Here is a 56,981-nt window from a genome sequence, read left to right as displayed (position 1 = left end):
GGCACTTTCAACCAGTCCTCGCCCAAGCTCGGCGCACGCACCCACAACGCAGGCGACACGTGCATACGCAACCGCACCTCGGTGTCTTCACCGAGCTCGGCCTGCATCTGGCGCTGGTAGATTTCGCTGTAGGGCCAGTGCTGCTCGCCCTCCGGCACACCGGCACCGGCGACTCGCACCAGCGTCGCGGCCTTGGCGATCTTTTCGCGGTTTTCCGGGTCAGCCGCCCAATAGGCACGCAGCGTCAGGGCGACGCCATGGCTGTACTGTCGGTCCACCAGCACGTCTTCGTTCATCAACAGATAAACCAGAGTGAGTGCCTTGGAAAAAAGAACGACGATCAGCACCAGCCAAAGGGTGCGAGAGAAGAAACTTTGCGGGAACCACAACGGGGTTTTCATAGAAGACTGCTAGACACCTTGCAGGAACGAGCGGCGCAGACGCCGGGCATCCCGTCGCCCCTCATGGAGCCAAACGCCAGGATACCCGCCCCTGCAAAACATCGGTCACTTGGTTGCGGTGCCATCCGGCACAAACACATAACCCACGCCCCACACGGTCTGGATATACCGCGGTTTGGAAGGGTCCGGCTCGATCATCCGGCGCAGGCGGGAGATCTGTACGTCGATGGAGCGCTCCAGAGCGTCCCACTCGCGACCACGGGCCAAATTCATCAGCTTGTCGCGGGTCAGCGGCTGGCGCGCGTTCATCACCAGCGCCTTGAGCACGGCGAATTCACCGGTGGTGAGCATGTGCACTTCATCGCCACGCTTGAGCTCACGGGTGGCCAACGACAGTTCGTAGTCGCCAAAGGTGACGTTTTCGTCCTCACTGCCTGGCGCACCCGGCACGGCCGGTGCCTGGCGGCGCAATACGGCCTTGACCCGTGCCATCAGCTCGTCCGGGTTGAACGGCTTGGCCAGGTAGTCATCTGCGCCCAGTTCGAGGCCCTTGATGCGGCTCAGCTCGTCGCCCTTGGCGGTCAGCATGATGATCGGGATCTGGTTGTTCGCACCGCGCAGGCGTTTGCAGGCGGTGAGGCCGTCTTCGCCGGGCAGCATCAGGTCAAGTACGACCAGGTTGAAGACTTCACGCCCCAACAGGCGGTCCATTTGCTCGGTGTTCGGCACCGCGCGGGCACGGTAGCCCTTGGAGTTGAAGAAACGCTCCAGCAGGCTGCTCAGCCCCGGATCGTCATCAACGATGAGAATTTTTTCGCCTTCAGCAGTTTGTGCAGTGCTGCTCATTGGATGCTCCTCTTATCTCGGCGCGCATTATGGCCTAGCTGCCGTTATACGCACCGTGTGCATTGTTAGCAGATTTTTCCTCTACCGCCAGCGCCCCCGTGTCCTACAAGCACTGGCGCAGTACCCCCCAAGGGCAGAACGCTGGTTATAATGCGGCGCCTTCGTGCAGGGCAACGTCAGATCGTTACCGTTTACTGCCGGGCTTTTTTCACCCGCTTGTCGTGATTTTTTCGATTTCGAGGGTCAATAGGCTGCCTCTTGACCCAGGCAGCGGCGCCAGTCGGGCCGCTCAACCAGCCTTGCCGGGCCTTGTTTTCCGGGCCTGCGAGCTGATTTTCAGAATTTCAGGTGGTTTTATGGACAGCATCAACAGCCGCATCGCCGAGGAACTCGGTGTACGCCCACAACAGGTCGAAGCGGCCGTCGCTCTACTGGATGAAGGCTCCACGGTGCCTTTCATCGCCCGTTACCGTAAAGAAGTGACCGGCAGCCTCGACGACACCCAACTGCGTCACCTGGAAGAGCGTCTGCGCTACCTGCGAGAACTCGACGAACGGCGTATCAGCATCCTCGCCAGCATCACGGAACAGGGCAAGCTGACCCCGCAGCTTGAGCGCGACATCAAGCTCGCCGACACCAAGACCCGTCTCGAAGACCTGTACCTGCCGTACAAGCAGAAGCGCCGCACCAAGGGCCAGATCGCCCTGGAAGCCGGCCTCGGCGAGCTGGCCGACGGCCTGTTCAATGACCCGTCGCTGACCCCGGACACCGAAGCCGCCCGCTTCATCGACGCCGAAAAAGGCGTCGCCGACGTCAAAGCCGCCCTCGAGGGTGCCAAGTACATTCTCATGGAGCGCTTCGCCGAAGACGCCAGCCTGCTGGAAAAACTGCGCACTTACCTCAAGCAGGAAGCCACCCTCAGCGCCCGCGTCATCGCCGGCAAAGAGGAAGAAGGCGCCAAGTTCCGCGACTACTTCGAACACGACGAACCGCTCAAGAGCATGCCGTCCCACCGTGCGCTGGCGATTTTCCGCGGCCGCAACGAAGGCATTCTCAGCTCCGCGCTCAAAGTCGGCGACGAACTACCGGGCACCATGCACCCGTGCGAAGGCATGATCGGCCAACAATTCGGCATCCAGAATCAGAATCGTCCTGCGGACAAGTGGCTGGGTGAAGTGGTGCGCTGGACCTGGAAGGTCAAGCTCTATACCCACCTGGAAACCGACCTGCTGGGCGAGTTGCGTGACGGCGCCGAAACCGAGGCGATCAACGTATTCGCCCACAACCTGCACGACTTGCTGCTGGCCGCGCCGGCCGGCCCGCGCGCCACCCTGGGCCTCGACCCAGGCCTGCGCACAGGCTGCAAGGTGGCCGTGGTCGACTCCACCGGCAAGCTGCTGGACCACACCACCGTGTACCCCCACGTGCCGCACAACAAGTGGGACCAGACCCTCGCCATCCTGGCCGCCCTCTGCGCCAAGCACGCGGTGGACCTGATCGCCATCGGCAACGGCACCGCCAGCCGCGAAACCGACAAGCTGGCCGCCGAGCTGATCAAAAAATATCCAGCCATGAAGATGACCAAGGTTATGGTCTCCGAAGCCGGCGCTTCGGTGTACTCGGCGTCGGAACTGGCCTCCAAGGAGTTCCCGGACCTCGACGTGTCGATCCGTGGCGCGGTGTCCATCGCCCGTCGCTTGCAGGATCCGCTGGCCGAACTGGTGAAAATCGATCCGAAGTCCATCGGCGTCGGCCAGTACCAGCACGACGTGTCGCAGCTGAAACTGGCGCGTGGCCTGGATGCCGTGGTGGAAGACTGCGTAAACGCCGTGGGCGTGGACGTGAACACCGCTTCGGTGGCGCTGCTGGCGCGCATCTCCGGCCTCAACGCGACACTGGCGCAGAATATCGTGACTCACCGTGACGAAAACGGCGCGTTCAAAACCCGCGCAGCCCTGAAAAAAGTTGCACGCCTGGGTGAAAAAACCTTCGAACAAGCCGCCGGCTTCCTACGCGTGATGAACGGCGACAACCCGCTGGATTCCTCTGCCGTCCACCCGGAAGCCTACCCGCTGGTACAACGCATTGCCGCCGAAACCGACCGCGACATCCGCTCGCTGATCGGCGACGCCGCGTTCCTCAAGCGTCTGGACCCGAAGAAGTACACCGACGAAACCTTCGGCGTGCCGACCATCACCGACATCCTGCAAGAGCTGGAAAAGCCGGGCCGCGACCCGCGTCCGGAGTTCAAGACCGCTGAGTTCCAGGAAGGTGTGGAAGACCTCAAGGACCTGCAACCGGGCATGATCCTCGAAGGCGTGGTGACCAACGTGACCAACTTCGGCGCGTTTGTGGACATCGGCGTGCATCAGGACGGTTTGGTGCATATTTCCGCGCTTTCGGAGAAATTCATCAAGGACCCACGTGAGGCGGTGAAAGCCGGCGACGTGGTCAAAGTGAAGGTCATGGAAGTCGACATCCCGCGCAAACGCGTCGGCCTGTCGATGCGCATGAGCGACACCCCCGGCGAGAAAATCGACGGCGCCCGTGGCGCACGCCCAGGCTCGGCACCGCGCCAGTCGCAGAACAACGCGCCACGCAAGGAAACCGCCACAGCCGCGCCGAGCAACAACGCCATGGCCTCGCTGTTCGCCAACGCCAAACAGTTGAAGAAACGCTGATGGAAATGCCGGCTGGCTTGACCCAAAGCGCCTTCAGCGACTTGATTGGCTGCCGCCTGCAACGCCTTGAAGAAGGCGTTGCCGAGGTGGCCCTGACCCTGGAGCCGCACCTGCGCAACCGCGCGGGCAAGCTCCATGGCGGGGCGATTTTCAGCCTGGTGGACATTACGATGGGGCTGGCCTGTTCCAGCTCCCATGGTTTCGACCAACAGAGCGCGACTATCGAGTGCAAGATCAACTACATCCGCGCCGTGGAAGACGGCGACGTGTTGTGCACCAGCCGGGTGATTCATGCCGGTCGGCGCACGCTGGTGGTGGAAGCGGATGTGCACCAGGGCGACCGGCTTGTCGCAAAAGCACAGGGCACCTTCGCTGTCCTATAGCTCCCCGCCCACGATTTGAGTTAATTTCGGCGCTGCACAAACGGCGTCGGAATTTTCTCGCTGCGCTGTAGCCAAATTCATGGAGTGAAGTCGGCTTTTTCAGAGCGGGTCAAATCGACTCTAAACCAGGCGAAAACGCCAGTTTTAACTTCACCCTTGTAGACCGTCCTGCCCACCCCCATATTGGGGCGACTGACGCGTGAAGGAATCCAACTTGAGCGAACTTCTCAACCGCCGCCTGGCCCTGCTCGGCAAGCGCGAACACCTCTCCCTGCTAGAGCAGTGCTTGCACGGCATCGAGCGCGAATGCCTGCGCGTCACCGCTGAGGGTCGCCTGGCGCAGACGCCGCACCCCGAAGCCTTGGGCGCCGCGTTGACCCATGAACAGATCACCACTGACTATTCGGAATCGTTGCTGGAGTTCATCACTCCTGCCCTGCCCAACCCGGCCGATACCTTGAGCAGCCTGGACAAGATCCACCGCTTTGCCTACAGCAAGCTCGGCAGCGAGTACCTGTGGAGCCCGTCGATGCCGTGCCCGTTGCCGGCCGAGGAAGATATTCCGATTGCCTACTACGGCACCTCCAATATCGGACAGCTCAAGTACGTGTATCGCAAGGGCCTGGCCCTGCGTTACGGCAAAACCATGCAGTGCATCGCTGGCATCCACTACAACTTTTCCCTGCCGGAACCGTTGTGGCCGTTGCTCAAGGAGACTGAGGGGTATGTCGGTACTGACCGCGACTTCCAGTCCGACGCCTATATCGCGCTGATCCGTAACTTCCGTCGCTACAGCTGGCTGTTGATGTATCTGTTCGGCGCCTCGCCAGCCCTGGACGCGGGCTTCCTGCGCGGTCGCTCGCACCAACTGGAAGTGCTCGACGCCGACACCCTGTACCTGCCCTACGCCACCAGCCTGCGCATGAGCGACCTGGGTTACCAAAGCAACGCCCAGGCCGGTCTTACGCCGTGCTACAACGACTTGGCCAGCTACACCGACAGCCTGCGTGAAGCGGTGGCAACGCCCTACGCGCCGTACGTCGAAGTCGGCACGCACAAGGACGGTGAATGGGTACAGCTGAACACCAACATCCTGCAGATCGAAAACGAGTACTACTCCAACATTCGCCCCAAACGCGTGACCTACACCGGCGAACGGCCGATCCAGGCGCTGATGGCGCGTGGCATCCAGTACATCGAAGTGCGTTGCCTGGACATCAACCCGTTCCTGCCGATGGGTATCGACTTGCAAGAGTCGCGCTTCCTTGACGCGTTCCTGTTGTATTGCGCGCTGAACGACAGCCCGCTATTCGCGAATAACGAGTGCGGTAATGCCACCTCCAACTTCCTCAGCGTGGTCAAGGAGGGTCGTCGTCCGGGCCTGCAATTGCAGCGCGACGGCCAGCCTGTGGACATGAAGGAATGGGCCGCCGAATTGCTGGAAAAAATCGCACCGCTGGCGGCCCTGCTCGATGAAAGCCATGGCATCACCGAACACAGCCAGGCGCTGGACGCCCAGCTGGCGAAGGTCAAGGACTCGTCCCTGACCCCTTCGGCCCAAGTGCTGGCAGCGATGGCTGAGCGCAAGCAGAGCTTTGCGCAGTTCTCCCTGCACCAGAGCCAGTTGCATGCCGAGCACTTCCGCAAGGAGCCGTTGCCGGCCGAAGAGCAGGCACGCTTCGAAGAGCTGGCGCGTACGTCGCTGGCACAGCAGGCGGAGCTGGAGCAGAACGAAGTGGGCGATTTTGATGTGTTTGTCGGGTCATACCAGGCGAGCATCTTGGCCATCAGCAACTAACCGATTCCCCATGTGAATGGGGTCAATGTGGGAGGGGCGGTGCGACGATTCGACTTGCCCCCGATAGCGGTGTATCAGCCAGTGATGTGCTGACTGAAAGACCGCTATCGGGGGCAAGCCCCCTCCCACATTTGACCTCATTTCAATTGAGGTTCAGCGCTCACCCTTCTTCTCATAAGCTCATTCGAAAATGTTATTTATTTTCGAGTTCTTAGATCATTTAGTCTCCTCACACGCCGACCCTCGGCCGCCTGATTGAGGAGCTTCCCCTTGAAACTATTGACCCCTCTGCGCCTCTTGGCGGCGCTGTCCCTGGCCGGTGCCAGCCTGTTCGCCCAGGCGGCGGATGTGACCGTGGCGTACCAGACCACCGTGGACCCGGCCAAGGTCGCCCAGGCCGACGGCGCGTATGAAAAAGCCACCAACGCCAAGATCAACTGGCGCAAATTCGACAATGGCGCCGACATCATCGCCGCCATCGCCTCCGGCGACGTGCAGATCGGCTACCTCGGTTCCAGCCCGCTGACCGCCGCCATCACCCGCAAAGTACCGGTGGAAACCTTCCTCGTCGCCACCCAGATCGGCGGCGCCGAAGCGCTGGTGGCGCGCAATGGTTCGGGGATCAACAGCCCGCAGGACCTGATCGGCAAGAAAGTCGCCGTGCCGTTTGTGTCCACCGGCCATTACAGCCTGCTGGCCGCGTTGAAGCACTGGAACATCGACGCGTCCAAAGTGACCATCCTCAACCTCGCACCGCCGGCGATCATCGCCGCCTGGAAGCGCGGTGATATCGACGCGACCTACGTCTGGGACCCGGCCCTGGGCGTGGCCAAGGAAAACGGCAAGGTGCTGATCACCTCCGGCGAACTGGCCAAGTTTGGCGCACCGACCTTCGATGCCTGGATCGTACGTAAGGATTTTGCCGAGAAGCACCCGGAAATTGTCACCGCCTTCGCCAAGGTCACGCTGGACGCCTACGCCGCCTACCGCAAAGACCCACAAGCCTGGCTCGCCGACAAAGGCAACGTCGACAAACTGGTGAAGCTCTCCGGCGCCAAGGCCGACGATATCCCGCTGCTGCTGCAAGGCAACGTCTACCCGCTGGCCGCTGACCAAGTGACGCTGCTGGGCGCCCCGACCACCAAGGCCGTGACCGATACCGCTGCGTTCCTCAAGGAGCAGGGCAAGGTCGACGCCGTGCTGCCGGACTACGCCCCTTACGTCAGCGCCAAGTTCATTACCAACTGATCAGGAGTTCATCGCGATGGCCTTGCTACAACTGGAGCGCATCAGCGCACAGTACCCAGGCGCCACACAACCGGTACTGTCTGACATCTCAATCGACCTGGGGCCCCAGCAATTGCTGGTGGCCCTCGGCCCGTCCGGCAGTGGCAAGACTTCGCTGTTGAACCTGATTGCCGGCTTTGTCGAACCCTCCGCCGGGCGCATCACCCTCGATGGTGTGCCGGTCAAAGGCCCCAGCGCCGAACGCGGCGTGGTGTTCCAGGACGACGCCCTGCTGCCCTGGCAGGACGTGCTGGCCAACGTCGGCTTCGGCCTGGAACTGGCCGGCGTGCCCAAGGCACAGCGTGAAGTGCGCGCCCGGGAAATGCTCGCCTTGGTCGACCTGGCCGGTTTCGACAGCCGTCGAATCTGGCAGCTTTCCGGCGGCCAGAAGCAACGTGTCGGCCTCGCCCGCGCGCTGGCGGCAGACCCACGCGTGTTGTTGATGGACGAACCCTTCGGCGCCCTCGATGCGTTTACTCGTGAACAGATGCAGGAGCTGTTGCTGCAAGTCTGGCAACGCACGTCCAAGCCGGTGTTCCTGATTACCCATGACATCGAAGAGGCGGTTTTCCTCGCCACGGACTTGATTCTGCTGGCGCCCAACCCTGGGCAAATCGTCGAGCGTCTGAGCCTGGACTTCGGCCAGCGCTACGCGGCCGGTGAGTCGGCACGGGCGATCAAGTCCGACCCGCGCTTTATCGAAACCCGCGAACACGTGCTGGGCAAAGTGTTCTCGCAACGGCAGGTGTCCGCATGAGCAGTTACGAAATCGCCACTGTCGTTGAGGCGGTGGCCCAGGTCGTTACCCCGATACGTCGCCGCATAAGCACGCGCTGGATCAGCGTGCTGACGCTCGTCGCCTTGTTGGCCACCTGGTGGGCCGTGACCGCCACCGGGTTGATCGAACCACTATTCCTGCCGCCGCCCTCCGCCGTGCTGCAAAAAGGCTGGCTGCTGGCGACCACCGGCTATATGGATTCCACCCTGTGGCAGCACTTGGGTTCGAGCCTCAGCCGCATCGGCCTGGGCCTGGGTTTTGCCGTGCTGACTGCCGTGCCGGTGGGGATTGCCATCGGTTCCAACCGGGTTGCCCGCGGTGTGCTCGACCCGCTGATCGAGTTTTATCGACCGATTCCGCCGCTGGCCTATCTGCCGTTGATCGTGATCTGGTGCGGCATCGGCGAGCTGTCCAAGGTGCTGCTGATTTACCTGGCGATCTTTGCGCCGATCGCCATCGCCACCGCGACCGGCGTGCGCACCGTCGACCCGGCCAAACTGCGTGCGGCGCAGTCATTGGGAGCGACCCGCGCCCAGCTGATTCGCCATGTGATTTTGCCGAGTGCCCTGCCCGACATCCTCACCGGTGTACGCATCGGCCTGGGCGTGGGCTGGTCCACCCTGGTCGCGGCCGAGTTGATCGCCGCCACCAGCGGCCTGGGCTTTATGGTGCAGTCGGCGGCGCAGTTCCTGGTCACCGATGTGGTGGTGCTGGGCATTCTGGTTATCGCCCTGATTGCCTTTGCCATGGAAATGGGCCTGCGCGCCCTTCAGCGCAAGTTGGTGCCGTGGCATGGCCAGGCACATTGAGTGAGAACCGCATGAGCAGCCTGACCGTTACCCCATTAAGCATCGCCCTTGGCGCCGAGATCAGTGGCGTCGACATCACCCAGCCGCTGAACCTGGAACAGCGTGACGCCATCGAACAGGCGTTGCTGACCCATTCGGTACTGTTCTTCCGTGGCCAGGAAATCACCCCACAGCAACAAGCACGCTTCGCGGCGAATTTTGGCGACCTGCACATCCACCCGATCTACCCCAACGTGCCGGAACAGCCCGAAGTGCTGATCCTCGACACCGCCGTCACCGACGTGCGCGACAACGCGGTGTGGCACACCGACGTGACCTTCCTGCCCACCCCGGCGCTCGGCGCGGTGCTGAGTGCCAAGCAGCTGCCGGCATTTGGCGGTGACACGTTGTGGGCCAGCGGGATTGCGGCGTATGAAGCGCTGTCGGCGCCATTGAAGCGTTTGCTCGACGGGCTTACCGCGACCCACGACTTCACCAAATCCTTTCCGCTGGAGCGCTTTGGCAACACCGCCGAAGACCTGGCGCGCTGGGAAGAAACCCGCCGGAAGAACCCGCCGTTGTCGCACCCAGTGGTGCGCACGCATCCGGTGAGCGGACGTAAGTCGCTGTTCGTCAGTGACGGGTTTACCACCAGGATCAATGAGCTGGAACCGGCGGAAAGCGAAGCGATACTGAAGCTGCTGTTCGCCCACGCGACACGCCCGGAATTCACCATCCGCTGGCGCTGGCAGGAGAATGATGTGGCGTTCTGGGACAACCGCGTGACCCAGCATTACGCGGTGGATGATTACCGGCCACAGCGGCGGGTGATGCACCGGGCGACGATTTTGGGTGACGTCCCGTTCTAGAGCCTGACGAAGATCAAATGTGGGAGGGGCGGTGCGACGATTCGACTTGCCCCCGATAGCAGTGGACCAGTCACTGATGTGTTGGCTGATACACCGCAATCGGGGGCAAGCCCCCTCCCACATTGACCGCGTACTGTCTTTTATTCAGCGGTGGAGGGCTTTTCCCACAGGTTGATCCCGCCTTCCTGGGCAAACCGGTCGATCTCCGCCAGCTCTTCTGCACTGAAGCTCAAGTTCTTCAACGCCCCGACGTTCTCAATGATTTGCTCTGGCCGGCTCGCGCCGATCAGTGCACTGGTCACCCGTGGATCACGCAACGTCCAGGCCAACGCCAATTGGGCCAAACTCTGGCCACGACGCTGGGCGATTTCGTTCAGTGCACGTACGTGAGCGATGTTTTCTTCGGACAGGTGCTTGGCCTGCAACGAACCACCGCCCGGGCGATTGACCCGAGCATCGGCCGGTACGCCGTTGAGGTATTTGTCGGTCAACAAACCCTGGGCCAACGGGGTGAACGCAATCACTCCGGCACCGAGTGCTTCGGTGGTGTCCAACAGGTCTTTTTCCACCCAGCGGTTAAGCAGGTTGTAGGCCGGCTGGTGGATCAGCAACGGCACTTTCCACTCTTGGAGCAGGGCAGCGATTTCACGGGTTTTTACGCCGGAATACGACGAGATACCGATGTACAGCGCCTTGCCTTGTTGCACGGCGGTGGCGAGGGCGCTGGCGGTTTCTTCCAGTGGGGTGTCGGGGTCGAAACGGTGGGAGTAGAAGATGTCCACGTAGTCGACGCCCAGGCGTTGCAGGCTCTGGTCCAGGCTCGCCAGGATGTATTTGCGCGAACCGCCGCCCTGACCGTAAGGGCCTGGCCACATGTCCCAACCGGCTTTGCTGGAGATGATCAATTCATCGCGGTAGTGCTTGAAATCTTCGCGCAGCAAACGGCCGAAATTGATCTCGGCGCTGCCGTACGGTGGGCCGTAGTTGTTGGCCAGGTCGAAGTGGTTGATCCCCAGGTCGAACGCGGTGCGCAGCAGGGCGCGCTGGGTGTCGATCGGGGTGCTGTCGCCAAAGTTGTGCCACAGGCCGAGGGACAGTGCAGGCAGCACCAATCCACTGCGGCCTACGCGGCGATACGGGATAGATTCATAGCGGTTTTCGGCAGCAATGTACGTCATCGAATCCTCTCTGGGCTTAGGGCAAATAAGCCCTGGGAATAAGGTTATTCCCAGGGCTTTTAACCGGCTGAATCGCTTAAGTCTGCCCTTTCGTTTTACAGCAATTGCCTACCAGAGTGGAACGACGTAGCTGACATAAAAGCGGTTTTCATCCTGCACGGTGGCACCGGTGATGTCGGGGCTGGCGTGGGCATTTTTCCAGGTCACACCCAGGCCTTTGAGCGTGCCTGTAGGCACTTGATACGCCACGGCGACGTTGCGCTCCCATTCGCTGGTGTTGCCTTGCGCAGTGCGGATGTCATCGCCATGGGCGTAGGCGGCGGAGAACGTCAGGCCGGTAAGGCCGAGCTTGCCGAAGTCATACTTGTATTGCGCCAGCCACGTGCGCTCGCCGGCGTGCTGGAATTTGTTCAACTGCATGTTGGTCAGTGCCGGGGTGTCGGCGCCTGAGCCGGGGCCTTGACGGTTGTCGCCGCTGTTCAGGCCGGAGTCGAGGTACGGAAAGTCGCTGTCGCCGCTGTTTTTCTGAATGCCGAGACCGATGGTATGACCGTCCAGGCTGTAGCTTTCAAGCAAGCTGGCGGTGGTCTGGTTGATGCGGCCTTTGCTCACGCCATCGCCGTACAGGCCACTGGCGGCGTAGTCTTTGTCGCCATCTGCGTTGCCGCCCACACCCAGGCTGCGGAACACGCGGATATCGGTATCGAAGGCGCCCACCGCCACAGCGTCATGACGCTTGGCGCCGAGGAAGAACTGCTGGTAGTAGTCCTCAAGGTTGGAATACCACAGGCTGACCGTGGTGTTCTGGATGCCGGTGTAGTCGGCACCGCCGAACAGGAAGCGGTCGCTCTCTTTGGTACCACCGGCGGTGATCATGCCCTGGTCGCCGGTTTCGTTGCGGATCTTGGTCTTGAAGATATCGCCGCCGGTGAAGGTGAAATCGCTCAAGTCCTTGGAGACCAATTGCACGCCGGTGTTGGTCTGCTGGTACAGGCGACCGTCCGTGTTGGCGAGTATCGGATTGTTGCCATACAGGGTGCCGACACGCAGTTCATCCTTGGCGAAGCGCATCTTGAACGTCGGGCTCAGCACGCCGAACTGGTCGGCGGATTTGCCGTTGTCCAGCGGGAACATGCTGCCGGGGTAGCGGCTCTGGTGATCCTTGTCGTTGAGGTCGCCGCCGGAGTCCAGTTTCAAGCCGTAGAACGCTTGCAGATCCAGACCAAAACCCACAGGCCCCTCGGTGTAGCCGGACTTGAAGTTGAACTCGAAACCCTGGCCCCAATCGCGAATGCTGTGGGCCTTGGCGGTGCTGTTCACCACGTCACGTCCCTGCTGGTTGAGATAGCGATTGAGCAGGGTCACATCGGCGTGGCTGTCATCAATAAAGTCGGCGTGGGCGGACAGCATAAAGCTCGCCATGGCGACACCCACCATGGGGCTTAATAACGTCTTCATTGTTACCGGTCTCCGTCACTGTTCTGAAATGAAAGCGTCAAACGCTTCACACAATTACGCAGTGGGCAGATGACAGTTACGCGTCAAAACCGGGTTGGGCCGGATGAAATTAAATTTAAGAAAGCCCTGTAGATCAGGGCCTTGCGAGGTTTTTTGTGGGAGGGGGCTTGCCTGCGATAGCAGTGTGTCAGTCAGCATATGCATTGACTGGTTCACCGCCATCGGGGGCAAGCCCCCTCCCACAAAAGGCAGACTTCACAAACCGGCTTTCAGCGCACCAAATGCAGGAACTGCAAATGCCGCTCGTACTGGTCGAGGATGTCGTTGATGATTTGCTCCTTGGTGTAACCCATCAAATCGTAGTCCTGGCTGCCCTCGGCCAAGTGCACTTCCGCCCGGTAGTAGCGACGGTTGTTGAGCTCTTTGGAGCCCATGCCGCCCCGGGCGAACGATGGCGTGAAGTAACCGCGCATCTGCACTTGGTACACGAACGGATGCTCCTCACCGTGGCCGACTTCCAGGCTGACGCTGTCGTTGGCCGGGTCCGGTTGGGTGGTCACATTCAGGCCTTTTTCGACGAACACCGCGGTCACATCTTCAATGGCCGGGCGCACGGTCGATTCCAGGAAGCGGTACACCTCGTCACGCGATGGGAAGTGCAAGGCATGGCTCAAGCGCTGGCGCCAACCGCCCCGTCCCTTGCGCGACGCCGAAACCGGCGCCAATGAATGCAACTGCGCAATCTGCTTTTGCGACTCGAGGTAGAACGCCTTGTGCAGCCCCCACATCATCAGCAACAGGATCATCGAGAACGGCAACGAGGTCAGCACCACCGCTGACTTGAGCGAGTCGATGCTGCCGGCAAACAGCAGCGCACTGGTGACCAGCGCCGTCATCGCGCCCCAGAACACCCGCAGCCATTTCGGCCCGTCTTCGTCGGCATTGCCGCCCTTGGACGACAGGGTCGACAGCACCACGGTGCCGGAGTCGGCCGAGGTGACGAAGAACACAAAACTGATAAACACCGTGACCGCGATCACCACCTTGCTCCACGGGTAGGTTTCCAGCAGCAGGTAGAGGCTCATCGACGGGTCATCGATGGCCGACTGACCGAGTGCGGCCATGCCATGGTTGAGCACTTGATCGATGGCACTGTTGCCGAAAATCGACATCCACGCCAGGGTGAAACCCAGCGGGATCAGCAGCACGCCAAACACGAATTCGCGGATGGTGCGGCCACGGGAAATACGTGCGATGAACAGGCCCACGAACGGCGACCATGCGATCCACCAGGCCCAGTAGAACACCGTCCAACCGCCCAGCCAGTCGCTGGGCTTGTCGTAGGCGTAGACGTCGAAACTCTTGGTCGGCAATGCGCCGAGGTAGTCGCCGATGTTCTGGATCAGCGTGTTGAGCAAGTGCTGGGTAGGCCCGGCAAACAACACAAACAGCAGCAGCGCACAAGCCAGCAGCATGTTGATGTCGGACATCACCCGCACGCCCTTGTCGACGCCAGCCACCGCGACGATGATCGCAGCGCCCATCATCAAGGTGATCAAGCCGACCTGGATCCACTGGGTATGCGCGATGCCGAACAGGTAGTCCAGACCGGAGTTGAGGTGCAGCACCCCAAAACCCATGTCCGCGCCCAGGCCGAACACCGTGGCGATGATGCCGAAGCCATCTACCGCATAGCCGATGGGGCCATTGATGCGCTTGCCGATCAGCGGGTACAGCGCCGAGCGCAAGGCCAGCGGCAGGTTATGCCGGTAGGCGAAATACGCCAGGGCCATGCCAACAAACGCGAACACGCCCCAGCCGTGCAGGCCCCAGTGCAGAAACAGAATCTGCATGGCCTGGCGTGCGGCATCTGCATTCATCGGCGCGCCTTGTGGCGGTTGCTCCAGGTGCGTCAGCGGCTCGGATACACAGAAGAAAAACAGCGTGATGCTGATCCCGGCGGCGAACAGCATGCCGGCCCAGGACAGGTAACTGAATTCGGGCTCGTCGTGGTCGGCACCGAGTTTTATCTTGCCGTAGCCCGATAGCGCGGTGACCACCACGAAGACCAGATACAGGGTCATCGCCAACATGTAGTACCAGCCGACCGTGTTGGCCGCCCAGTTTTGCGCGGCCAGCAACCAGGCGCCGGCCTGTTGCGGGATAGCGATGACAGTGACGCCGAACAGCAAAATGACCGTTGCAGCGAAGTAGAAGACCGGCGCGTTCATGCGCACCAGTCCGCTGGATGGGGTGGACGATGCACTCATGAACGATGCACCCCGAAAGCGTGGGATATGGCTGGGAAAAACGGACTCAGCAAAGGTAAGCCTCCTGTTGTGAGCGGGCAGCGAACCACCGGGTTTAACTTGAACAAGCGTTCAAGTTAAACATGAATAGGGGGTTCAGGACTAATCGCGGGGCTGAGTGGTCGTTGGATGGATCATTGATTTGGCAATGCAATCAATGTGGGAGGGGCGGTGCGACGATTCGACTTGCCCCCGATGGCGGTGCTTCAGTCAAGGAAATGCTGACTGACACACCGCTATCGGGGGCAAGCCCCCTCCCACAGGGACCTAATTAGGCCCGTTACTTTTGCGTACCGTCATCATGCTGCAAATTGGCCTGGGTGATATTCGCCCCCGCCGGCACGCTGCGGGTCAGCCACACGTTGCCGCCAATGGTCGAGCCTTGGCCGATGGTGATACGCCCCAGAATCGTCGCCCCCGCGTAGATCACCACGTCATCCTCGACAATCGGGTGACGCGGATGGCCCTTCTGCAACTGCCCATCTTCATCCGCCGGGAAGCGCTTGGCGCCGAGGGTCACGGCCTGGTAGATACGCACCCGCTCGCCAATGATCGCAGTCTCGCCGATCACCACGCCGGTGCCGTGGTCGATAAAGAAGCTCGGGCCGATCTGCGCGCCGGGGTGGATATCGATGCCAGTCGCCGAGTGCGCAATCTCCGCGCTGATCCGCGCCAACAATGGCAAGCCCGCACGGTACAGGTGGTGCGCCAGGCGATGGTGTATCACCGCCAAAATACCGGGGTAGCACAGCAGCACTTCATCCACGCTGCGGGCGGCCGGGTCACCGTGATAGGCGGCGAGTACGTCGGTGTCCAACAGGCTGCGCAGGGACGGCAGGGCCAGGGCGAAATCCTGGATCAGGCGGATGGCCAGGGCATCGACTTCGCTGTCGTCCTTGGCGCCTTGGCGTGCTGCATAACGCAGCTCCAGGCGCGCCTGGCCGAGCAAGGCGTTCAACGCCACATCGAGGGTATGACCGACGTAGAAGTCTTCACTTTCTTCACGCAAATCCACGGGCCCCAAGCGCATGGGAAACAGCGCGCCGCACAATGCCTCGAGAATCTGCGCCACCGCTTCGCGGGACGGCAACTCGCGGCCACCGTGCTCGCCGCTCAGGCGACCATTGCGCGTTCGCCACTGGTCCCGCGCGCCGCGCAGTTGGCTGACGATGGTCTGTAGTTGCCAATGACTGGAACGCTCACTCACGGTCTTCACTCCTGACGAAATGCCCATCACTTTACGGTATGCACCCTCAGCGCCCTTAAGAACCAATGGTGTGATGCTAAGAACCATCCGGCATAAGCGATTGGCGGTTGCCCGATGAAAAGTGCCTGCCTATAGTCGGCCCATCACTTAGCAACCGTGCGTCGTCATGATCAAACAACAGCTCGACCGTTTTAACCGTCTGGAACTGCTGGGCGGCGCCACCGCCCTGGAAAAACTCGAGCGGCTGTCGGCCTGGCTGGGCAGGGATATCTACGTCAAGCGTGACGACACCACGCCCCTGGCCATGGGTGGCAACAAGCTGCGCAAACTCGAATACCTGGCGGCAGATGCCATCGCTCAAGGCGCCGACACCCTGGTGACCGCCGGTGCGATTCAGTCCAACCATGTACGCCAGACCGCCGCCCTGGCTGCCAAGCTTGGCCTGGGCTGTGTGGCGTTGCTGGAAAACCCTACCGGCACTGACGACCCCAACTACCTGGGCAACGGCAACCGCCTGCTGCTGGAGTTATTCGACGCCAAGGTGGAGCTGGTGGAAAACCTCGACAACGTCGACGACCAGCTAAACGCCCTCGCCGACCGCCTGCGCAGCAACGGCAAGAAGCCGTATCTGGTGCCCATCGGCGGCTCCAACGCCCTCGGCGCATTGGGTTATGTGCGCGCCGGGCTGGAATTGGCAGCGCAGATCGAAGACAGCGGGATTGAGTTTGCCGCTGTGGTGCTGGCCTCCGGTAGCGCCGGGACACACAGCGGGTTGGCATTGGCCTTGAGCCAAGTGTTGCCGGAGCTGCCGGTCATTGGCGTAACCGTCTCGCGCACCGATGAAGCCCAGCGCCCGAAAGTCCAGGGCCTGGCCGAGCGCACCGCCGAGCTGCTGGGTGTGGATATCCCCGAAGCCTTCAAGGTGATCCTGTGGGACGAATACTTCGGCCCGCGCTACGGCGAGCCCAATGCCGGCACCCTGGCGGCGATCAAGCTGCTGGCCAGCCAGGAAGGCCTGCTGCTGGACCCGGTCTACACTGGCAAGGCCATGGCGGGTTTGCTGGATGGTATCGGGCGCCAGCGGTTTGAGGAGGGGCCGATCATTTTCCTGCATACCGGTGGAGCGCCGGCGCTGTTTGCCTACGACTCAGTATTCAACTGAATAAATGCGGGCCAAATGTGGGAGGGGGCTTGCCCCCGATAGCAGTGGGTCAGTGACACATTTATAACCTGACACACCGCTATCGGGGGCAAGCCCCCTCCCACATTGGAAGCACCACATATTCAATAATTGAATATCAAATTAGATTTATATTATTTTCAAGTCTTAAAAATCGACTTTATAGTCGCGGCTTTAAGGCAGGATACAACCACTGCGTCACCTGCTTCGCTCAACATAAAAAACACAGGGGCTCTTCATGACTATTTCTGTATTGCGTCGTACGTTGTTGGTTGGCACTTTGGGCTTGGCGCTTGGGGCTGGCCTGATGGGTCAGGCGGTTGCCGGCGAGCAACTGGACAACATCCAGAAAGCCGGCGTGATCAATGTCGGCCTGGAAGGGACTTACCCACCGTTCAGCTTCGTCGATGAAAGCGGCAAGCTCGCAGGCTTCGAAGTCGAACTTTCCGAAGCCCTGGCCAAAGAGCTGGGTGTGAAGGTCAAGCTGCAAGCCACCAAGTGGGACGGCATCCTGGCGGCACTGGAATCCAAGCGTCTGGACGCTGTGATCAACCAGGTGACCATCTCCGAAGAGCGCAAGAAAAAATACGATTTCTCCGAGCCCTACACCGTTTCCGGGATCCAGGCGCTGGTCCTGAAGAAGAACGAAGACAAGCTCAACATCAAATCCGCTGCTGACCTGGCCGGTAAAAAAGTCGGCGTGGGCCTGGGCACCAACTACGAAGAGTGGGTAAAAGCCAACGTCAAGGGCGCTGATGTGCGCACCTACGAAGATGACCCGACCAAGTTCCAGGACCTGCGCATCGGCCGTATCGACGCCATCCTGATCGACCGTCTGGCGGCGCTGGAATATGCCAAGAAAGCCCCTGACACCGCCGCTGCCGGCGATGCGTTTTCCCGTCAGGAAGCCGGTGTAGCCCTGCGTAAAGGCGAGCCGGAGTTGCTGGCGGCGGTCAACAAGGCCATCGATAAGCTGCGCGCTGACGGTACGTTGAAGAAGCTGTCCGAGAAGTACTTCAACGCTGACGTTACTCAATAATGGAAGCAAAGCTCCAACTGATCCTGAGCTCCACGCCCTTCCTGATGCAGGGCGTGTACTTCACCATCATCCTGAGCCTGGGTGGCTTGTTCTTCGGCTTTCTGATGGGCTTTGGCCTGGCCCTGATGCGCTTGTCGCGGTTCAAGTCGCTGAGCTGGTTCGCCCGTGTCTACGTGTCGTTCTTTCGCGGCACGCCGCTGCTGGTGCAACTGTTCATGATGTATTACGGCTTGCCGCAAGTGGGGATCGAACTGGATCCGATCCCCGCCGCGCTGATCGGCCTGTCGCTGAACATGGCGGCGTACATCTGTGAGACCTTGCGCGCCGCCATCAGCTCTATCGAGCGTGGCCAGTGGGAAGCCGCTGCCAGTATCGGCATGACGCGGGTGCAGACCCTGCGCCGGGCGATCCTGCCGCAGGCGATGCGCACGGCATTACCGCCGCTGGGCAACAGCTTCACGTCGCTGGTAAAGGACACCTCACTGGCCGCGACCATCCAGGTGCCCGAGTTGCTGCGTCAGGCGCAGTTGGTTTCCGCACGCACCTTCGAAATCTTTGCCATGTACCTTTCAGCCGCGCTGATCTATTGGGTATTGGTGAGCATCCTGGCGCATCTGCAAAACCGCCTGGAAGACCGGGTCAACCGGCATGACCTGGAGTCTTGAAGCATGATCGTGGTTGAAAAACTGACCAAACAATTCAAGGGCCAGGTGGTGCTCGACGGTATCGACCTGGTGGTCAACCCCGGGGAGGTGGTGGCCATTATCGGCCCCAGCGGCTCCGGCAAGACCACCCTGCTGCGCTGCCTGAACCTGCTTGAAGAACCCACCAGCGGCCGTATCAAGGTGGGCGATATCGAGATCGACGGCAGCAAGCCGCTGACCCAGCAACAAGGCCTGGTGCGGCGCCTGCGCCAGCACGTGGGTTTCGTGTTCCAGAATTTCAACCTGTTTCCTCACCGCACCGCGCTGGAAAACGTCATCGAAGGCCCCACCGTGGTCAAGAAGATGCCCCACGACGCGGCAGTGACCCTGGGCCGCAAGCTGCTGGCCAAGGTCGGCCTGGCGGGCAAGGAAGATGTCTACCCACGGCGTCTCTCCGGCGGCCAGCAACAGCGCGTGGCGATTGCTCGGGCGCTCGCGATGGAGCCCGAGGTCATCCTGTTCGACGAACCCACCTCGGCCCTCGACCCGGAGCTGGTGGGTGAAGTGCTGGCGACCATCCGCAGCCTCGCTGAAGAGAACCGCACGATGGTCATCGTCACCCACGAGATGAGCTTCGCCCGGGATGTGGCCAACCGAGTGATCTTCTTCGACAAGGGCGTGATCGTGGAGCAAGGCGAAGCCAAGGCATTGTTTGCCAACCCCAAAGAAGAGCGCACCAAGCAGTTCCTGAGCAAATTCCTGGCTCATTGATACGTGGCATACCGCTAACCTGTGGCGAGGGAGCTTGCTCCCGCTGGGCTGCGAAGCGGCCCCAAAAATGTTGGGAGCGCTGCGCACTCCAGCGGGAGCAAGCTCCCTCGCCACAATAAACTGTTCCTACAAGAAATCCTCGTAGCAACAAGTAATCCGTCGCCAACCCCCACCTAAATATCCCTGCGCCAGTCAGACCCTTCTGAATCTGCTCCAACCCGCCGTTTAGCCTTTTGCCGCCATTGACCCTCCTTGGCCAACCCTCTTATCTAGCACCCAGAGGATTGGATCCTATCCCGGCTACTCACTGAATCGTTCTTTTCGGCCTCCCGCTACCGAGGCCGGAACGATCGCTGCTGGCTGCATCAAGGAGATTACTTATGACGCACACTCTGCTCACCGCCCCGACGCTGCCCCAAGCCCATCGCAACGGCATCAATGCCCACGCTGCCGCCCAATTGCAGGTCGACATCCCCCCCTATCCCGGCATGGATGAAGGCGACCTGATCGAACTGTTCTGGAACAACTGCTTTGCTGCCTCTCGGCGGGTGACCGCGTGCAAGGTCGGCACCCCGACCCACCTGCGTGTGCCAGAAAGTTTCGTGCTGGATGGCGCAGCCCAGGTGCATTACCAGGTCATGCAAGTAGGTTACGCCCCGGCGCGCTCGGCGGTGGCCCGTGTGCGCGTCAAGACCAATCACCCCGGCGGCCAACCCCTGCCTCCCCACAGCGACGAAAACCAGAACCTCGCCCCCGTAGGCCTGCCTGACACCATCCGCCGCTACGGGGTCAACGCCAGCCAGGTACGGCGCGGCATTCCATTGACCATCGAGCCCTGGCTGAACATGGCCACAGGCGACGCCATCACGCTGCGCTGGGGCGATGTACGCCTGGACCTGCCCAGTCTCAAGGCCAGGGATGTCGGCGTGGCCGTGCAGGTGTGGGTGCCCTCTGCGGTGATTACCGAAGCCGGTGATGACAGCCGCCTGGACGTCACCTACTGCATCCTCGACCGCGTAGGCAACAATTCGCGCTGGGCACCGGCACGCACCTTACGCATCGCACCCGCAGCGCCAACCCGCCAGACCGGTACAGCGCTGATCTATCAGCCTCGTCCCTTCGGCTCACCCTCGGAACCGGGGTGACAGCCCTTCTATGCTTATTCCAAAAAGCACGTTTATTTAAATATTTAACGCGCTTAGGGTATATGCACCGGACCACCGGACATCTCTGATTTTTCTGTTTTCATTTCATTGAATGCGAGGTCGGTATGGTCAGAATTACCCCGGTGCACAACGCCAGGGCATTACGTGCAGCCAAGGAGCGGCGCTGATGTCTAACTTGGCTCAAACACCCCCCCAGAGTGATCTGGATGTCGCTCCGCTGTTGTTGCCGGCCGCCGTGCTGCGCAACGACGCCGAGGCCCTCGACGCCGCCCATGAGCTGGCCCAGGCTGCCCGCCTGCAAGCCGCCAAGCGCGACCAACAACGCAAGCTGCCATGGGCGCAGATCGAGCAGTTCACCCGCAGTGGGCTGGGCAGTATTTCCATTCCCCGCGAATACGGCGGCCCGCAGGTGTCCTTTGTGACCCTGGCCGAGGTGTTCGCGATCATCAGCGCGGCAGACCCGGCCCTCGGCCAGATCCCGCAGAACCATTTCGGCATCCTGCACCTGTTGCAGGGTGCGGCTACCGAGCATCAAAAAAAGCAGTTGTTCCAGAGCGTCCTCGACGGCTGGCGCATCGGCAATGGCGGCCCGGAACGCGGCACCAGGAACACCTTGGAACTCAAGGCCCGCATCACCGCCGAGGGTGACGGCTACGTGATCAGCGGCCAGAAGTTCTATTCCACTGGTGCGTTGTTTGCGCATTGGGTCGCCGTCAAGGCGTTGAACGATGACGGCAAGCAAGTCATGGCATTCGTACGCCGCGGCAGCGAAGGGCTGCGCATCGTTGACGACTGGTCGGGCTTCGGCCAACGCACCACCGCCAGCGGCACGGTGCTGTTGGACCAAGTGCCCGTGGACGCAGAACGGGTGGTCGAGAACTGGCGCATCGGCGAAACCCCGAATATCCAGGGCGCCGTCTCGCAACTGATCCAGGCCGCCATCGACGCCGGTATTGCACGTGGCGCCCTGGACGACACCATCGCCTTTGTCCGCGAACGTTCGCGCCCGTGGATTGACGCCAAGGTCGAACGCGCCAGTGATGACCTGTATGTGATCGCCGATATCGGCAAGTTGAAGATCGAACTGCACGCCGCCGAAGCCCTGCTGCGCAAGGCCGGCCAGGTGTTGGATCAGGTCAGCGCAGCGCCGATCACCGCGCACTCCGCCGCCCGGGCCTCGATTGCCGTGGCCGAAGCGAAAGTGCTGACCACCGAAGTGTCGTTGCTGGTCAGCGAAAAGCTCTTCGAACTGGCCGGCAGCCGCGCCACCCTCGCCGAATTCAACCTCGACCGTCACTGGCGCAACGCCCGCGTGCACACCCTGCACGACCCGGTGCGCTGGAAGTATCACGCCGTCGGCGCCTATCGATTGAACGGCACGTTACCGGCTCGTCACTCCTGGATTTAACCGACCAGACCTCTGGAGCAAATATGACTTTCTCTGCAAACGTCGCGGTTATCACCAGCGACGAACACGCCCTTGTTGTCGCCAGCGACCTGGCCGAAGACTTCCGCCGCGACAGCGCCCAGCGCGACCGCGAACGCCGCCTGCCCTTGCCCGAACTGGATGTGTTTTCACGCTCCGGCCTGTGGGGCATCAGCGTGCCCAAGGAATATGGCGGTGCGGGCGTGTCCAACGTGACCCTGGCGAAGGTGATTGCGCTGATCGCCCAGGCGGATGCCTCGTTGGGCCAGATCCCGCAAAACCATTTCTACGCCCTAGAAGTACTCCGGGTGAACGGCACACCAGCGCAGCAAAAACGCCTGTACGCCGAAGTGTTGGCTGGCCAGCGTTTCGGCAATGCCCTGGCGGAATTGGGCACTAAAACGGCTCACGACCGCGTCACAAAAATCACCCGCGACGGCGATGGTTTTCGCATCAGCGGCCGCAAGTTCTACTCCACCGGCGCGATCTACGCCCAGCGCATCCCCACCTCGGTGGTGGATGAACACGGTGTGCAGCAACTCGCCTTCGTGCCACGGCACAGCGAAGGTCTGACGGTGATCGACGACTGGAGCGGCTTCGGCCAACGCACCACCGGCAGCGGTTCGGTGGTGTTCGACAACGTGTGGGTGGCTGCCCATGACGTGATCCCATTCCAAAGCGCTTTCGAACGCCCGACCACCGTCGGCCCGCTGGCGCAGATCCTTCACGCCGCCATCGACACCGGCATCGCCCGCGCCGCCTTTGAGGATGCGCTGCACTTTGTGCGCACCAAGACCCGCCCGTGGATCGATTCCGGCAACGACAAAGCCACCGAAGACCCGCTGACCCTGAAAAGCTTCGGCCACCTGAGCATCCGCCTGCACGCCGCCGAAGCGTTGCTGGAGCGCGCCGGTGAGTTCCTCGACCGCGCCCAGGCCGACAGCAATGCCGAAACCGTGGCCGCCGCCTCGATTGCCGTCGCCGAGGTGCGCGCCCTGAGCACTGAAATTTCACTGGCCGCTGGCAGCACCCTCTTCGAACTGGCTGGCAGCCAGGCGACCCTGGCCGAACACGGCCTGGACCGCCACTGGCGCAACGCCCGCGTGCACACCCTGCACGACCCGGTGCGCTGGAAGTACCACGCGGTGGGCAATTACTACCTCAACGATGAAAACCCGCCACTGCGGGGGACCATCTGAATGGCCAAGAAAAAGATCCTGCTCAATGCCTTCAACATGAACTGCATCGGGCATATCAACCACGGCATGTGGACGCACCCTCGGGACACGTCCACCGAGTACAAAACCATCGAATACTGGACCGAACTGGCCAAGACGCTGGAACGCGGGTTGTTCGATGGGTTGTTCATCGCCGATATCGTCGGTGTGTACGACGTCTATCAAAACTCCATCGACGTGCCACTCAAAGAGTCGATCCAACTGCCGGTCAACGACCCGTTGCTGCTGGTGTCGGCGATGGCTGCGGTGACCAAGAACCTTGGCTTCGGCCTCACCGCCAACCTCACCTATGAGCCGCCGTACCTGTTCGCCCGGCGCATGTCCACGCTGGATCATCTGAGCCGTGGCCGGGTGGGCTGGAACATCGTCACCGGCTATCTCGACAGCGCTGCCAAGGCCATGGGCCTGACCGAGCAAGTCGAACACGATCGTCGCTACGACCAGGCCGACGAATACCTGGAAGTGCTCTACAAACTCTGGGAAGGCAGCTGGGAAGACGACGCCGTGGTCAACGATCCCCAGGCGCGGGTCTATGCGCAACCGGGCAAGGTGCACAAAGTGGAGCACCACGGCGAGTTCTACCAGGTCGAGGGTTACCACCTGTGCGAACCGTCGCCACAGCGTACGCCAGTGCTGTTCCAGGCCGGCAGTTCGGATCGCGGTTTGCTGTTCGCCGGGCGGCATGCCGAGTGCGTCTTCATCAGCGGGCAGAACAAGACCTCCACCAAGGTGCAGGTGGACAAGGTGCGCGCCAGCGCCGTCGAAGCCGGACGCAACCCGGACGATATCAAGGTGTTCATGGGCCTCAACGTGATCGTTGCCGCCACCGAAGCGCTGGCCTGGGCCAAGCACGCCGAGTACCTGAGCTACGCCAGCGCGGAAGCCGGGGTCGCGCATTTCTCGGCGTCCACCGCGATTGATTTCTCCCAGTACGCACTGGACGAACCGATCCAGTACGTGAAAAGCAACGCGATCCAGTCGGCCACCAAGAACCTGCAGAACAACGACTGGACCCGACGCAAATTGCTCGAGCAGCACGCGTTGGGCGGGCGCTATATCACGTTGGTGGGCTCGCCTGAACAGGTGGCGGATGAGCTGGAGTCGTGGATCAGCGAGACCGGGTTGGATGGGTTCAACCTGACGCGGATTGTCACGCCGGAAAGCTATGTGGATTTTATTGAGCTGGTGGTGCCGGAGCTTCAAAAACGCGGCTCGTACAAGACCGCTTATGAGCAAGGCACGCTGAGGGAAAAAGTCTTCCACAACACCGCGCGCCTACCCGAACAACACACCGGATCTACCTACAGACACTGATCAAAAATGTGGGAGGGGGCTTGCCCCCGATTGCAGTGGTTCAGTTAACAAATCAGGTGACTGACACTCCGCCATCGGGGGCAAGCCCCCTCCCACATGTGATCTTCATTGTTTGTACCCATACCTTATGACTGGAAAACCACTATGAAAAAAACCCTGCTCGCCCACCCAGTCAAAGCACTGGCCCTGGTTTTTGGACTGTTCAGCTCGGCGGTCTTCGCCGCCGATGCGCCGTTGAAAATCGGCACCACCGCCGCGTTCGCCATTCCCCTGGAGGCCGCCGTCGCCGAAGCCGACAAACAAGGCCTGAAAGTCGAGCTGGTGGAGTTCACCGACTGGATCGCGCCCAACGTCAGCCTCGCCGCCGGTGATATCGACGTGAACTACTTCCAGCACATCCCCTTCCTGGAAAACGCCAAGGCCGCCGCCGGGTTTGACCTGGTGCCGTACGCCCCGGGCATCATCAACAACGTCGGCCTGTACTCGAAGAAATACAAAAGCATCAACGACCTGCCCCAAGGCGCCAGCGTGGCCATCGCCAACGACCCGATCAACAGCGGTCGCGGTCTGCAATTGCTGGCCAAGGCCGGGTTGATCACCCTCAAGCCGGGGGTGGGCTACAAGGCCACCGAAGAAGACATCGTGGCCAACCCGAAGAAGATCAAGATCCTGCAAGTCGAGGCGGTGCAACTGGTGCGCGCCTATGACGACGCCGATCTGGTGCAGGGCTACCCGGCCTATATCCGCCTGTCCAAGACCTTCGATGCCGAGTCAGCGCTGCTGTTCGACGGCCTCGACCACCCGGAATACGTGATCCAGTTTGTGATCCAGCCGAAAAGCAAAACCGACCCGCGTGTGATCAAGTTCGTGGATATCTATCAGCACTCGCCCGTGGTACGTGCCGCGCTGGATAAATCCCTCGGCAAGCTCTACCAAGTGGGCTGGGAAGATAAAAAATGACCGCCGCCCACTCTCAACTGCGCGACCTGGGCCTAACGCCCAGGGACGCCGAGCAGACAGAACTGCACCCCGACCTGAACCGCGCTCACGTGCGTTTTATCAACCTGGGCAAGACCTACGATGGCCGCGTGCAGGCCTTGCAAGGCATCGACCTGGCGATCCAGCGCGGTGAAGTGTTCGGCATTATCGGGCGCAGCGGTGCGGGTAAATCGTCGCTGATTCGCACCATCAACCGCCTGGAGCAACCCAGCAGTGGCCGCGTGTTGATCGATCAGGTGGACATCGGCGACTTCGACGAGGACCGCCTGGTGGCGTTGCGTCGGCGCATCGGCATGATCTTCCAGCACTTCAACCTGATGTCGGCCAAGACCGTGTGGCAGAACGTCGAGTTGCCGCTGAAAGTCGCTGGTGTACCCAAGCTGCAACGTGAACAAAAGGTGCGTGAGCTGCTGGAGTTGGTGGGGTTACAGGACAAGCACAAATCGTATCCGGCGCAGTTGTCCGGCGGGCAGAAACAGCGCGTGGGCATCGCCCGCTCGCTGGTGCACGACCCCGAGATTCTGCTGTGCGACGAGGCCACGTCGGCCCTCGACCCGGAGACCACCCAGTCGATCCTCGGCCTGCTGCGCGAGATCAACCAGCGCCTGGGTTTGACCATCGTGTTGATCACCCACGAGATGGCAGTGATCCGTGAAATCTGCGACCGCGTGGTGGTGCTGGAACACGGACGCATCGCCGAACAAGGCCCGGTGTGGCAGGTGTTCGGCAACCCACAGCACGAGGTGAGCAAGACGCTGTTAGCGCCCCTGCAACACGGGCTGCCTGACGAGCTGCAAAGCCGCTTGCAAGCCGCACCCGCATCAGCCGATGCCGCCGTGGTGCTGCGTTTGCAGTTCACCGGCAGCGATACCGATGAGCCAGACCTGGCCGCGCTGTTCAGCGCCCTCGGTGGCCGCGTGCGCTTGTTGCAAGGCGGCGTGGAACGTATCCAGGGGCACGCCCTGGGGCAGCTATTGTTGGCGGTGAGTGGCTCGCCCCACAGCACAGAGGAACTGCGCAACCGCGCCGGCAACTGGGCACAACAGGCGGAGGTGCTGGGCTATGTGGTTTGATCGTTTAGTGCAGGGAGCCATCGACACCCTGTTGATGGTCGGCGTGTCGTCGCTGATCGCATTGCTGGTGGGGATTCCGCTGGCGGTGTTTTTGGTCACCAGCGACAAAGGCGGCATCTACCAGGCACCGGCGCTTAACCGGGTGCTGGGGGCGTTCGTCAATTTGTTCCGCTCCATTCCGTTTTTGATCCTGATGGTGGCGTTGATCCCGTTCACCCGGCTGATCGTTGGCACCACCTATGGCGTGTGGGCGGCGGTCGTGCCGCTGACCATCGCGGCCACGCCGTTCTTTGCGCGGATCGCCGAGGTGAGCTTGCGCGAAGTTGATCATGGGTTGATTGAAGCGGCGCAGGCCATGGGCTGCCGACGCTGGCACATCATCTGGCATGTGTTGTTGCCGGAAGCGCTGCCGGGGATTGTCGGTGGGTTCACCATTACCCTGGTGACTATGATCAACTCGTCGGCCATGGCCGGAGCGATTGGCGCCGGGGGCTTGGGCGACATTGCCTACCGCTACGGTTATCAGCGCTTTGATACGCAGATCATGCTGACGGTGATCGTGCTGCTGGTGATTCTGGTGGCGGTGATCCAGTTGGGCGGCGACCGCTTGGCGCGAGTACTCAACAAGAGGTGAGGTATAGTCGGGCCATTCCAGCGCCCGGTATTACCCGCCATGACCCTCAAGCCCGACGACCTCGACCAAATCACCTCCACCACCCTCGGCCACTACAACACGGTGGCCGAGAACTTCCGCGAAGGCACCCGCGACCACGATGTGAGCCAGAACATCGACGCGCTGCTGCGGCATATCCAGGGCACCGCGCCGTTTACCGTGCTGGATTTCGGCTGCGGGCCGGGGCGGGATTTGCAGACCTTTACGCGCATGGGCCATATCGCCGTCGGGCTGGATGGCTCTGAGCGGTTTGCGCAGATGGCGCGGGAGGACAGTGGGTGTGAGGTGTTGCAGCAGGATTTCTTGAAACTCGACTTACCCGCTGAGCGCTTCGATGGGATCTTTGCCAATGCGGTGCTGTTTCATATTCCCAAGCAGGAATTGCCGCGTGTGCTCAAGCAACTGCATGGGGCGTTGAAGCCCGGCGGCGTGCTGTTCAGCTCCAACCCTCGGGGTGAGAACCAGGAAGGTTGGAACGGGCCGCGGTACGGGTCTTATCACGACCTGACGGCGTGGCAGGCACTGCTGGCCGAGGCGGGGTTTGGGGAGTTGGAGCATTACTATCGTCCGGCGGGGTTGCCCCGTGACCAGCAACCTTGGTTGGCGAGTGTTTGGCGTAAGCAGGACTGACGCCATCGGGGGCAAGCCCCCTCCCACATTTTGACCGCGCCGCCTATCAAATGTGGGAGGGGGCTTGCCCCCGATGGTCTCAAAGGCACCGCTAATCGACCTGATACACCACCGGTTTCTCACCCACCACTAACGCTGTAATGCTGCTCGCGGCATAGCCCTCTCTCGATGCCGCAGCAAAATTCCCCACCAACCGCGTCCCATCGGCAAACGTGGTCTCCTGCACCAACCGATCCTCTGTCAGCCAACGAAACCCGGTCATGGCCTGGGTCGCCAGGCGCTGATGCAACGGCCGAAAAAACCGGTCCTGACGCTCAATCACCGGCAAACGCTGCTTAACCGTCGCCGCACTCAAGTGATACAGCGGCGGCACGTTGTAGAGCAGTTGAGCCAGTTCATTCTCAGCCCGCACATTGCTCAGCTTCAGGCTGTCGAACAACCAGTGATGGGTCGTGATCACCGAGCCATGGAACACCGCTTGATACAGCGGCAAGCGCATGCTCGGCTCGAAGTGCACCGTGCGAAACGGCTCGTTCAATGGCACCGCTTTGAAGAACACCGTCGGTTGCTCCGGCGGGTACCAGTTACCGACGTAATACGGCGATTGTTTGTCCTGGGTCATCGCAGGATTACCCCAGCCAATCACCGGCGTCTGCATGCCATGGGCGAACAGGATGCCTTGGGCGGTGATGGCGTTGCCATCCTCTGAACCGGCCGGCAGTTTGAGCACGGTATTGAGCCAGCGGGAGGCGTCGATATTGCCTTCGGCATTCTGTGCCTGGGTCATCGGCGCGCTGTCGCGGTAGCTGTCAAACACCATGCTGGTGGCGTAGGCGTCGAGGAACCAGGCGTTGAAACCGGCCTTGGCTTGGACGGCCTTCACCCGGGCTTCCAGTAAGGGCCGTACGCAACGCGGGTCGGTGTAGTGGCCGGACTGCTGGAAACCGCTCTTGAGCGTGCCGCCCTTCAACATGATGGCGCAGTCGCGATAGGCCCTGCTGCCCAGGTGAGCGGTGGTCCAATCCGGGTTTTCGCTGGCAGACAAGGCGGTTTCATAAGAGTCGTAAGGCGCCATCAGGAACCCCGCATCGACCCCGGCGCGAATCGCCTCGGGGTGCCACAGCCCGCCCTCCCAGCCTTCACCCAGGGTCACCAGCAAGCGCGAAAGCCCCGCCTTGCCCAGCGCTTGAATGGTCTGGCTGCCCCACGCCTCGGGGGTGTCACGCAGTGCCCCGGCGAACGCGACGGCCAGTTCACCGCGAAGCTCGCCATACCGTACAGCCAGGCGGCTCATATCGGGTTGATCCACTTGCCAACTCTGGCGGGCCTTTTTATTGATGGCCGCATTCAGGCCGCGCAGAAGGACGGTCTGCTCATAGCGATTGAGCGCGGTGGTCTGTGCCAGCACCTTGGCGGTTTCCTTGTCCAACAAGCCTTTGAGCTCATGCCCGCGCAGCCGCTTGAGCAACAGCGGCCAGTCACTTACATCGTCCAGGGCCAGCAGGTCATTGCCCCACAGGTAGACATGACTGGCGCCCAACAGCTTTTCGGCCTCGGGCGTCTGGCGCAGCTTGTCCGCCAGCGGTTCATAGCGGCCCTGTTCCACCAGCCACTGGCGATAACGCTTGGCGCCGGCCAAGGGGTCAGCGTCGCCCAGGTGCAATACCAGGGTCATCGGTGCGCTGGGATCGAGCGCGGTGAATTCATGGGCCAGCGACAAGGCCATCTTGCCCTGCCAGCGCAAGCGGTTGTTGTAGGAGTTGGTCAACAGCCAGTTCAGGGTGAATGGGCCGTGGTCCAGGCCCCACAGCGGCAGGCTGAGATCCTGGGTGGTGTTGAGGTCGCCTTGCTCTTGCAAGAACGCCGTCCACACGGCATTGCCCGCAGGGACGTAATGCCCCTCCGCCAACGGCCACATCAGGCCTTTGCCGATGGCGCTGGCGGGTTGTTGGAGGATCGTCAGGTCGCCCGGCTCACGTGCGCGGAGCGTCAGCGTGAGGTCGCGCTGTTCAAGGGTGGCACGCACGCGAAAGGCGCCGTCGTCCCACTGCCAGTTGGCCTGTTGGTCGGTTTGAGCGAGCTGGCTGACCGCCCGCGCCGGTAGGCCGCTGGAGGCTTGCACCGGCGCCTGGCCGCTGGGCGTGACGGTGATGGCGAGGGTGGCGGGGTCGAGTTCGACGCGCCACAAGGGGTTTTCCAGAAGGATCGCGGCAGAGGCCAGCGGTGAGAGGAGGAACGTGCAGACCAGTAAAAGATGACGTTGCCAGTTCATGGTGTTCGACCGATTGGGGTGGAGGTCGGGAGGGTAGAACACTTGGGGGGCGGGTATGCCTGGGCTGGGCATTTCAGGATGTTTCCCACAGGCATTCAGGCAAATAGAAATTCAAATGTGGGAGGGGGCTTGCCCCCGATAGCGGTGTATCAGCTTGCATATCTGTTGGCTGACCCACTGCAATCGGGGGCAAGCCCCCTCCCACATTTAAACCTCACTGTGTCTGATGGTCCTGTTTCGGCTCGCGGATCTTGTACCAGGCCACATACAGCGCCGGCAGGAACAGCAAAGTCAGTAACGTGGCAACAATAATCCCGCCAATCATCGCGTACGCCATCGGTCCCCAGAACACTTCCCGCGCAATCGGGATCATGCCCAGGCTCGCCGCCGCCGCTGTCAGCAGGATCGGCCTGCGCCGATGCTCGGTGGCTTCCACCACCGCATCCCACGGTGAATAGCCGGCCACTTCATACTCGTGAATCTGCGTCACCAGGATCACCGAGTTGCGGATGATGATGCCGATCAACGCCAGAATCCCGAGGATCGCCACAAAGCCCATGGGCGTCCCCGTGGGAATCAGCGCCAGCACCACGCCGATCAGCCCAAGCGGCGCGACACTCGCCACCAGGAACATCTTCTGCACGCTGTGCAGTTGGATCATCAGGAACGTCGCCATCAGGAACAGCATCAACGGCACCACGCTGGCGATCGGGCCCTGGGCCTTGCCGCTTTCTTCCACGGTGCCGCCGGTGGCGACCTTGTAGCCCACCGGCAAACCGGCGTTGAACTTGTCGATGGTCGGCGCCAGCTGTTTCACCAGGTCGGTGGGCTGCATCTCATCGCGCACCGAGGCCTTGACGGTGATGGTCGGCTTGCGGTCGCGCCGCCACACCAGCGGCTGTTCCAGCTCGTAACGCACGGTGGCGAAGGCCAGCAGCGGAATCGAGGTGCCGTTGGGCGTGACGATTTGCAGGTTTTGCAAGGTTTCCGGCGTGCCCCGCTCGGCGTCTTCGGCGCGGCCGACCACGTTGATCAGGTAGATATCGTCGTGCACCTGGGTCACCGAGGCACCGCTGACCACGCTGTTCATCAACTGCGCCACGTCTTCCGACGACAACCCCAGTTGCCGCGCCTTGTCCTGGGCGATGTCCACCCGCAGCACTTTTCCGGGCTCGTTCCAATCGTAGATGATCTCGCCCAGATGGGTATTTTGATCGAGCAAAGTCGCCAGTTCGATGGCGTGTTTGCGCACCTGGTCAATGTCTTTGCCGGACACGCGGTACTGGATCGGCCGCCCCACCGGCGGGCCCATCTCCAGGGGTTGCACAAAGCTGCCGATGCCGACGAAATCATCGCGCAGGCGCTTTTGCAGGCGCTTGATCAACTCGCCACGCTCTTCCAGGCCTTTACTGACGATCACCAGTTGCGCGTAATACGGGTTTTCCAGTTGCTGATCCAGCGGCAGGTAGAAACGGATCGCGCCCTGGCCGATATAGGTACTCCAGCGCGCGATGTCCGGGTCGTCCTTGATGATCGCTTCCAGGCGGTCGACGGCCTTGCGCGTCTCGTTGATCGAGGCGTTTTGCGGCAGGTTCAGGTCGACGAGAATTTCCGGGCGGTCCGACGACGGAAAGAATTGGTTCTGCACAAACTGCATGGAGAACACCGAGGCCGCAAACAGCGCCACGGTGATGCCAATGGCCCACCAGCGGTTGCGCATCGCCCACAGCATGCCGTTATTGAACGCGCGGCCGATGCGGCCCGGCTCGGCATCGTGGGGTTTCACATTGGCACTGAGGATATGCACGCCGATCACCGGCGCAAACAGCACCGCCACCACCCACGACACCAGCATCGCCACGGCAATCACCGCGAACAGGGTAAAGGTGTATTCGCCCGCCGAGCTGGCGTTGAGGCCAATCGGCACAAAACCGGCCACCGTCACCAACGTACCGGTGAGCATGGGGAACGCCGTGGACGTGTAGGCGTAGGTCGCCGCCTGTTCCTTGGTTTCGCCTTTTTCCAGGCGCGTGATCATCATCTCCACGGTGATCATCGCGTCGTCCACCAGCAAGCCAAGGGCGATGATCAACGCGCCCAGCGAGACCCGCTGCATGGTGATGCCGCTGTACTCCATGAACACGAACACCAGCGCCAGCACCAGCGGGATCGAGCATGCGACCACAAGCCCGGCACGCATCCCAAGGCTGATAAAGCTCACCACCAGCACAATGATCACTGCTTCGAACAACGCGCTGGTAAAGCCGCCGACGGCCTCCTCCACCACTTCGGCCTGGTCGGACACCTTGTGCACGCCCACGCCCACCGGCAGGTCGGCGGTCAGCTCGTCCATACGCGTATGCAGGGCCTTGCCGAAGGCCTGGATATTGCCGCCCTTCTGCATGGCAATCGCCAGGCCAATCGCCGGTTTGCCGTTGAACCGGAACATCGGCCGCGCCGGGTCGACGTAGCCACGGCTGATGTCGGCGATATCCGCCAGGCGATAGAAACGGTCATTGAGCCGCAGGTTGACGTTGGCCAGGTCTTTTTCCGAAGCGAACTGCCCAGACGTGCGCACGGAAATCCGCTCGGGCCCGGCCTCGATCACCCCGGCGGGCGTCACCGCATTCTGCGATTGCAGGCTTTGCACGACCTGACGTTGATCAATCCCCAGCGCCGCCAGTTTGCGCGTGGAGAAATTCAGGTAAATCACTTCGTCCTGCTGGCCGATCATCTCGACCTTGCCCAGCCCCGGCACCGAACGGATCTCGGCGCGCACCTGTTCCACGTAGTCGCGCAGCTGGCGCATGGTCAGGCCGTCGCCGGTAAACGCGTACACCGAGCCGAACACGTCACCGAACTCATCGTTGAACGACGGCCCCTGCAACCCTTGGGGGAAGGAGCCACGAATATCGTCGATCTTCTTGTGCACCAGGTACCAGATATGGGGGATGTCCTTGGCGCTGGTGGTGTCCTTCAAGAACACGAACACCGTGGACTCACCGGGCCGGGTGTAGCTTTTCACGTAGTCGAGGGAGTCCAGCTCTTCGAGTTTTTTCTCGATGCGGTCGGTGACTTGCTTGAGGGTTTCTTCCTGGGTCGCGCCCGGCCAGCGGGTCTGGATCACCATGGTCTTGATGGTGAACGAGGGGTCTTCCTCGCGGCCCAGGTTCATGTAGGAGAACACGCCCATCAGCAGCGCGACGAACATCAGGTACCAGACGAAGGACTGATGCTTGAGGGCCCAGTCGGATAAGTTGAAGCTCCCTTTCATCGCGGGCTGTCCTCGTCGATTTTGACTTTTTGCCCAGGCTTCAGGCTGTTCACGCCGGCGGTGACGATACGCTCGCCGGGTTTGACGCCACCATTGAGCAATGCGCTGTGGGCGTCGCGGCTGATGAGCGTTACCTCACGCGGTTGCACGGTCTGGCTCTGGGTGTCGAGCAGCCAGATGCGGGTTTTGCCGTCAACCTCCTGCAAGGCGCTCAGGGGCACTTCGATACGCGGTGCGATGGCGGTGCTCAACGTGACGCTGATCGCCGTGCCCAGACGGAACGCAGGCGGCGTCTCGGTCAGGGTCAGGCGCGCACGACGGGTGCGCGTGGCGCTTTGGGCCTGGGGCTCGATCTCGCGCACGATGGCGGTGGTGTGCACGTCGGGGTCCAACTGTGCGGCTACCAAAAACACCACGTCCGGCGGCAGGCGTTCGGCGAGGCCGGCGGGCAGGTCGATCACGGCTTCCTTGATGTCCGGGCGGGCCAACGTCACCACCTGCTGCCCGGCGCTGACCACCTGGCCAGCCTCGGCGTTCCAGGCCGTGACAATGCCGGCGTGGTCGGTGCGCAGCTCGGCGTAGTTGAGTTGGTCCTTGGCCTGGTTGACCGAGGCTTGGGCCTGGTCGAGGGAAGCCTGGGTGGTTTTCAAGTCAGTCTGAGCGATATCCAACTGGGCCTGGGCGCCGACGCCACGGTTGAACAATTCCTGCTGGCGGCGGGCATTGGCCTGGGCATTGATAAATTGCGCCTGCACCCTGGCCAGGTCGCCCTGGGCGGCGCGCAGTTGGTTTTGCTGGTCGGTGGGGTCGAGCACGGCGAGCAAGGCGCCCTTCTCCACTTCGGCGCCCACATCCACCGCGCGACGGGCGATACGGCCCGGTACGCGGAAACCCAGGTTGCTTTCGTAGCGGGCCTGGATGGTGCCGGCGAAGCGGCCGAGGGTTTCCTGGTCCTCGGCTTTCACTTCCATCGACAACACCGGCCGCACGGGCTCCGGCGGTGCGTCTTCCTTGGAGCAGGCCACCAGCAACAGGCTGGCGGCGAGTAACACCGTCAGGCGCTTCATGGCTGGGCTCCTTGCTGGGCAATCTCGACCAGCATGCCGGGGTGCAGCAGTTGCCCGCCAGCCACCACGACTTTTTCGCCGCCCTTGAGGCCGTCGTTGATGATGACTTTGCCGGTGAGGTAACGCGCCACGCCGACCTTGTGCAATTGCGCCTTGCCGTCGCCGTCGATCAGCCACACGGCGGGGTCATTGAGGTCTTTGGTGAGTGCGGCCCACGGCAACTCGATACTGGGCTTGGCCGGGCCATTGGCAGTGGCGCTGACCACCGAGCCCAGTTGCATGCCCTTGGGCAACGCGTCGAGGGCAATCTTGACCTGCACGGTGCCGGTGTTGGCCGCGACGGCGGGTGTCACCTCGCGGACTTTGCCCTGGGCCTTGATGCTCGGGTTGTCCAGCAGACTGACGGTGATCGGCGCCTCCGGCGGCGGCTCTACCAACAGTGATTCATAGACGTTGAACACCGCATCGCGCTCACCGTCCTGGGCCAGGCTGAAGATCGGCATGGTGGCCTGCACCACCTGGCCCACTTCGGCCTGGCGCGCGGTAATCACGCCGGGAGCATCGGCAATCAGGGCGGTGTAGCCGAGTTGTTCGCGGGCGTTGGCCAACTGGGCCTGGGCGGCGGTCAAGGCGCTTTGGCTGCTGCGCAAGGCGGCCTGGGCGGCGTCGTATTCGCTGCGGCTGGTGTAGCCCTTGGGCAAGAGTTTTTCCTGGCGCACGAACGCGGCAGCGGTCTGCTTGACCCGCGCCTGTTCGGCCACGACCTGGGCCTGGGCGGAGTCGACATTGGTCTGCAAGTCTTTGGGGTCGAGTTTGGCCAGCACTTGCTTGGCGGTGACGCGGTCGCCCACGTCCACCATGCGCTGGATGATCTTGCCACCGACGCGGAAGGACAGGTCGGTTTGCACCCGGGCCTGGATATCCCCGGTAAGCGTGACCGCCGCCGCGAAGTCCGTCGACTGCACGGTCTGCACAAAGACCCGCGAGTGCTGCTTGGGCTCGGCCTTTTCCTGGCCGCAACCGCTTAACAGCGTCAGTAGGCCAAGTCCGAAAATACAGGTGGAAATACGACCGCCCATGCAGGCTCCTTTTGCGTGATGCCGACTTGCCAGTGTGTATGCGACTGTGAGCTTAGTTCAGGGTTCCGCCTGTGCATGGTTTCTGTCTGTGGTGAGCGGGCTTGCCCCGCGCTGGGGGGGCGAAGCCGCCCCAAACGGTTATGACCCACTTGTAGGGCCGTTAGGGCCTCGCGCGGGGCAAGCCCGCTCACTACAGGTACTTGATTGATGCTCAAAACCCTTGCGGTGGCCAATTACCGCTCAATCAATAAATGGGTGGTGCCTCTGGACCGGCTCAACCTGGTCACCGGCCCCAATGGCAGCGGCAAGTCCAACCTGTACCGTGCCCTGCGGCTGCTGGCGGAAACCGCCCAGGGCGGGGTGATCAACGCGTTGGCCCGTGAGGGTGGTGTCCCATGCCAGCCGCTTGATTGCGGCGTTGCAGCAGGATGAGGGGTGTAATTCGATTGTGTTGGAGAAGGTGCTGGGGGAGACGCGGATTGTGGGGCAGGGGGTTTTGGATGCGCCGGCGTGGCATTGGCCTGAATAGGCGGTGACTGGGAGGGCCTCATCGGGGGCAAGCCCCCTCCCACATTGGAATGCGTTCCTCTGTGGGAGGGGGCTTGCCCCCGATAGCGATATCAGCCCTGCCACTTACCGCCTTCAACAATCACACTCTCAGGCTTGGTGTCATCGCTCAGCTCTTTACGCACATATTGGTCATACAGCTTGAGCAGGAATTTCTCCTCACCCAACTTGGCCAATTCGGCATTCACCCAGTCACGCAACTCGGTATTGCCCTTCTTCACCGCCGGCGCAATCGGCGCTTCATCACCGAGTTTTTCTTCCAGCACGCGATAGCCAGGGTTCTGCTTGGCCCAGCTGAACAGCACCAGGTTGTCTTGGGCGTAGGCATCACCACGGCCAGCCGACAAGGCTTGCAGCGACTCGGAGTTTTTCTCGAACTTGAGCAGTTTCCAGTCCGGGTGGTTTTTGGTCAGCCAGATATCGGCGGTGGTGCCGGTGGTGACGATAGTGGTGCGGCTGGCCAGGTCATCCAGGCTTTTCACCGCGCTGTCGTTCGGCACCAGAGCCTGCACCGCGACTTTCAGGTTGGGGTTGGTGAAGTCCACCGCTTCCTTGCGTTCCGGGGTCACGGTCATGTTGGCGAGAATCAGGTCGACCTTGTCGCTTTGCAGAAACGGAATACGGCTGGCCGGCTCGACGGCGACGAATTCGACTTTGTTTTCATCGCCCAGCAGGTCCTTGGCGAATTGGCGGCCGATGTCGGTATCGAAGCCGACGTAACGGCCCGCTTCGTTCACAAAGCCGAACGGCGGTTTGTCGGTGAATACGCCGACGATCAGCTTGTCGCGGGCCTTGATCTTATCGATGTAACTGACAGCGGCAGGTTTTACAGGCTCTTCGGCCTTTTTATCGCAGCCGGCGAGCAAGGCGACGGCAAACAGTGGCAGCAGTAACTTTTTCATAGCAACTCCAGTTCCTTGGTTTTCTTGGGCAGTGTTGAAACAAAGGAGAACTTCTCCAGGAACTGCTGCGCGCGTGCGGTTTGCGGGTTCGTAAAGAATGCCTCGGGGGTGTTGTGTTCGAGGATGCGACCAGCCTCCATAAACACCACGCGGTCGGCGACGGCGCGGGCAAAGGCCATTTCGTGGGTGACGATCAGCAGGGTCATGCCATCGCGGGCCAGGTCCTGGATCACTTCCAGCACTTCCTTGACCATTTCCGGGTCGAGGGCGGCGGTGACCTCATCAAACAGCATGACCTGGGGATTCATGCACAACGAACGCACGATGGCGATGCGCTGTTGCTGCCCGCCGGAGAGCTGGCGCGGGAAGGCGTCGCGTTTGTCGGCAAGTCCCACGCGCTCCAGCAGTTTTTCGGCCTGCTCACGGGCTTCGCGGGGGTCGCGTTTTTGCACTTTCAGCGGGCCGAGCAGGATGTTGTCGAGCACGCTCATATGGGGGAACAGGTGATAACTCTGGAACACCATGCCGATGTCCTGGCGCACTTGGCGCCAGTCGGTTTTCTTGTCCAAAAGCTCATTACCGGCAAAGCGCAGGCTGCCGCTGTGGGCCACTTCCAACCCGTTCAAGCAGCGCAGCAAGGTGCTTTTGCCGCAGCCGCTGGGGCCGAGGATCACCACCACTTCGCCGCTGTGCACGCTCAGGTCGATGCCCTTGAGCACCTGCTGTTCACCGAAGAATTTATTGAAACCCTGGAACTCGATCAATGCGCTCATGCTTGGGCCCAGCGCCGTTCCAGCACCTTGGAGGCGGCCGACAACGGGTAGCAGATAAAGAAGAAAAACAGGAACAGCACGCCGTAGATCAATACGGACTCATAGGTGCGCTCGATGATTTGCTGGCCGACCTTGATCACGTCCACCACGCCGATCAGCACCGCCAGGGAGCTGGTCTTGATGATGCGCGTGTAGACGTTGATGGTCGGCGGCGTCGTGCGCTTAAGGGCCTGGGGCAACAGCACGTAGCCGTACAGTTGCGGGTCCGACAGGCCAATCGACAAGCCCGCCTCACGCTGGCCACGGGGCAACGAGTGCAAGGCGCCGCGCACCACTTCGCCGACTTCACTGGCGCCCCACAACGACAGCACCAGCACCGCACACCAGAAGCTTGGAATGCTCAAGCCAAAGAAGATCGGCAGGCCAAAAAACAGCAGGTACAGCCACACCAGTACCGGGATCGCCCGGAACAGCTCCAGGTACACCCGCAACACCGCGTTGATCACCTTGTTGTTCAAGGTGCGCAACACGCCATACAACACGCCGCCGACGGTGCTGAAGGCGATGCTCAAGAAGGAAATCGACAGGGTTTGCGCAGCGCCCTTGCCCAGTTGCGGCAACGACACCCACAGCAACTCAAGAACCGAACTGGCCATGCTGGAGCCTCCTTTCCAGGCGGCTGAGCAGCAGCGACAGCGGCAAGAACAGCAACACGCAAATCAGCGTCAGCACGGCGAGCATTTCGTAGGTCTTGTAGTAGAGGGCGATGTAGCTCTTGGTGGTGTAGAGAATCTCTGGCACCGCCACGGCGGAGACCACGGTGGTCTCCTTGAGCAGGAAGATGAAATTGGCGAACAGCGCCGGCAGGCTGAGGATGCCAGCCTGTGGCAGGATCACATGGCGCAACAACTGCCAGTCGGACAGGCCGATGGATTTACCCGACTCGATCTGCGCCAGCGGCACCGCTTCCACACCGGCACGCAGCACTTCGGTGAGGTAGGCGCCGCCGAGGAAAGTCATGGTGATGATCGCCGCCCAGAACCCGGAGATATTGAAACCCAGGGCCGGTAGCGCGAAGTACACGAAAAACAGTTGGATCAGCAGCGGCGTGTTACGCGCCAGCTCCACGTACAACGCCACCAGGCGCGACAGGTAAGGCGTGCGGAATACCAGCAACGCGGCGTTGATCAGGGCGACCAGCAGGGAGGTGGCAATGGCAATCAGGCCCACTTGCAGCGTCACGCCCACGGCCTTTAGAAACGCCGGCAGGGTGCTGAGGATAAAAGCGAAATCAAAGGTCATCGGGAATCCAGGGAACGCCGGGTAGCGGCAACTTTAAAGGTATAAAAAATATTATTTAAATACCTAAATAGCATATTGATATCACCCAAAAACCTATCTGACTCAACACTGTTCAAAATGTGGGAGGGGGCTTGCCCCCGATGAGGGAGTGTCAGCCAACTAATCAGTGACTGATACACCGCCATCGGGGGCAAGTCGAATCGTCGCACCGCCCCTCCCACATTTGGAATGCAGTACAAATTTCGGGCAATAAAAAACGCCGACGCTATGCAAGCCGTCGGCGTTGAAACCTTGAAGGGGGTTTTGAGTTACATCAGAACGCTGGCACGACCGCGCCGCTGTACTTCTTCTCGATGAAGGCTTTGACTTCAGGGCTGGTCAGGGCCTTGGACAGTTTCTGGATCGCGTCGCTGTCCTTGTTGTCCGGGCGAGCCACCAGGAAGTTCACGTACGGCGAGTCGGCGCTTTCCAGGATCAGCGCGTCTTTCGCTGGGTTCAGGCCGGCTTCCAGGGCGTAGTTGGTGTTGATCAGGTCCAGGTCAACCTGGTCCAGTACGCGTGGCAGCAGGGCCGATTCCAGCTCTTTGAATTTCAGGTGTTTCGGGTTGCTGGCGATGTCTTTCGGGGTGGCCAGGGCGTTGGTTGGATCTTTCAGGGTGATCACACCGGCTTTTTGCAGCAGCAACAGGGCGCGGCCGCTGTTGGAACCTTCGTTCGGGATGGCCACGGTGGCGCCATCTTTCAGGTCTTCAATTTTCTTGATCTTTTTCGAGTAGCCGCCAAACGGTTCAACGTGTACGCCGACCACGGTCACCAGGTTGGTGCCCTTGCCCTTGTTGAAGTTTTCCAGGTACGGCAGGGTCTGGAAGTAGTTGGCGTCCAGGCGCTTTTCGGCCACTTGTACGTTGGGTTGTACGTAGTCGGTGAAGACCTTGATTTCCAGGTCCACGCCTTCTTTGGCCAGGGTTGGCTTGACCAGTTCGAGGATCTCCGCGTGCGGGATCGGGGTGGCGGCAACCACCAGCTTCTCGTTGGCCTGGGCGAAGCTTGCGGTCAGGGCAGCCGCCAGTGCGGTAAACAACAGAACCTTTTTCATGCAGTGTCCTTATCGGAATTCCGGGGGCGTCTGTGACGACCGTTTTTATAGAGTGTGCCAGCGAAGTGCTATCGCGGCGTGGGTGTGACGATACCTAGATTTTTTATTCCCGAACAATATCTTTTATTCACGTTGATATTCCATTTTGTTCATGTAGGAACTTACGCAAGGTTTCTTGCTCGGCCGGGCTGGCGCTGTTGAAGATCCGCTGCACCTGCTCCAGCGGCGAACCGGCCACCGGCAGGTTCAAATGCTCAGGCAAAATCTCGTCGCCACTGCTCACCAGCAAGGCAAAGTGAATAACGTTTTCCAACTCGCGGGTATTGCCCGGCCAACTGTGATGCTCCAGCACTTGCTGCGCCGCGTCGCTGATCAATGGCACCGGCAAGTCCAGGCGCTGACTGTAGATGCCGAGGAAATATTCGGCCAGGGACAAAATATCGCCGACCCGCTCGCGCAACGCAGGCAACTCCAGCTGACCTTCACTCAGGTAATGGAACAGACGCTCATGGAACTTGCCCGCCGCCACGGCCTGGGCCAGGTCGATGCTGGTGGCGGCGACCAGGCGCACATCCACCGGGCTTGGCTGATGGGCACCGACGCGGGTGACTTCGTGGTTCTCCAGCGCGGAGAGCAGCTTGACCTGGATCGGCAGCGGCAAATCGCCGATCTCATCCAGGTACAAGGTGCCGCCATTGGCCGAACCGAACCACCCTGCCCGGCTGCTGGCCGCGCCACTGTGGCTGCCGGCGGCATAGCCGAACAGCTCGGCGTCGGCGTAAGTCGGGCTGATCGCACCGCAATTGACCGACACAAACAAGCCGCCGCGATCACTGCCACGGTGAATGTGTCGCGCCAACAGTTCCTTACCGCTACCGGTCTCGCCGCGAATCAACACCGGCAAGGCGCGGGGGGCGAGGCTTTCGAGGTCTTCGCGCAATTGCCGCGAGCGTGGGTCGACAAATACCAGCGCCTTGGCGCGGATGCTCAGCGGGCTTTTATCGGCGTCGGGGAAGGTCAGCAGCGGCTGGCCGTAGGTTTCATGCAGACTCATGGCAGGCTCCCGCCCCGGATCCACTCAGGGACGGGGCGTTGAAAAATGTTCAGGCAGTGCGTCGGGCGTGGTGCTCAAGACGGGTTTGCAGGCGATAGAGGTAAGAAAAACCCTGCTCCCAGCGCTGGTGGCCGGACTTCACATTGATATGGCCGGCGCCAGACAAAATGCCGGCTTCGGCACCCCAGTTGCGCGCCAGCTCCAGGGCTCGCGGGGCGCTGACAGCGGCGTCGTTGTCGGAGCTGACCACTTGGCTGGGGAACGGCAACAGGGTGGTGGGAATTGGCGCGAAATTACGCAAGGCAGGCGAGCAAGCCGGGCGTTCGACATCGGCCGGGGCCACCAGCAAGGCGCCGCGCACCTGGCGCAAAAAATGTACGGGCGCGGTGGCGGCCCAGTGAGCCACGGTGATGCAACCCAGGCTATGGGCGATCAGGATCACCGGCGTGCTGTCGGCCGCAATGGCTTCGGCCAACGCTGCCACCCAGTCTTCGCGACGCGGCGTCAGCCAATCGGCCTGCTCCACGCGAGCGCTGTTGGGCAGGCTGTTCTGCCAATGGGTTTGCCAATGATCTTCTGGCGATCCTTGCCAGCCCGGCACGATCAGGTAACGAATCGACTCGCTGTGCATGGGTGTGCCCTCCTGCAGCGTTTAACGTTGCTGGACAGTATAGGGACGAGGGTTATATTCGTTAAGGAATAAGAAGCTATTTATTAATAACCAAAATCTCAACCCTAATGAAGATCAAAATGTGGGAGGGGGCTTGCCCCCGATAGCAGTGGGTCAGCCAATACATCTGTGACTGATACACCGCCATCGGGGGCAAGCCCCCTCCCACATTGCCCTCATTTCATATTGAACGCCCTGATGTGGCTGGAATCGCACGCAAAAAAAGGCCGCACCCTGCCAAGGAGACGGCCAAAAATTTTGTCGAGGCTTTTGCAACTTAACGGGCGGTAATCACCGACAACTTGGTAATCCCCGCGCGCTCGATAGACGCCATGGCTCGCGCCACTTCGCCGTAGTTCACTCCATCGTCAGCCTGCAATTGCACCCGAACCTCCGGGTCCTTGGCTTTCGCCGACTGCAGGTTGAATTCCAGCAAATCCGGCTGGATTTCGTCCTTGTTGATAAACACTTTGCCCGCGCCGTCGATGCTCACCACCAGCGGGTCTTTCTGCTCCACCGGGGCCACGGATTCGGTCTTGGGCAGGTTGATCGGGATCGCGTTGGTCAGCAGCGGCGCGGTGACGATAAACACCACCAGCAATACCAGCATCACGTCTACCAGGGGCGTGACGTTGATCTCGCTCAGCACCTCATCGCTGTCTTGCGTGGAGAAGGCCATCTCAGGACGCCTCCTTCACTTTTTGCGGGTTGCCGGCAGCGGTTTTGTTCAGTGCCGGGTGCAGCAGCACGCGGAACGAATTTTTCTGCGCCAGGCTGTAGAAGTCGTGGGCGAAGTCGTCGAGGTCGGCGGCGGTCAACTTGAGGCGGCGCAGGAAGTAGTTGTAGACCAGCACCGCAGGCACCGCGACGGCGATACCGACACCAGTGGCAACCAGGGCGGCACCAATCGGGCCGGCCACGGTTTCGAGGCTGGCGGAGCCGGCGGCGCTGATGCCTTTAAGCGCTTCCATGATGCCCCACACGGTGCCGAACAGGCCGATGAACGGCGATGTGCTGCCGATACTGGCGACCACGGCCAGGCCGGTTTCCAGGGAGCGGCGCTCACGCACGATTTGCTGACGCAGGGCGCGCTCGAGGCGGTCCTGATGGTTGATCGCCTGGCTCAGGTCGGCAGCGTGCGGGGTTTCGCCCACCTGGATCGCGGCGTAACCGGCCTGGGCCACGCGGGCAGCGGCGCCGGGTTGGGTCTCGGCGAGTTCGGCGGCAGAGTCGAGACTCGACGCCGCCCAGAACTGTTTGTGGAATTTGCGATCCTGCGCCTTGAGGCGACCAAACTGCACGCCCTTGAGCAGGGCCAGGCCCCAGGTGGCGACCGAAAAGACCACCAGCAGCCAGATCACCGCGCTTTCGATGGATTCAAGTGGAGATGCTAATGCCATGATGTGTTCCCTCTGTGCAGGTCGCGGCGTGTGCAACACACCGCAGCCGAATAGTTAGTGAATCTTGAAATCGATCGGTACGCTGACCCAGCCGTCCTGGGCGACATCGCCCTGCTTGGCCGGTACGAAGCTCCAGCGCTTCACGGCGGCGAGTGCGGCGTCGTCGAGTTGCTGGCGACCGCTGCTCTTCTGGACCTGGATCTCACCCGGCTTGCCGCTGGCCAGTACGTGCACCCTGAGCAACACCGTGCCTTCCCAACCCCGGCGCTGGGCCAGTGAGGGGTATTCGGGCGCCGGGTTCTTCAAGTACGCGGCGTTGGCCGAAGCGGGTGTTACCGGGGCCGGAGCCGGTGGAGCGGGTGGCGCAGGCGGTGCCGGTGTCGGTGGCGCAGGCGGTTGCTCGACCGGTTTGGGCGCGGGCTGAGGCTTGGGCACCGGCTTTGGCACGGGCTTGGGTTTGGGAATCGGTTTTTTCGGCGCCGGTTTGGCGGCCAATTCATCCACCACCGGCGGCGGTGGCTCGACCACAGGCGGCGGTGGTGGTGGCGGCACGGGCGGTGGCGGCTCAACCACGGGCGGTGCCGGTTGGGAGAATTCGATGGTCATCGGCGGAATTTCCGGCGGCACAATCGGCAACACCGGGGTTGGCTTCTGGGCCACCCAATAGATCACCGCACCGTGCAGGGCCAACACCAGCAAGCCGAGAAAAATCCCTTCGCGACGGCTAGAGAAACGCTTGGGGGTCTTCTGCGTTCGCAGTTGCCCCAACGGCGCGCGGTGCGGCCGGCCAAGGTCGACCAACTCACCACTCGGTGCGTGACGCCATTGCGCCTCTTGTGCACTGGCGGCGGTCTGGACATTGCCCATTGATTCACTCCCTACGGTTTTGAAACAAAAAAACCGACAGGCCTGCGTGGAAGGCCGTCGAGGGCTGAATCATCGGGGCCAGACGCTTATCTCTTAAAGTAATCTTTCCAGTTATGCATAGATCAAAATTGAATAAATGAAACATCCAGAAACGTCAAAGCCACGATTTACGCGGGCTCCAGGCAAGGTGTTATTTTTCGATGCTTTTCATGCATAAAAAATATTCAGCAAAGGCATCACTCAACAGGACTGTTTGCGCATAAATCGAACAACTCGCTCTGCAAGCACTGCCCCGCCGCCCCTAAACCACTGCGGGCATACAGCGCCAGGCGTACGCCTTGCACCGCCGGCAAACCACTGTCCGCGCCCAATACCCTGTGCGCGGCCTGTACCACGCGCAGCGGCAACAGGCTGATGCCCAACCCCGCCGCCACTGCCGAGCACACGCTGGCCAGGCTGGCGCTGGAATACCCGATGCGCCAGCGCCAGCCGCCCACTTCCAGGTGTTGCAGCATTTCATTGCGGTACAAACCGCCCACTGGAAACGCCACCAACGGCAGCGGATCGCGCCCCAGACACGGCGTGCTGCGGCTGTCGACCCAGCACAGCGGCTCGGGCCATGAGGCGATACAGTCGTCGCTGTCGCCCATCTGCTTGACTAGCAACACATCGAACTCCCCCGCGCGGTATTGGCGCTGCAACTCAGGGCCGAGGCCGCTGGTGACTTCCAGGCGCACCCGTGGATACGCCAGCACAAACGCCGACAGCAGCGGCATCAAGCGTTCGGACGCAAAGTCTTCCGGCACGCCGAGGCGCAACACGCCGTCGCTTTGCTGGTTGATCAACACGTCGGCGGCCTCTTCATGCAGCGCGAGGATGCGCCGTGCGTAGGCCAGCAGACGCTCACCCTCGGCGGTGGCGACCACGCGACGTTGGTCACGGTCCAGCAGTTGACACGCCACTGCGTCTTCCAGGCGGCGGATCTGCTGGCTCACGGTGGATTGGGTCAGGTGCAGCCGCTCGGCGGCGCGGGTGAAGTTGCCGCAGTCCACCACGGCGACAAAGCTGCGTAACAACACGGGATCGAACATGGCGCTCACCATTCCATTTGCCACTGGTTAACATGGTTATATTTAATTTCAGAATACCTTGGCGGCTACGCATACTTCATCCCTCATCGTGCCCCGGAGGTTTGCATGACCGACGATCAACAGCATCTGCAACGCGCCGTCGCCCTGGCCCACACCAATGTCGCCCAAGGCGGGCGCCCGTTCGGCGCGGTGCTGACGCGCCACGGTGAGGTGCTGGTGGAGGCGGTGAACGAGATCCACCTGAGCCAAGACCCCACTGCCCACGCCGAACTGCTGGCGATTCGCGCCGCGAGCCGGCAACTCGGCGCACGCCTGGACGGTTGCGTGATCTACGCCAGCGGCCAACCTTGCCCGATGTGCCTGAGCGCCATGTACCTGTGCGGTGTGGAGCGGGTGGTGTTCGCGGCCAGCAACGCAATGGCCGAACCCTTCGGCCTGTCGACGGCGGCCATCGGCCAACAGGTCGGCCTGCCCCTCAGCGAACAACGCCTGCCGATCCAGCATCTGCCCGATGCCGCCATGACGGCCTTGTACGGCCAATGGAAAGCCCAGCATGACCCTCAATAAATCCCTCGCCGGTTGGGGCCTGCTGGTGGTGCTCGGCCTGAACCTGCGGCCGATCCTCGGTTCCATCAGCCCGTTGCTCGGCGAAATCCGCCAGGCCACCGGCTTGAGTTTCCAAAGCAGCGCCTTGCTCACCAGCCTGCCGGTGGTGTGCATGGGGCTTGTCGCTTTAGTGGGCGTTCGCGTCGAAGCGCAACTGGGCGAACGACGCGGTATCGCCCTGGGCCTGATGATGATTTTGCTGGCGTGCCTGGCCCGCTGGCTGATGGGCCAGGGCTCGACGTTGTTGGTGACGGCTTTGCTCGGCGGTGCCGGTGTGGCGCTGATCCAGGCCCTGGTGCCGGCGATGATCAAGCGCGAATTCCATCACCGTGTGCCGGTGGCGATGGGCGTGTATTCGGCATCGTTGATGGCCGGCGGCGGGCTTGCAGCGCTATTCAGCCCGCTGGTGGCCACGCATTTCCAGCAATGGCAGGCGGGGTTGGGCGTGTGGTTGTTGCCCGCACTGGGGGCGTTACTGTTGTGGGCCTGGTTGCCGTTGGGCGCCGCCAAAAGTGCAAAAGAGATTCCCGCGTTCAAGGGCCTGCGCAACCGCCGTGCGTGGCTGCTGGCACTGTACTTCGGCCTGGTGAACTGCGGCTATATGAGCATGGTGGCGTGGCTGCCGGCCTACTATCAGCAACTGGGCTGGGGCGTGTTGCCCAGCGGATCGCTGCTGGCGTTCATGACCATCTTCCAAGTGATTGCTGCGCTGTTGATGCCGGTACTGGCGCAACGCGGCATCGACCGTCGCCCGCTGCTCGCCATCAGCTTATTGGCGCAGACCGTGGGTTACCTCGGCCTGATCATCGCGCCGCAGCAATTCCCGCACCTGTGGGTGGCGTTGTGCGGCTTCGGGTTGGGCGCCTGTTTTGCCCTGAGCCTGCTGCTGACCCTCGACCATCACCGCGACCCGCGCCAAGCCGGTCAACTGGCGGCGTTCGTGCAAGGCGTAGGCTTTTTGATCAACGCGATTTCGCCCTGGATGACCGGCTGGCTGCGTCAACTCACCGGCAACTTCGTCAGCGCCTGGGTAGTGCTGACGGTGACAGTAGTGGCGATGCTGCTGGTGACGCGGGTGTTCAGCCCGGCTACCTATCGCACCGCGCCTGCTCTATAGATATGCATTTAAGATCTAGATAAAACAAACAAGCTTCATTGACGGAATAAGCAGACCCCTTAAAATTCCGGCTTCCCTTCTTGGACGCCGGGCGCCCCATGGATCTCCGTCAACTGCGCTATTTCATTGCTCTGAACGAGCACCGCAGTTTCGTGCGCGCCGCCGACGCCATGGGCATTACTCAACCGGCGTTCAGCCGCAGTATCCAAAGCCTGGAGCAGGAGTTCGGCTGCGTGCTGGTGGACCGCGCTCACAAGGAGCTGCGCCCCACCCCCGAAGGCCAGGTGGTGCTGCAACACGCCCTGAGCCTGGTGCAAGGCGCAGCGCTGCTGAGCCATGAAGTCACGCGCATGACCAAGCTCGACGCCGGTGAAGTGCGCCTGGGCAGCGATGCCGTGGCGGCGGTGAGCCTGGTGCCCCAGGCCCTGTCGCGGTTTGTCACCACCTACCCCAAGGTGCGCACGGTGTTGCAGGTGGATAACTGGGAACGGCTTGGACGCAGCCTGAGCCGCGAAGAGATCGAATTCTTTATCGCCGATGTGCGTCACTTCGAGGCTGACCCGAACTTCCAGACCCAACCCCTGACGCCCCGGCGCACGGTGTTTTTCTGCCGCGCCGGGCACCCGTTGCTGGCCAAGGACAGCCTGTCGACCAACGACCTGTTCGGCTACCCGTTGGCCACGCCGCTGATCGCGCCGGGCATTCGCAAGCTGCTGGCCAACCTCAGTGGGCGCATCGACTTCGCGCCCGCTATCGAACTTGAACAGTTCACTGCGCTGGCGAGCATCGTGCGCCAGTCCGACGCCATTGGCCTGGGCGCCGAAGAGGCGTTCGTCGATGAATTCGCCAGCGGCACCTTGCGGGTGCTGCACTGGCGCAACCTGCCCCACAACCTCGACAGTCTGAACGCCCGCTGCGGCGTGATCAGCCGCGCTGGGGTGCGTTTGTCGCCTGCGGCGAAGGCGCTGATCGAAACCCTGCAGGCGGTGGAAAGCCAAGCCGGTTGGCCCGCGCAAACGTCCCGAAATCATTGAAGCGCACGCCCATCTCGGCCATTACCTTATGCGCCACCTTGGCGGTCATCTGGCGGATATAGAACGGCTCCTTCACCACAAAATGATGGATGCCATGGGTGCTGCCGAAGTTGAAGCAAAACGCTTGCAACGGCCACATCCACCAAGGTTTCAGCACCTGGGTTTGCTGGATCACATTGCCCAGTTCCACATCGCCGTAGTAGTGCATGTTGGAACTGACAAAGTGCAGGCAAAAGGTGCGCAGCACGTTGGGGCCGATGATCACCACGACGGCGATGTCGATCACCTGCATCATCTGCAACGTGCCAGCTGACCACTCGATGGGCGCGCCCAACAAACCCGCGATGCCATTGGCCGCGTGAAAGCCGAGGAACACATACCACGCGCCCCAGTGCAGCAGCGCCAACGGTGCGTACACCAGCAGCGAGCGCTTGAGGATGCTGAGTTTGTGCTTCCAGGTCTTGGCCCGCAGGATGCGGATAAACGCCGACATCACGTTGTCACCCACCATCAGCAACCGCGCAAAGCCCCAGGGTTCACCGTTGGTGATGGCGCGCTCTTCCATATCGGTTTCAGTGCCGGACACCTTGTGGTGGTTGAGGTGCAGATGGCGGCGCACCCACGGGTTGATGGTGCTGGGCCGCGCCAGCCACACCAGGCCCATCATCAGGTTGTGGGGCAGGCGTTGCTTGCGAAAGTACATGCTGTGGATCAGGTCGTGTTCCAGTTCGTGGGTCAGCGACGCAAGAAACGCGTTGAGCAACAGGCACGCCCACCACGCCAGATGGCCGCTGATATAGAGCGCGGCCGAGCCGATCATGCCCGTCAGCGCAAAGGCGAGGATGCCCGCCCCCAGCGCGTCCTGATGCAACAGCCAAGGGTGTTGCTGGCGCAAGCGCACGCCTTCGGCCAGCACCACTTCACGGATATGCGCCGAACGCTGTTGCGCGTTCATCTGCTGGGGACTTGCAGAAGTACCGTCCATGCTTCCATCCTCTTGTTTATTGATCTGTCCATCCTGCCCCAAGCGATCTGGCAGGACGCAAGCCCCGGACGCCAACCTGTTGACCGCAAGCGCCAATCGTCATGACCGAACCCACCTCCCTCGCCAGCTGGACCCGCGCCCTGCGCAAGCAGCTCGACGCCCTGGGCCTCGACAGCGCCGCATTGTGTGCGCAAGCCGGGCTCGACCCGCAGCACATGGACGATCCCAATGCGCGCTACCCGCTGTCGGCCACCACGCGTTTGTGGGAACTGGCGGTGCAGGCCAGCGGCGATCCGGCGATTGGCTTGCGGGTGTCGCGGTTTGTCAGCCCCACCACGTTTCATGCGCTGGGGTATGCGCTGGTGGCCAGCGGCAGCCTGCGCGAAGTATTCGAACGCATCGTGCGCTATCACCAGGTGGTCAGCGACGCCCTGACGCTGGAACTGAGTGGCGACGGTGAACGCTACCGCTTTCGCCTGCTGCAACTGCCCGGCAGCCCGGCGCCGGCGCTTGAAGCCATCGATGCATTTGCCGCGATCTATGTGCGCACCTGCCGCAATCGCCTGGGCCGTGACTACGCGCCGCTGGCGGTGTACCTGCGCCGGCCGGAGCCGGCGGACCCCACGCCGTGGCACACGGTGTTTCGTGCGCCGGTGTTTTTCGGCGCCGAGGAAGACCGCCTGGAGTTCGCCGCTCATGATTTTGACAGCCACTTGGACGACGCCAATCCGGAGCTGGCCGAGCACAACGAAACCGTGCTCAAACGCACCCTGGCCCAACTGCAACCGCTGACCTGGGAGCGCAAGGTACGCCGGGTGATCGAAGCGCAATTGCCCGATGGCGAACCGAGTGCCGAACGCGTCGCTCAAGCGCTGCACTTGAGCTTGCGTAGCTTGCAGCGGCATCTGGCGGACGAGGGGTGTCGGTTCGATGCGTTGCTCAATGAGTGCCGTGAGAATTTGGCGTTGCTGCATTTGCGCGATCCGCAGTGTTCGCTGGCGGAGATCAGTCACTTGCTGGGGTTTGCGGATACCAGCAGCTTTAACCGGGCGTTCAAGCGCTGGACGGGGATGACGCCGGGGCAGTTTCGGGAGGGGTTGCGGTAGGTGATTTTGAGGGCCTCATCGGGGGCAAGCCCCCTCCCACATTGGACTGTGTTCACACATTTCTATTTGTGAATACATTCAAGTGTGGGAGGGGGCTTGCCCCCGATGAGGCCGGCCCAGACACAACCTGACTTCAGGTATGCGCCGCCTCCCGCAACCGCTGCAACTCAAGCACTTCAATCTCCCCATACCCCAACCGCACAATGCCCTGGGCCTGCAGATCCTTGAGCAGCGCATTGGTCGTCTGGCGCGACAAACTCAACATGGCGGCCAGGTCTTCCTGGGGCAGTTGCACGGTACGCCGTGACGTCTCGCTATCGCCGTAGCCCTCGACAATCATCAGCAAACGACTCGCCAGGCGCACTGAGCCCGGCATCAGGCTCAGTTGTTCCAGGCCGATAAAACTCAAGCGCAATTTCTGGCTCATCAGCAGGGCCAGGTCACGCCAATACTGCGGGTGTTCATCAAGGATGTTCAGCAGCGGCTGCTGTGGCACCTGCAGTAACGTGCACGGCCCGACAGCGCAGGCGTCATGGGTGCGCGGCAAGCCGTCGAACAGGCAGATTTCACCGAACCAGAAAGGCGGCTCCACCAGGCTCAGCACCGCTTCCTTGCCGTGTTCGTTCACCGCACTGATCCGCAGGCTGCCCTCAAGCACGGCGTACAAACCGCAAGGCGGGTCACCGCGTTTGAACAGGTATTGCCCCGTCGTCAGTTGCCGCAGCCGGGCCTGGGCCAGCAAGCTATCCTGAAAGGCAGCGGGCAAGTGGCTGAACCAGTGCCCAGTGGCCAGCCGCGCGCGCCATTTCTCTGTGTCCATGGGAACTCCGAAGATTGTCGCCCAGCTGACAGTCAGGCAACGGCCGACAGGGCATGATCAAACATCCTACAGGAGGAATAACAATGAAAAGCCTCGTCGACCACCTCAGTCAATACGCCGCCTACCACCGTGACCCGCGCAATATCGCCAGCCACTTTATCGGTATCCCGCTGATCGTCGTCGCAGTGGCGGTGCTGCTGTCACGCCCGGAATGGACAGTGGCCGGGTTGTGGATTTCACCCGCCGTGCTGCTTGCGCTGTTTTCCGCCTGGTTCTACCTGCGCCTGGAACTGGCGCTGGGTGTGCTGATGACGGTGTTGATGGGCTTGTCCGTGTGGGCGGGCCACGTGTTGGCGGCGCAAAGCACCACGGTGTGGCTCGCCAGCGGCATCGGCATGTTTGTGGTGGGCTGGGTGATTCAATTTGTCGGCCATTACTACGAGGGCCGCAAACCCGCCTTTGTGGACGACGTGTCGGGGTTGATCGTGGGGCCGTTGTTTGTGGTGGCGGAGCTGGCGTTTCTGCTGGGCTTGCGCCATGACCTCAAGCAACAGATTGAAGAACGGTCGGGGCCGGTGGCACGCCGCGATCTAAAGCCTGGTCAAGTCTAAATGTGAGAGGGGCGGTGCGACGATTCGACTTGCCCCCGATGGCAGTGGGTCAGTCAAGAATATCTAACCTGACACACCGCTATCGGGGGCAAGCCCCCTCCCACATTGGCCCGCATTTCACATTGAGTGATGTGGTGGGTTCTTAGGCTTTTTGCCAGACCTTGGGTTTGAAGAACAAGGTCTCGCCACGGGCCAAACCAGTGAGGCTGTCGTGGTCTTTCACCACTTCGGCCTCGATCAGCTCGCTCTGGCCTTCCACCTTCAACGTCACACGGGTGGTCGCGCCAAGTGGGCGAATATCACGCACTTCGGCGGCGTGGTGGTCTTCCAGTTCATGACGCGACAGCGACACTTCGTGAGGGCGGAACAACACGTGGTGGTCTTCACCCAGGTGCAGGCGGTTGGAGTCGCCCAGGAAGTGGTAGACGAAATCGCTGGCCGGGTTTTCGTAGACTTCACCCGGTGAACCGATCTGCTCGATCACGCCCTTGTTCATCACCACGATACGGTCGGCCACTTCCATGGCTTCTTCCTGGTCGTGGGTCACGAACACCGAGGTCAGGTTGATGTCTTCGTGCAGGCGTGCCAGCCAGCGGCGCAGTTCTTTACGCACCTTGGCGTCGAGGGCGCCGAAGGGTTCGTCCAGCAGCAGCACTTTGGGTTCGACCGCCAGGGCGCGGGCCAGGGCGATACGCTGGCGCTGACCGCCGGAGAGTTGTTCCGGGTAGCGGTCGGACAGCCAATCGAGCTGCACCATGTTCAGCAGTTCGTGGACTTTGCTGGCGATCTGGCTCTCGCTCGGGCGTTGGTTCTTCGGCTTCATGCGCAGGCCGAAGGCAACGTTGTCGAACACGGTCATATGGCGGAACAGCGCATAGTGCTGGAACACAAAGCCGACGTTGCGATCACGCACATCGTGGCCGGAGACGTCTTCACCGTGGAACACGATGTTGCCGTCATCCGGGGTTTCCAGGCCGGCAATGATGCGCAGCAAGGTGGTCTTGCCGCAGCCGGACGGGCCAAGCAACGCCACCAGCTCGCCACTCTGGATATCCAGATTGATGCTGTTCAGGGCCTTGAAGGCGTTGAAGTTCTTGCTGACATTACGGACTTCGATCGACATGACTTATTCCTCACCGGCACTGTTGCGCAGGCGGTTGATACGGTTCTCGCTCCACTGCTTGAGCAGCAGGATAAAGAGCGCCAGGATCAGCAGCAGGCTGGCCACCGCAAACGCGGCAACGTGGTTGTATTCGTTATAGAGAATCTCGACGTGCAGCGGCAGGGTGTTGGTGACGCCGCGGATGTGGCCCGACACCACCGACACCGCGCCAAACTCACCCATGGCCCGTGCGGTACACAGCACCACGCCGTAGATCAGGCCCCATTTGATGTTCGGCACGGTCACGTGCCAGAACATCTGCCAGCCATTGGCACCGAGCAGGCGCGCCGCTTCTTCTTCCTGGGTGCCCTGTTCCTGCATCAGCGGGATCAGTTCACGGGCCACGAAAGGCACGGTAACGAAGATGGTCGCCAGCACAATGCCGGGCAAGGCAAACACGATCTGAATGTCGTGATCGGCCAACCACGGGCCAAAGAAGCCCTGGGCACCGAACATCAGCACGTAGACCAGACCGGCGATCACCGGCGACACCGAAAACGGCAGGTCGATCAGCGTCACCAGGATGCTCTTGCCACGGAACGAGTACTTGCTCACGCACCAGGCGGCGCTGACGCCGAACACCACGTTGAGCGGCACCGAGATCACTACCGCAATCACCGTGAGTTTCAGCGCCGACAGCGCGTCGGGTTCAAGGATCGCGGTGAAGAACGCGCCGAGGCCGTTCTTCAAGCCCTGAGTCACCACGATCAGCAGCGGCAGCAGCAGGAACAGCGTGAACACCAGCCAGCCAAGGCCGATCAGGATACGTCGCGAGGTCGCACTGCCACGACGGGCGGCGTTGGCCGAGGACGCGGCGGAAATAGACGATTGGGACATGTTCCGCGCCTCCTTATGGACGTTCGATGCGCCGCTGCAACAAGTTGATCAGCAGCAGCAGGACAAAGGAAACCACCAGCATCAGCACGCCGATGGAGGTGGCGCCGCGGTAGTCGTATTGGTCGAGCTTGACCATGATCAGCAGCGGCAGGATCTCGGTTTTCATCGGCATGTTGCCGGCGATGAAAATCACCGAGCCGTACTCACCGACGCCACGGGCAAAGGCCAGGGCGAAACCGGTCAGCCAGGCCGGCAGCAAGGCGGGCACGAGGATATGGCGGAACACCTGGATCGGCTTGGCCCCCAAACAGGCGGCGGCCTCTTCGACTTCCCGAGGGATATCCGCCAGTACCGGCTGCACCGTCCGCACCACGAAAGGCAGCGTGACGAAGGTCAGCGCCAGGGTGATACCCAACGGGGTGTAGGCAATTTTGAAGCCCAGGTCGGCGGCAAATTGGCCGACGAAACCGTTAGGCGTGTACAGCGCGGTCAACGCGATACCGGCAACGGCCGTGGGCAGGGCGAACGGCAGGTCGATCATCGCATCGATGATCTTGCGACCGGGGAAGGTGTAGCGCACCAGCACCCAGGCCAGCAGCGTGCCGATCACGCCGTTGATCAGCGCAGCGTACAACGCGGTGCTGAAGCTCAACTTCAACGCCGCCAGCACGCGCGGTGCGGAGATGATGTTCCAGAACTGATCCCAGGTGAGTTGAGCGGCGTGTACAAACATCGCCGCCAGGGGGATGAGTACGATCAGGCTGAGGTACACCACGGTGTAGCCCAGCGTCAGCCCGAAGCCGGGTATGACGGGGGAGATACGACGCGACATAAGAGTCCTTGGTTAAAAGGTAGAAACCACTGTAGGTGCGCGCCACTTAGGGAGAGTTAACCTACTGTGGCGAGGGAGCTTGCTCCCGCTGGAGCGCGAAGCGCTCCCAAACCGGTATCCGCTGCCTGGTTTGGGGCTGCTTCGCAGCCCAGCGGGAGCAAGCTCCCTCGCCACAGTAAGAGCCTCTCCACAGAAGGTGAGCGCCTACAGGTACTTTGGCTTACTGCGCGGTGTAGATCTGGTCGAACACGCCACCGTCGTTAAAGAATTTCGGTTGGGCAGTTTTCCAGCCGCCGAAGTCTTTGTCGATAGTCACCAGGTCCAGTTTCGGGAACTGCTGGACGTATTTGGCGGCCACTTTTGCGTCACGTGGGCGGTAGAAGTTTTTCGCCGCGATCTCCTGGCCAGCCGGACTGTACAGGTGTTTCAGGTACTCGGTGGCGATCTCGGTGTTGCCCTTTTTCTCGGCGTTCTTGTCGACCACGGCCACTGGCGGCTCGGCGAGGATCGACAGGGACGGTACGACGATATCGAACTTGTCGGCGCCGCCGTCTTCTTTCAGCGCCAGGAAGGCTTCGTTTTCCCAGGCCAGCAACACGTCACCCTGACCGTTGTTGACGAAGGTGATGGTCGAGCCGCGCGCGCCGGTGTCCAGCACAGGCACGTGCTTGAACAGCTCTTTCACGTATTCCTGGGCCTTGGCTTCGCTGCCACCGGATTTGAGGCCGTAGGCCCAGGCGGCGAGGAAGTTCCAGCGGGCGCCGCCGGAGGTTTTCGGGTTCGGGGTGATCACGGAGACGTCTTTCTTGATCAGGTCGCCCCAGTCCTTGATGCCTTTAGGGTTGCCCTTGCGCACCAGGAACACGATGGTCGAGGTGTACGGGGTGCTTGCGTCCGGCAGGCGGGTCTGCCAGTTTTCCGGCAGGGTCTTGCCCAGCTTGGCGATTTCGTCGATGTCACCGGCCAGGGCCAGGGTGACCACGTCGGCACGCAGGCCGTCGATCACGGCACGGCCTTGCTTGCCCGAACCACCGTGGGATTGCTGGATCTTGACGTTGTCACCTGGGTGGGACTCTTTCCAGAACTTGGTGAACTCAGCGTTGTAGTCCTGGTACAGCTCACGGGTCGGGTCGTACGAGACGTTGAGCAACTCGTAGTCCTTGGCAACGGCGGAACCTGCAAACACGGCACTGGCCAGGGCGGCCAGGGCATAACGGCGAATCGACGACATAGAAGCTCCTGAAAATTCTGGGTGTTGGCTTTTTCTTATAGTTGCGGGTCTAGCATGCGAATCGCCGTCACGGCTCAGCTCGGTTTGTTGCCCGGGTTCTGCAGACGGAATTTTTCTTTGCGTTCAATCTGTACCACTTGCGCGTTATGCACAGTGATTTCCACCGCGCCAAACCGCAGATCGCGCAATGCGCTCTGGATCTCACGCAAAATGGCTGCTTCGTCCTGGCCGTCGACGCTACGTAGAGATGCGCTCATGGTCTCGCTCCTGAAATGAAAAGTGCGTGCCTTGCAGTGGCGGCACTGCGTGTGGCGTGAGGGCGATAGTAGATAAGCGCGGATATTCTTAAAAATACTATTTAAGAATGTTTATATAACTAGAAAGAATTTTCTGGTGGGGCGTGGGGTTGCGCGGGGATTTTGCAGATTTATGCAGAAATAAAGCCTTGAGAAGATCCAAATGTGGGAGGGGGCTTGCCCCCGATGGTGGTGTATCAGTCGCTAATTAGTTGGCTGACACTCCCTCATCGGGGGCAAGTCGAATCGTCGCACCGCCCCTCCCACACTTTGACTGCATTTCAAGTTTGGATGATGGGCGCCCTGTTCCAGTCGATCTCTACCGCCGGCACCGGTCGCCCAAACCAATACCCCTGCCCCATATCGCACTCCTGCTCCAACAAGAACCGCGCCTGTTCCACCTGCTCGATTCCTTCGGCATGCACCTGCATGCCCATGCTTTTCGCCAGGGCGATCACCACGCGCACAATCGCGGCGTCGTCCTCATCCCACGGCAAGCCGGCGACAAAGCCCTGGTCGATCTTGAGCTTCTGCACCGGCAGGCGCTTGAGGCGCAGCAGCGAGGAATAACCGGTGCCGAAATCATCAATGGCCAGGCGCAAGCCCAGTTCACGCAGGCGGTGCAGTTGTTCCAGGGCCACCTCCGGGTCGTCCATCACGGCGCTTTCTGTGACTTCCAACTCCAGGAATGCAGGGTCCAAACCGGTGGCATGCAGCACCTGGGCAACCTGGTCGTAGAGTTCACGCCGGGCGAACAGGCGGCTGGAAACATTCACGGCAATAAAGGTCAGCGG

At 61.4% G+C, this 56,981-nt stretch carries 53 protein-coding genes and 1 pseudogene (2 of these 54 cut by a window edge); 25 read left to right on the top strand and 29 right to left on the bottom strand.

Annotated features, from left to right (window positions below):
* Together DYL61_RS08145 and ompR are read right to left on the bottom strand one after the other, a co-directional pair.
* Positions 1–401: the 5' end (the start) of an ATP-binding protein gene (locus DYL61_RS08145; RefSeq protein WP_135307902.1), read on the bottom strand. Its footprint begins 913 nt before the window's first position; only the first 401 of its 1,314 coding nucleotides appear in the window; it begins with the start codon at positions 399–401; its stop codon lies beyond the left edge, outside the window.
* A gap of 105 nt (positions 402–506) precedes the next feature.
* Entirely contained in the window at positions 507–1,247 is a 741-nt protein-coding gene (gene ompR / locus DYL61_RS08140) for an osmolarity response regulator transcription factor OmpR (protein ID WP_105699271.1), read from the bottom strand.
* Between the two features lie 356 nt (positions 1,248–1,603).
* Between ompR and DYL61_RS08135 the strand changes: the two genes are divergently transcribed.
* The 7 genes from DYL61_RS08135 (at position 1,604) to tauD (ending at position 9,831) form a co-directional block, all read left to right on the top strand.
* Complete coding sequence (locus tag DYL61_RS08135; RefSeq protein WP_135307901.1) at positions 1,604–3,928, top strand: Tex family protein; 2,325 nt, start codon at positions 1,604–1,606, stop codon at positions 3,926–3,928.
* The gene (locus DYL61_RS08130; RefSeq protein WP_135307900.1) at positions 3,928–4,311 is read left to right on the top strand and encodes a PaaI family thioesterase; all 384 of its coding nucleotides are present in this window, start codon (positions 3,928–3,930) and stop codon (positions 4,309–4,311) included. Before DYL61_RS08135 ends, DYL61_RS08130 begins: the two co-directional genes overlap by 1 nt.
* A gap of 214 nt (positions 4,312–4,525) precedes the next feature.
* A complete protein-coding gene (gshA, locus tag DYL61_RS08125; RefSeq protein ID WP_135307899.1) occupies positions 4,526–6,109 on the top strand; it encodes a glutamate--cysteine ligase in 1,584 nt (527 codons plus the stop codon).
* 270 nt (positions 6,110–6,379) lie between these two features.
* The gene (gene tauA / locus DYL61_RS08120) at positions 6,380–7,357 is read left to right on the top strand and encodes a taurine ABC transporter substrate-binding protein (protein ID WP_135307898.1); all 978 of its coding nucleotides are present in this window, start codon (positions 6,380–6,382) and stop codon (positions 7,355–7,357) included.
* A gap of 16 nt (positions 7,358–7,373) precedes the next feature.
* Entirely contained in the window at positions 7,374–8,153 is a 780-nt protein-coding gene (gene tauB / locus DYL61_RS08115) for a taurine ABC transporter ATP-binding subunit (protein ID WP_105699276.1), read from the top strand.
* The gene (gene tauC, locus DYL61_RS08110; protein WP_135307897.1) at positions 8,150–8,983 is read left to right on the top strand and encodes a taurine ABC transporter permease TauC; all 834 of its coding nucleotides are present in this window, start codon (positions 8,150–8,152) and stop codon (positions 8,981–8,983) included. The genes tauB and tauC overlap by 4 nt, the downstream gene beginning before the upstream one ends.
* 11 nt (positions 8,984–8,994) lie before the next feature.
* Positions 8,995–9,831: a taurine dioxygenase gene (gene tauD, locus DYL61_RS08105; RefSeq protein WP_135307896.1), complete on the top strand. Its 837-nt coding sequence runs from the start codon at positions 8,995–8,997 to the stop codon at positions 9,829–9,831.
* Positions 9,832–9,971: 140 nt separating this feature from the next.
* On the opposite strand, the gene mgrA is transcribed toward tauD, so the two are convergent.
* The 4 genes from mgrA to epsC all read right to left on the bottom strand — a co-directional run bounded on the left by mgrA (position 9,972) and on the right by epsC (position 15,983).
* Positions 9,972–11,009 (bottom strand): L-glyceraldehyde 3-phosphate reductase, encoded by a 1,038-nt coding sequence (gene mgrA, locus DYL61_RS08100; RefSeq protein ID WP_135307895.1) that lies wholly within the window; start codon positions 11,007–11,009, stop codon positions 9,972–9,974.
* 108 nt (positions 11,010–11,117) lie between these two features.
* Complete coding sequence (locus tag DYL61_RS08095) at positions 11,118–12,446, bottom strand: OprD family outer membrane porin (RefSeq protein ID WP_135307912.1); 1,329 nt, start codon at positions 12,444–12,446, stop codon at positions 11,118–11,120.
* Between the two features lie 290 nt (positions 12,447–12,736).
* Positions 12,737–14,698 carry a choline transporter BetT gene (betT, locus tag DYL61_RS08090; protein WP_167497945.1) on the bottom strand — a complete coding sequence of 654 codons (1,962 nt, stop codon included), beginning with the start codon at positions 14,696–14,698 and terminating at the stop codon, positions 12,737–12,739.
* A 358-nt stretch (positions 14,699–15,056) separates the two neighbouring features.
* The gene (epsC, locus tag DYL61_RS08085) at positions 15,057–15,983 is read right to left on the bottom strand and encodes a serine O-acetyltransferase EpsC (RefSeq protein ID WP_135307893.1); all 927 of its coding nucleotides are present in this window, start codon (positions 15,981–15,983) and stop codon (positions 15,057–15,059) included.
* Positions 15,984–16,149: 166 nt separating this feature from the next.
* Here epsC and DYL61_RS08080 point away from each other — a divergent pair, with 166 nt between their 5' ends.
* The 12 genes from DYL61_RS08080 (at position 16,150) to DYL61_RS08020 (ending at position 28,136) form a co-directional block, all read left to right on the top strand.
* Positions 16,150–17,145: a D-cysteine desulfhydrase gene (locus DYL61_RS08080; protein ID WP_135307892.1), complete on the top strand. Its 996-nt coding sequence runs from the start codon at positions 16,150–16,152 to the stop codon at positions 17,143–17,145.
* Positions 17,146–17,401: 256 nt separating this feature from the next.
* Positions 17,402–18,202: a cystine ABC transporter substrate-binding protein gene (gene tcyJ, locus DYL61_RS08075; RefSeq protein ID WP_135307891.1), complete on the top strand. Its 801-nt coding sequence runs from the start codon at positions 17,402–17,404 to the stop codon at positions 18,200–18,202.
* A complete protein-coding gene (tcyL, locus tag DYL61_RS08070) occupies positions 18,202–18,867 on the top strand; it encodes a cystine ABC transporter permease (RefSeq protein WP_135307890.1) in 666 nt (221 codons plus the stop codon). Before tcyJ ends, tcyL begins: the two co-directional genes overlap by 1 nt.
* A 3-nt stretch (positions 18,868–18,870) precedes the next feature.
* The gene (gene tcyN, locus DYL61_RS08065; protein WP_135307889.1) at positions 18,871–19,617 is read left to right on the top strand and encodes an L-cystine ABC transporter ATP-binding protein TcyN; all 747 of its coding nucleotides are present in this window, start codon (positions 18,871–18,873) and stop codon (positions 19,615–19,617) included.
* A 380-nt stretch (positions 19,618–19,997) separates the two neighbouring features.
* Positions 19,998–20,762, top strand: a complete 765-nt coding sequence (locus tag DYL61_RS08055) for a hypothetical protein (RefSeq protein WP_135307888.1) — start codon at positions 19,998–20,000, stop codon at positions 20,760–20,762.
* A gap of 187 nt (positions 20,763–20,949) precedes the next feature.
* A complete protein-coding gene (locus DYL61_RS08050) occupies positions 20,950–22,191 on the top strand; it encodes an SfnB family sulfur acquisition oxidoreductase (RefSeq protein ID WP_135307887.1) in 1,242 nt (413 codons plus the stop codon).
* A 23-nt stretch (positions 22,192–22,214) separates the two neighbouring features.
* Complete coding sequence (locus DYL61_RS08045; protein ID WP_135307886.1) at positions 22,215–23,408, top strand: SfnB family sulfur acquisition oxidoreductase; 1,194 nt, start codon at positions 22,215–22,217, stop codon at positions 23,406–23,408.
* Entirely contained in the window at positions 23,409–24,761 is a 1,353-nt protein-coding gene (locus DYL61_RS08040) for an LLM class flavin-dependent oxidoreductase (protein ID WP_135307885.1), read from the top strand.
* A 144-nt stretch (positions 24,762–24,905) separates the two neighbouring features.
* A complete protein-coding gene (locus tag DYL61_RS08035; protein WP_135307884.1) occupies positions 24,906–25,721 on the top strand; it encodes a MetQ/NlpA family ABC transporter substrate-binding protein in 816 nt (271 codons plus the stop codon).
* A complete protein-coding gene (locus tag DYL61_RS08030) occupies positions 25,718–26,833 on the top strand; it encodes a methionine ABC transporter ATP-binding protein (RefSeq protein ID WP_135307883.1) in 1,116 nt (371 codons plus the stop codon). The genes DYL61_RS08035 and DYL61_RS08030 overlap by 4 nt, the downstream gene beginning before the upstream one ends.
* On the top strand, positions 26,823–27,467 hold the full coding sequence (locus DYL61_RS08025) for a methionine ABC transporter permease (RefSeq protein ID WP_016974994.1): 645 nt from the start codon (positions 26,823–26,825) through the stop codon (positions 27,465–27,467). Before DYL61_RS08030 ends, DYL61_RS08025 begins: the two co-directional genes overlap by 11 nt.
* A 39-nt stretch (positions 27,468–27,506) precedes the next feature.
* Positions 27,507–28,136 carry a class I SAM-dependent methyltransferase gene (locus DYL61_RS08020; RefSeq protein ID WP_135307882.1) on the top strand — a complete coding sequence of 210 codons (630 nt, stop codon included), beginning with the start codon at positions 27,507–27,509 and terminating at the stop codon, positions 28,134–28,136.
* 91 nt (positions 28,137–28,227) lie between these two features.
* Here the strand turns inward: DYL61_RS08020 and DYL61_RS08015 are convergent, their stop codons facing one another.
* From DYL61_RS08015 to DYL61_RS08000, 4 genes are all read right to left on the bottom strand, one after another.
* On the bottom strand, positions 28,228–30,408 hold the full coding sequence (locus DYL61_RS08015; RefSeq protein ID WP_135307881.1) for a glycoside hydrolase: 2,181 nt from the start codon (positions 30,406–30,408) through the stop codon (positions 28,228–28,230).
* 214 nt (positions 30,409–30,622) lie between these two features.
* Positions 30,623–33,682: an efflux RND transporter permease subunit gene (locus DYL61_RS08010; RefSeq protein ID WP_135307880.1), complete on the bottom strand. Its 3,060-nt coding sequence runs from the start codon at positions 33,680–33,682 to the stop codon at positions 30,623–30,625.
* The gene (locus DYL61_RS08005; protein WP_135307879.1) at positions 33,679–34,749 is read right to left on the bottom strand and encodes an efflux RND transporter periplasmic adaptor subunit; all 1,071 of its coding nucleotides are present in this window, start codon (positions 34,747–34,749) and stop codon (positions 33,679–33,681) included. Before DYL61_RS08005 ends, DYL61_RS08010 begins: the two co-directional genes overlap by 4 nt.
* Positions 34,746–35,828, bottom strand: coding sequence for an efflux RND transporter periplasmic adaptor subunit (locus DYL61_RS08000; RefSeq protein ID WP_135307878.1), 1,083 nt, complete (start codon positions 35,826–35,828; stop codon positions 34,746–34,748). Before DYL61_RS08000 ends, DYL61_RS08005 begins: the two co-directional genes overlap by 4 nt.
* Positions 35,829–36,035: 207 nt before the next feature.
* Between DYL61_RS08000 and DYL61_RS07995 the strand changes: the two are divergent.
* Positions 36,036–36,221: pseudogene (locus DYL61_RS07995) on the top strand (AAA family ATPase); the annotation flags it as partial.
* Positions 36,222–36,448: 227 nt separating this feature from the next.
* Here the strand turns inward: DYL61_RS07995 and DYL61_RS07985 are convergent.
* From DYL61_RS07985 to DYL61_RS07935, 11 genes are all read right to left on the bottom strand, one after another.
* On the bottom strand, positions 36,449–37,297 hold the full coding sequence (locus DYL61_RS07985; RefSeq protein ID WP_135307877.1) for a transporter substrate-binding domain-containing protein: 849 nt from the start codon (positions 37,295–37,297) through the stop codon (positions 36,449–36,451).
* On the bottom strand, positions 37,294–38,070 hold the full coding sequence (locus DYL61_RS07980) for an amino acid ABC transporter ATP-binding protein (RefSeq protein ID WP_135307876.1): 777 nt from the start codon (positions 38,068–38,070) through the stop codon (positions 37,294–37,296). Before DYL61_RS07980 ends, DYL61_RS07985 begins: the two co-directional genes overlap by 4 nt.
* Entirely contained in the window at positions 38,067–38,726 is a 660-nt protein-coding gene (locus DYL61_RS07975) for an amino acid ABC transporter permease (protein WP_135307875.1), read from the bottom strand. The genes DYL61_RS07980 and DYL61_RS07975 overlap by 4 nt, the downstream gene beginning before the upstream one ends.
* A complete protein-coding gene (locus tag DYL61_RS07970; RefSeq protein WP_003187615.1) occupies positions 38,707–39,372 on the bottom strand; it encodes an amino acid ABC transporter permease in 666 nt (221 codons plus the stop codon). The genes DYL61_RS07975 and DYL61_RS07970 overlap by 20 nt, the downstream gene beginning before the upstream one ends.
* A 313-nt stretch (positions 39,373–39,685) precedes the next feature.
* Positions 39,686–40,468, bottom strand: a complete 783-nt coding sequence (locus DYL61_RS07965; protein WP_105698359.1) for a MetQ/NlpA family ABC transporter substrate-binding protein — start codon at positions 40,466–40,468, stop codon at positions 39,686–39,688.
* Positions 40,469–40,595: 127 nt separating this feature from the next.
* Positions 40,596–41,522, bottom strand: a complete 927-nt coding sequence (locus DYL61_RS07960; protein WP_135307874.1) for a sigma 54-interacting transcriptional regulator — start codon at positions 41,520–41,522, stop codon at positions 40,596–40,598.
* Positions 41,523–41,571: 49 nt separating this feature from the next.
* The gene (locus DYL61_RS07955; RefSeq protein ID WP_135307873.1) at positions 41,572–42,153 is read right to left on the bottom strand and encodes an alpha/beta hydrolase; all 582 of its coding nucleotides are present in this window, start codon (positions 42,151–42,153) and stop codon (positions 41,572–41,574) included.
* Between the two features lie 316 nt (positions 42,154–42,469).
* Positions 42,470–42,871, bottom strand: a complete 402-nt coding sequence (locus DYL61_RS07950; protein WP_105698355.1) for an ExbD/TolR family protein — start codon at positions 42,869–42,871, stop codon at positions 42,470–42,472.
* Between the two features lies 1 nt (position 42,872).
* Complete coding sequence (locus DYL61_RS07945) at positions 42,873–43,595, bottom strand: MotA/TolQ/ExbB proton channel family protein (protein WP_105698363.1); 723 nt, start codon at positions 43,593–43,595, stop codon at positions 42,873–42,875.
* A 51-nt stretch (positions 43,596–43,646) separates the two neighbouring features.
* On the bottom strand, positions 43,647–44,459 hold the full coding sequence (locus DYL61_RS07940) for an energy transducer TonB (RefSeq protein WP_135307872.1): 813 nt from the start codon (positions 44,457–44,459) through the stop codon (positions 43,647–43,649).
* A gap of 236 nt (positions 44,460–44,695) precedes the next feature.
* The gene (locus tag DYL61_RS07935; protein WP_135307871.1) at positions 44,696–45,550 is read right to left on the bottom strand and encodes a LysR family transcriptional regulator; all 855 of its coding nucleotides are present in this window, start codon (positions 45,548–45,550) and stop codon (positions 44,696–44,698) included.
* Positions 45,551–45,655: 105 nt separating this feature from the next.
* Here DYL61_RS07935 and DYL61_RS07930 point away from each other — a divergent pair, with 105 nt between their 5' ends.
* The 3 genes from DYL61_RS07930 (at position 45,656) to DYL61_RS07920 (ending at position 48,307) form a co-directional block, all read left to right on the top strand.
* Positions 45,656–46,117 carry a nucleoside deaminase gene (locus tag DYL61_RS07930; RefSeq protein WP_135307870.1) on the top strand — a complete coding sequence of 154 codons (462 nt, stop codon included), beginning with the start codon at positions 45,656–45,658 and terminating at the stop codon, positions 46,115–46,117.
* On the top strand, positions 46,104–47,273 hold the full coding sequence (locus DYL61_RS07925; protein WP_135307869.1) for a CynX/NimT family MFS transporter: 1,170 nt from the start codon (positions 46,104–46,106) through the stop codon (positions 47,271–47,273). Before DYL61_RS07930 ends, DYL61_RS07925 begins: the two co-directional genes overlap by 14 nt.
* A gap of 98 nt (positions 47,274–47,371) precedes the next feature.
* Positions 47,372–48,307: a LysR family transcriptional regulator gene (locus tag DYL61_RS07920; protein WP_135307868.1), complete on the top strand. Its 936-nt coding sequence runs from the start codon at positions 47,372–47,374 to the stop codon at positions 48,305–48,307.
* On the opposite strand, the gene DYL61_RS07915 is transcribed toward DYL61_RS07920, so the two are convergent.
* Positions 48,198–49,292 (bottom strand): fatty acid desaturase, encoded by a 1,095-nt coding sequence (locus tag DYL61_RS07915; protein WP_135307867.1) that lies wholly within the window; start codon positions 49,290–49,292, stop codon positions 48,198–48,200. The genes DYL61_RS07920 and DYL61_RS07915 overlap by 110 nt on opposite strands.
* A gap of 101 nt (positions 49,293–49,393) precedes the next feature.
* On the opposite strand from DYL61_RS07915, the gene DYL61_RS07910 reads away from it, so the two are divergent.
* Complete coding sequence (locus DYL61_RS07910) at positions 49,394–50,398, top strand: AraC family transcriptional regulator (RefSeq protein ID WP_135307866.1); 1,005 nt, start codon at positions 49,394–49,396, stop codon at positions 50,396–50,398.
* Positions 50,399–50,531: 133 nt separating this feature from the next.
* Here the strand turns inward: DYL61_RS07910 and DYL61_RS07905 are convergent, their stop codons facing one another.
* Entirely contained in the window at positions 50,532–51,218 is a 687-nt protein-coding gene (locus tag DYL61_RS07905; protein ID WP_135307865.1) for a Crp/Fnr family transcriptional regulator, read from the bottom strand.
* Positions 51,219–51,301: 83 nt separating this feature from the next.
* Here DYL61_RS07905 and DYL61_RS07900 point away from each other — a divergent pair, with 83 nt between their 5' ends.
* Positions 51,302–51,829, top strand: a complete 528-nt coding sequence (locus DYL61_RS07900; RefSeq protein WP_135307864.1) for an Mpo1 family 2-hydroxy fatty acid dioxygenase — start codon at positions 51,302–51,304, stop codon at positions 51,827–51,829.
* A 142-nt stretch (positions 51,830–51,971) separates the two neighbouring features.
* Here DYL61_RS07900 and DYL61_RS07895 read toward each other — a convergent pair whose 3' ends face one another.
* From DYL61_RS07895 to dibA, 6 genes are all read right to left on the bottom strand, one after another.
* On the bottom strand, positions 51,972–52,952 hold the full coding sequence (locus DYL61_RS07895; protein WP_135307863.1) for a sulfate/molybdate ABC transporter ATP-binding protein: 981 nt from the start codon (positions 52,950–52,952) through the stop codon (positions 51,972–51,974).
* 3 nt (positions 52,953–52,955) lie between these two features.
* Entirely contained in the window at positions 52,956–53,828 is an 873-nt protein-coding gene (cysW, locus tag DYL61_RS07890) for a sulfate ABC transporter permease subunit CysW (protein ID WP_105698345.1), read from the bottom strand.
* A 13-nt stretch (positions 53,829–53,841) separates the two neighbouring features.
* Positions 53,842–54,660 carry a sulfate ABC transporter permease subunit CysT gene (gene cysT / locus DYL61_RS07885; RefSeq protein WP_105698344.1) on the bottom strand — a complete coding sequence of 273 codons (819 nt, stop codon included), beginning with the start codon at positions 54,658–54,660 and terminating at the stop codon, positions 53,842–53,844.
* Positions 54,661–54,880: 220 nt separating this feature from the next.
* Positions 54,881–55,891, bottom strand: coding sequence for a sulfate ABC transporter substrate-binding protein (locus DYL61_RS07880; RefSeq protein WP_105698343.1), 1,011 nt, complete (start codon positions 55,889–55,891; stop codon positions 54,881–54,883).
* A 74-nt stretch (positions 55,892–55,965) separates the two neighbouring features.
* The gene (oscA, locus tag DYL61_RS07875) at positions 55,966–56,148 is read right to left on the bottom strand and encodes a sulfur starvation response protein OscA (protein ID WP_003170956.1); all 183 of its coding nucleotides are present in this window, start codon (positions 56,146–56,148) and stop codon (positions 55,966–55,968) included.
* Between the two features lie 320 nt (positions 56,149–56,468).
* On the bottom strand, positions 56,469–56,981 hold the 3' end of the coding sequence (gene dibA, locus DYL61_RS07870) for a phosphodiesterase DibA (RefSeq protein WP_135307862.1). The gene runs 1,401 nt beyond the window's last position; 513 of the gene's 1,914 nt are visible here — the last part of the coding sequence; its start codon lies off the right edge, out of view; its stop codon occupies positions 56,469–56,471.

Origin of the sequence: Pseudomonas nabeulensis, assembly GCF_004682045.1 — a bacterium.
Lineage (GTDB): Bacteria > Pseudomonadota > Gammaproteobacteria > Pseudomonadales > Pseudomonadaceae > Aquipseudomonas > Aquipseudomonas nabeulensis.
This window is presented reverse-complemented; position numbering and strand designations above follow the sequence as displayed.

Bases quoted from the DNA above. Each gene is read 5' to 3' on its own strand.
- ompR (WP_105699271.1), bottom strand. From the start codon at position 1,247: ATGAGCAGCACTGCACAAACTGCTGAAGGCGAAAAAATTCTCATCGTT.
- DYL61_RS08135 (WP_135307901.1), top strand. From the start codon at position 1,604: ATGGACAGCATCAACAGCCGCATCGCCGAGGAACTCGGTGTACGCCCA.
- DYL61_RS08130 (WP_135307900.1), top strand. From the start codon at position 3,928: ATGGAAATGCCGGCTGGCTTGACCCAAAGCGCCTTCAGCGACTTGATT.
- tauB (WP_105699276.1), top strand. From the start codon at position 7,374: ATGGCCTTGCTACAACTGGAGCGCATCAGCGCACAGTACCCAGGCGCC.
- tauC (WP_135307897.1), top strand. From the start codon at position 8,150: ATGAGCAGTTACGAAATCGCCACTGTCGTTGAGGCGGTGGCCCAGGTC.
- tauD (WP_135307896.1), top strand. From the start codon at position 8,995: ATGAGCAGCCTGACCGTTACCCCATTAAGCATCGCCCTTGGCGCCGAG.
- mgrA (WP_135307895.1), bottom strand. From the start codon at position 11,009: ATGACGTACATTGCTGCCGAAAACCGCTATGAATCTATCCCGTATCGC.
- DYL61_RS08095 (WP_135307912.1), bottom strand. From the start codon at position 12,446: ATGGTGGGTGTCGCCATGGCGAGCTTTATGCTGTCCGCCCACGCCGAC.
- betT (WP_167497945.1), bottom strand. From the start codon at position 14,698: ATGAACGCGCCGGTCTTCTACTTCGCTGCAACGGTCATTTTGCTGTTC.
- DYL61_RS08080 (WP_135307892.1), top strand. From the start codon at position 16,150: ATGATCAAACAACAGCTCGACCGTTTTAACCGTCTGGAACTGCTGGGC.
- tcyJ (WP_135307891.1), top strand. From the start codon at position 17,402: ATGACTATTTCTGTATTGCGTCGTACGTTGTTGGTTGGCACTTTGGGC.
- tcyL (WP_135307890.1), top strand. From the start codon at position 18,202: ATGGAAGCAAAGCTCCAACTGATCCTGAGCTCCACGCCCTTCCTGATG.
- tcyN (WP_135307889.1), top strand. From the start codon at position 18,871: ATGATCGTGGTTGAAAAACTGACCAAACAATTCAAGGGCCAGGTGGTG.
- DYL61_RS08055 (WP_135307888.1), top strand. From the start codon at position 19,998: ATGACGCACACTCTGCTCACCGCCCCGACGCTGCCCCAAGCCCATCGC.
- DYL61_RS08050 (WP_135307887.1), top strand. From the start codon at position 20,950: ATGTCTAACTTGGCTCAAACACCCCCCCAGAGTGATCTGGATGTCGCT.
- DYL61_RS08045 (WP_135307886.1), top strand. From the start codon at position 22,215: ATGACTTTCTCTGCAAACGTCGCGGTTATCACCAGCGACGAACACGCC.
- DYL61_RS08040 (WP_135307885.1), top strand. From the start codon at position 23,409: ATGGCCAAGAAAAAGATCCTGCTCAATGCCTTCAACATGAACTGCATC.
- DYL61_RS08035 (WP_135307884.1), top strand. From the start codon at position 24,906: ATGAAAAAAACCCTGCTCGCCCACCCAGTCAAAGCACTGGCCCTGGTT.
- DYL61_RS08030 (WP_135307883.1), top strand. From the start codon at position 25,718: ATGACCGCCGCCCACTCTCAACTGCGCGACCTGGGCCTAACGCCCAGG.
- DYL61_RS08025 (WP_016974994.1), top strand. From the start codon at position 26,823: ATGTGGTTTGATCGTTTAGTGCAGGGAGCCATCGACACCCTGTTGATG.
- DYL61_RS08020 (WP_135307882.1), top strand. From the start codon at position 27,507: ATGACCCTCAAGCCCGACGACCTCGACCAAATCACCTCCACCACCCTC.
- DYL61_RS08015 (WP_135307881.1), bottom strand. From the start codon at position 30,408: ATGAACTGGCAACGTCATCTTTTACTGGTCTGCACGTTCCTCCTCTCA.
- DYL61_RS08010 (WP_135307880.1), bottom strand. From the start codon at position 33,682: ATGAAAGGGAGCTTCAACTTATCCGACTGGGCCCTCAAGCATCAGTCC.
- DYL61_RS08005 (WP_135307879.1), bottom strand. From the start codon at position 34,749: ATGAAGCGCCTGACGGTGTTACTCGCCGCCAGCCTGTTGCTGGTGGCC.
- DYL61_RS08000 (WP_135307878.1), bottom strand. From the start codon at position 35,828: ATGGGCGGTCGTATTTCCACCTGTATTTTCGGACTTGGCCTACTGACG.
- DYL61_RS07985 (WP_135307877.1), bottom strand. From the start codon at position 37,297: ATGAAAAAGTTACTGCTGCCACTGTTTGCCGTCGCCTTGCTCGCCGGC.
- DYL61_RS07980 (WP_135307876.1), bottom strand. From the start codon at position 38,070: ATGAGCGCATTGATCGAGTTCCAGGGTTTCAATAAATTCTTCGGTGAA.
- DYL61_RS07975 (WP_135307875.1), bottom strand. From the start codon at position 38,726: ATGGCCAGTTCGGTTCTTGAGTTGCTGTGGGTGTCGTTGCCGCAACTG.
- DYL61_RS07970 (WP_003187615.1), bottom strand. From the start codon at position 39,372: ATGACCTTTGATTTCGCTTTTATCCTCAGCACCCTGCCGGCGTTTCTA.
- DYL61_RS07965 (WP_105698359.1), bottom strand. From the start codon at position 40,468: ATGAAAAAGGTTCTGTTGTTTACCGCACTGGCGGCTGCCCTGACCGCA.
- DYL61_RS07960 (WP_135307874.1), bottom strand. From the start codon at position 41,522: ATGAGTCTGCATGAAACCTACGGCCAGCCGCTGCTGACCTTCCCCGAC.
- DYL61_RS07955 (WP_135307873.1), bottom strand. From the start codon at position 42,153: ATGCACAGCGAGTCGATTCGTTACCTGATCGTGCCGGGCTGGCAAGGA.
- DYL61_RS07950 (WP_105698355.1), bottom strand. From the start codon at position 42,871: ATGGCCTTCTCCACGCAAGACAGCGATGAGGTGCTGAGCGAGATCAAC.
- DYL61_RS07940 (WP_135307872.1), bottom strand. From the start codon at position 44,459: ATGGGCAATGTCCAGACCGCCGCCAGTGCACAAGAGGCGCAATGGCGT.
- DYL61_RS07935 (WP_135307871.1), bottom strand. From the start codon at position 45,550: ATGTTCGATCCCGTGTTGTTACGCAGCTTTGTCGCCGTGGTGGACTGC.
- DYL61_RS07930 (WP_135307870.1), top strand. From the start codon at position 45,656: ATGACCGACGATCAACAGCATCTGCAACGCGCCGTCGCCCTGGCCCAC.
- DYL61_RS07925 (WP_135307869.1), top strand. From the start codon at position 46,104: ATGACCCTCAATAAATCCCTCGCCGGTTGGGGCCTGCTGGTGGTGCTC.
- DYL61_RS07920 (WP_135307868.1), top strand. From the start codon at position 47,372: ATGGATCTCCGTCAACTGCGCTATTTCATTGCTCTGAACGAGCACCGC.
- DYL61_RS07915 (WP_135307867.1), bottom strand. From the start codon at position 49,292: ATGGACGGTACTTCTGCAAGTCCCCAGCAGATGAACGCGCAACAGCGT.
- DYL61_RS07910 (WP_135307866.1), top strand. From the start codon at position 49,394: ATGACCGAACCCACCTCCCTCGCCAGCTGGACCCGCGCCCTGCGCAAG.
- DYL61_RS07905 (WP_135307865.1), bottom strand. From the start codon at position 51,218: ATGGACACAGAGAAATGGCGCGCGCGGCTGGCCACTGGGCACTGGTTC.
- DYL61_RS07900 (WP_135307864.1), top strand. From the start codon at position 51,302: ATGAAAAGCCTCGTCGACCACCTCAGTCAATACGCCGCCTACCACCGT.
- DYL61_RS07895 (WP_135307863.1), bottom strand. From the start codon at position 52,952: ATGTCGATCGAAGTCCGTAATGTCAGCAAGAACTTCAACGCCTTCAAG.
- cysW (WP_105698345.1), bottom strand. From the start codon at position 53,828: ATGTCCCAATCGTCTATTTCCGCCGCGTCCTCGGCCAACGCCGCCCGT.
- cysT (WP_105698344.1), bottom strand. From the start codon at position 54,660: ATGTCGCGTCGTATCTCCCCCGTCATACCCGGCTTCGGGCTGACGCTG.
- DYL61_RS07880 (WP_105698343.1), bottom strand. From the start codon at position 55,891: ATGTCGTCGATTCGCCGTTATGCCCTGGCCGCCCTGGCCAGTGCCGTG.
- oscA (WP_003170956.1), bottom strand. From the start codon at position 56,148: ATGAGCGCATCTCTACGTAGCGTCGACGGCCAGGACGAAGCAGCCATT.